Origin of the sequence: Collinsella aerofaciens (assembly GCF_027679495.1) — a bacterium.
Classification (GTDB): Bacteria; Actinomycetota; Coriobacteriia; order Coriobacteriales; family Coriobacteriaceae; genus Collinsella; species Collinsella aerofaciens_AK.
The window spans coordinates 1-57,671 of sequence record NZ_JAQEKC010000005.1 but is presented as its reverse complement, the minus strand read 5'-3'; the positions used below and the strand labels follow the sequence as shown (position 1 = coordinate 57,671).

General features: G+C 55.5%; 49 protein-coding genes. 34 read left to right on the top strand and 15 right to left on the bottom strand.

What is annotated here, in order from left to right:
- Positions 1-392 precede the first annotated feature (392 nt).
- Both PGW49_RS02950 and PGW49_RS02945 read right to left on the bottom strand, forming a co-directional pair.
- On the bottom strand, positions 393-728 hold the full coding sequence (locus PGW49_RS02950; protein WP_270225451.1) for a hypothetical protein: 336 nt from the start codon (positions 726-728) through the stop codon (positions 393-395).
- 13 nt (positions 729-741) lie between these two features.
- Positions 742-1,614, bottom strand: a complete 873-nt coding sequence (locus tag PGW49_RS02945) for a tyrosine-type recombinase/integrase (RefSeq protein WP_270225450.1) — start codon at positions 1,612-1,614, stop codon at positions 742-744.
- Between the two features lie 258 nt (positions 1,615-1,872).
- On the opposite strand from PGW49_RS02945, the gene PGW49_RS02940 reads away from it, so the two are divergent.
- From PGW49_RS02940 to PGW49_RS02920, 5 genes are read left to right on the top strand one after another with little or no spacing between them, the layout of a single operon-like run.
- Positions 1,873-2,118: a carbohydrate-binding protein gene (locus PGW49_RS02940; protein WP_270225449.1), complete on the top strand. Its 246-nt coding sequence runs from the start codon at positions 1,873-1,875 to the stop codon at positions 2,116-2,118.
- An 8-nt stretch (positions 2,119-2,126) separates the two neighbouring features.
- Positions 2,127-2,699, top strand: coding sequence for a carbohydrate-binding protein (locus PGW49_RS02935; protein WP_270225448.1), 573 nt, complete (start codon positions 2,127-2,129; stop codon positions 2,697-2,699).
- 11 nt (positions 2,700-2,710) lie between these two features.
- Positions 2,711-3,085, top strand: a complete 375-nt coding sequence (locus tag PGW49_RS02930) for a phage holin family protein (protein ID WP_270225446.1) — start codon at positions 2,711-2,713, stop codon at positions 3,083-3,085.
- A gap of 1 nt (position 3,086) precedes the next feature.
- Positions 3,087-3,905, top strand: coding sequence for an N-acetylmuramoyl-L-alanine amidase (locus PGW49_RS02925; protein ID WP_270225445.1), 819 nt, complete (start codon positions 3,087-3,089; stop codon positions 3,903-3,905).
- A 1-nt stretch (position 3,906) separates the two neighbouring features.
- The gene (locus PGW49_RS02920) at positions 3,907-4,209 is read left to right on the top strand and encodes a cupin domain-containing protein (RefSeq protein ID WP_270225443.1); all 303 of its coding nucleotides are present in this window, start codon (positions 3,907-3,909) and stop codon (positions 4,207-4,209) included.
- A 473-nt stretch (positions 4,210-4,682) separates the two neighbouring features.
- On the opposite strand, the gene dinD is transcribed toward PGW49_RS02920, so the two are convergent.
- From dinD to PGW49_RS02900, 4 genes are all read right to left on the bottom strand, one after another.
- Complete coding sequence (gene dinD, locus PGW49_RS02915) at positions 4,683-5,543, bottom strand: DNA damage-inducible protein D (protein ID WP_270225442.1); 861 nt, start codon at positions 5,541-5,543, stop codon at positions 4,683-4,685.
- A gap of 161 nt (positions 5,544-5,704) precedes the next feature.
- Positions 5,705-7,231 carry an FAD-dependent oxidoreductase gene (locus PGW49_RS02910; protein ID WP_138112791.1) on the bottom strand — a complete coding sequence of 509 codons (1,527 nt, stop codon included), beginning with the start codon at positions 7,229-7,231 and terminating at the stop codon, positions 5,705-5,707.
- Between the two features lie 256 nt (positions 7,232-7,487).
- On the bottom strand, positions 7,488-8,492 hold the full coding sequence (locus PGW49_RS02905) for a GGGtGRT protein (RefSeq protein ID WP_006235553.1): 1,005 nt from the start codon (positions 8,490-8,492) through the stop codon (positions 7,488-7,490).
- Between the two features lie 18 nt (positions 8,493-8,510).
- Positions 8,511-9,245 carry an iron-sulfur cluster assembly scaffold protein gene (locus PGW49_RS02900; RefSeq protein ID WP_006235554.1) on the bottom strand — a complete coding sequence of 245 codons (735 nt, stop codon included), beginning with the start codon at positions 9,243-9,245 and terminating at the stop codon, positions 8,511-8,513.
- Positions 9,246-9,648: 403 nt separating this feature from the next.
- Between PGW49_RS02900 and PGW49_RS02895 the strand changes: the two genes are divergently transcribed.
- Positions 9,649-10,458 carry a transposase gene (locus PGW49_RS02895; protein ID WP_175406054.1) on the top strand — a complete coding sequence of 270 codons (810 nt, stop codon included), beginning with the start codon at positions 9,649-9,651 and terminating at the stop codon, positions 10,456-10,458.
- 65 nt (positions 10,459-10,523) lie between these two features.
- Here PGW49_RS02895 and sufU read toward each other — a convergent pair whose 3' ends face one another.
- Genes sufU through sufC form a run of 5 tightly spaced genes read right to left on the bottom strand, consistent with a single transcriptional unit; the run spans position 10,524 to position 15,769 of the window.
- Complete coding sequence (gene sufU / locus PGW49_RS02890; RefSeq protein WP_138112785.1) at positions 10,524-10,958, bottom strand: Fe-S cluster assembly sulfur transfer protein SufU; 435 nt, start codon at positions 10,956-10,958, stop codon at positions 10,524-10,526.
- Complete coding sequence (locus PGW49_RS02885) at positions 10,951-12,276, bottom strand: aminotransferase class V-fold PLP-dependent enzyme (RefSeq protein ID WP_270225441.1); 1,326 nt, start codon at positions 12,274-12,276, stop codon at positions 10,951-10,953. The genes sufU and PGW49_RS02885 overlap by 8 nt, the downstream gene beginning before the upstream one ends.
- Complete coding sequence (locus PGW49_RS02880) at positions 12,273-13,544, bottom strand: SufB/SufD family protein (protein ID WP_138112783.1); 1,272 nt, start codon at positions 13,542-13,544, stop codon at positions 12,273-12,275. The genes PGW49_RS02885 and PGW49_RS02880 overlap by 4 nt, the downstream gene beginning before the upstream one ends.
- Complete coding sequence (gene sufB / locus PGW49_RS02875) at positions 13,544-14,956, bottom strand: Fe-S cluster assembly protein SufB (protein WP_138112781.1); 1,413 nt, start codon at positions 14,954-14,956, stop codon at positions 13,544-13,546. The genes PGW49_RS02880 and sufB overlap by 1 nt, the downstream gene beginning before the upstream one ends.
- A 12-nt stretch (positions 14,957-14,968) precedes the next feature.
- The gene (gene sufC, locus PGW49_RS02870; RefSeq protein ID WP_006235561.1) at positions 14,969-15,769 is read right to left on the bottom strand and encodes a Fe-S cluster assembly ATPase SufC; all 801 of its coding nucleotides are present in this window, start codon (positions 15,767-15,769) and stop codon (positions 14,969-14,971) included.
- A 224-nt stretch (positions 15,770-15,993) separates the two neighbouring features.
- Between sufC and PGW49_RS02865 the strand changes: the two genes are divergently transcribed.
- The 5 genes from PGW49_RS02865 to PGW49_RS02845 all read left to right on the top strand — a co-directional run bounded on the left by PGW49_RS02865 (position 15,994) and on the right by PGW49_RS02845 (position 21,069).
- Positions 15,994-16,425, top strand: a complete 432-nt coding sequence (locus PGW49_RS02865) for an RrF2 family transcriptional regulator (protein WP_055310594.1) — start codon at positions 15,994-15,996, stop codon at positions 16,423-16,425.
- 8 nt (positions 16,426-16,433) lie between these two features.
- On the top strand, positions 16,434-16,721 hold the full coding sequence (locus PGW49_RS02860; RefSeq protein WP_270225440.1) for a nucleotidyltransferase family protein: 288 nt from the start codon (positions 16,434-16,436) through the stop codon (positions 16,719-16,721).
- Entirely contained in the window at positions 16,708-17,127 is a 420-nt protein-coding gene (locus tag PGW49_RS02855) for an HI0074 family nucleotidyltransferase substrate-binding subunit (RefSeq protein WP_138375172.1), read from the top strand. The genes PGW49_RS02860 and PGW49_RS02855 overlap by 14 nt, the downstream gene beginning before the upstream one ends.
- Before the next feature lie 128 nt (positions 17,128-17,255).
- On the top strand, positions 17,256-19,070 hold the full coding sequence (locus PGW49_RS02850) for a VgrG-related protein (protein WP_270225439.1): 1,815 nt from the start codon (positions 17,256-17,258) through the stop codon (positions 19,068-19,070).
- Between the two features lie 202 nt (positions 19,071-19,272).
- On the top strand, positions 19,273-21,069 hold the full coding sequence (locus tag PGW49_RS02845) for an AAA family ATPase (protein WP_270225438.1): 1,797 nt from the start codon (positions 19,273-19,275) through the stop codon (positions 21,067-21,069).
- A gap of 24 nt (positions 21,070-21,093) precedes the next feature.
- Here the strand turns inward: PGW49_RS02845 and PGW49_RS02840 are convergent, their stop codons facing one another.
- Positions 21,094-22,113: a glycosyltransferase gene (locus PGW49_RS02840; protein ID WP_138375168.1), complete on the bottom strand. Its 1,020-nt coding sequence runs from the start codon at positions 22,111-22,113 to the stop codon at positions 21,094-21,096.
- A 256-nt stretch (positions 22,114-22,369) separates the two neighbouring features.
- Here PGW49_RS02840 and PGW49_RS02835 point away from each other — a divergent pair, with 256 nt between their 5' ends.
- From PGW49_RS02835 to PGW49_RS02800, 8 genes are all read left to right on the top strand, one after another.
- Positions 22,370-23,473, top strand: a complete 1,104-nt coding sequence (locus tag PGW49_RS02835; RefSeq protein WP_138375167.1) for a glycosyltransferase family 2 protein — start codon at positions 22,370-22,372, stop codon at positions 23,471-23,473.
- A gap of 6 nt (positions 23,474-23,479) precedes the next feature.
- The gene (locus PGW49_RS02830) at positions 23,480-24,520 is read left to right on the top strand and encodes a glycosyltransferase family 2 protein (protein ID WP_138375166.1); all 1,041 of its coding nucleotides are present in this window, start codon (positions 23,480-23,482) and stop codon (positions 24,518-24,520) included.
- A 74-nt stretch (positions 24,521-24,594) separates the two neighbouring features.
- Complete coding sequence (locus tag PGW49_RS02825; protein ID WP_171021557.1) at positions 24,595-25,713, top strand: glycosyltransferase family 2 protein; 1,119 nt, start codon at positions 24,595-24,597, stop codon at positions 25,711-25,713.
- A gap of 12 nt (positions 25,714-25,725) precedes the next feature.
- Positions 25,726-26,793 carry a glycosyltransferase family 2 protein gene (locus tag PGW49_RS02820; RefSeq protein WP_138375164.1) on the top strand — a complete coding sequence of 356 codons (1,068 nt, stop codon included), beginning with the start codon at positions 25,726-25,728 and terminating at the stop codon, positions 26,791-26,793.
- Entirely contained in the window at positions 26,794-29,280 is a 2,487-nt protein-coding gene (locus tag PGW49_RS02815; protein WP_270225437.1) for a glycosyltransferase family 2 protein, read from the top strand.
- A gap of 211 nt (positions 29,281-29,491) precedes the next feature.
- On the top strand, positions 29,492-30,595 hold the full coding sequence (locus PGW49_RS02810) for an ATP-binding protein (RefSeq protein WP_238023024.1): 1,104 nt from the start codon (positions 29,492-29,494) through the stop codon (positions 30,593-30,595).
- 738 nt (positions 30,596-31,333) lie between these two features.
- Positions 31,334-31,663, top strand: a complete 330-nt coding sequence (locus PGW49_RS02805) for an ATP-binding protein (RefSeq protein ID WP_308196336.1) — start codon at positions 31,334-31,336, stop codon at positions 31,661-31,663.
- 583 nt (positions 31,664-32,246) lie between these two features.
- Positions 32,247-33,578: a hypothetical protein gene (locus PGW49_RS02800; protein ID WP_138375161.1), complete on the top strand. Its 1,332-nt coding sequence runs from the start codon at positions 32,247-32,249 to the stop codon at positions 33,576-33,578.
- 344 nt (positions 33,579-33,922) lie between these two features.
- On the opposite strand, the gene PGW49_RS02795 is transcribed toward PGW49_RS02800, so the two are convergent.
- Positions 33,923-34,411, bottom strand: coding sequence for an ATP-binding protein (locus PGW49_RS02795; protein ID WP_270225436.1), 489 nt, complete (start codon positions 34,409-34,411; stop codon positions 33,923-33,925).
- 758 nt (positions 34,412-35,169) lie between these two features.
- Between PGW49_RS02795 and PGW49_RS02790 the strand changes: the two genes are divergently transcribed.
- The 10 genes from PGW49_RS02790 (at position 35,170) to PGW49_RS02745 (ending at position 48,582) form a co-directional block, all read left to right on the top strand.
- Positions 35,170-37,950 carry an N-acetylmuramoyl-L-alanine amidase family protein gene (locus PGW49_RS02790; RefSeq protein ID WP_270225435.1) on the top strand — a complete coding sequence of 927 codons (2,781 nt, stop codon included), beginning with the start codon at positions 35,170-35,172 and terminating at the stop codon, positions 37,948-37,950.
- 43 nt (positions 37,951-37,993) lie between these two features.
- A complete protein-coding gene (locus PGW49_RS02785; RefSeq protein WP_138375240.1) occupies positions 37,994-39,214 on the top strand; it encodes a lipopolysaccharide biosynthesis protein in 1,221 nt (406 codons plus the stop codon).
- 230 nt (positions 39,215-39,444) lie between these two features.
- Positions 39,445-40,500 carry a polysaccharide biosynthesis protein gene (locus PGW49_RS02780; protein ID WP_138375241.1) on the top strand — a complete coding sequence of 352 codons (1,056 nt, stop codon included), beginning with the start codon at positions 39,445-39,447 and terminating at the stop codon, positions 40,498-40,500.
- Position 40,501: 1 nt separating this feature from the next.
- The gene (locus PGW49_RS02775) at positions 40,502-41,719 is read left to right on the top strand and encodes a polysaccharide biosynthesis C-terminal domain-containing protein (protein ID WP_270225434.1); all 1,218 of its coding nucleotides are present in this window, start codon (positions 40,502-40,504) and stop codon (positions 41,717-41,719) included.
- 59 nt (positions 41,720-41,778) lie between these two features.
- On the top strand, positions 41,779-42,843 hold the full coding sequence (locus PGW49_RS02770) for a glycosyltransferase (RefSeq protein ID WP_138375243.1): 1,065 nt from the start codon (positions 41,779-41,781) through the stop codon (positions 42,841-42,843).
- Between the two features lie 20 nt (positions 42,844-42,863).
- Positions 42,864-44,039 carry a non-hydrolyzing UDP-N-acetylglucosamine 2-epimerase gene (wecB, locus tag PGW49_RS02765; RefSeq protein WP_138375244.1) on the top strand — a complete coding sequence of 392 codons (1,176 nt, stop codon included), beginning with the start codon at positions 42,864-42,866 and terminating at the stop codon, positions 44,037-44,039.
- Positions 44,021-45,280: a glycosyltransferase family 4 protein gene (locus PGW49_RS02760; RefSeq protein ID WP_138375245.1), complete on the top strand. Its 1,260-nt coding sequence runs from the start codon at positions 44,021-44,023 to the stop codon at positions 45,278-45,280. The genes wecB and PGW49_RS02760 overlap by 19 nt, the downstream gene beginning before the upstream one ends.
- Positions 45,281-45,306: 26 nt before the next feature.
- A complete protein-coding gene (locus tag PGW49_RS02755; protein WP_212745461.1) occupies positions 45,307-46,020 on the top strand; it encodes a glycosyltransferase family 2 protein in 714 nt (237 codons plus the stop codon).
- Positions 46,017-46,373: a DUF2304 domain-containing protein gene (locus tag PGW49_RS02750; protein ID WP_138375246.1), complete on the top strand. Its 357-nt coding sequence runs from the start codon at positions 46,017-46,019 to the stop codon at positions 46,371-46,373. Before PGW49_RS02755 ends, PGW49_RS02750 begins: the two co-directional genes overlap by 4 nt.
- 25 nt (positions 46,374-46,398) lie before the next feature.
- Complete coding sequence (locus PGW49_RS02745) at positions 46,399-48,582, top strand: DUF7657 domain-containing protein (RefSeq protein ID WP_270225431.1); 2,184 nt, start codon at positions 46,399-46,401, stop codon at positions 48,580-48,582.
- 78 nt (positions 48,583-48,660) lie between these two features.
- Here the strand turns inward: PGW49_RS02745 and PGW49_RS02740 are convergent, their stop codons facing one another.
- Complete coding sequence (locus tag PGW49_RS02740) at positions 48,661-51,060, bottom strand: glycosyltransferase family 2 protein (RefSeq protein ID WP_138375248.1); 2,400 nt, start codon at positions 51,058-51,060, stop codon at positions 48,661-48,663.
- A 75-nt stretch (positions 51,061-51,135) separates the two neighbouring features.
- A complete protein-coding gene (locus PGW49_RS02735) occupies positions 51,136-52,329 on the bottom strand; it encodes a DUF4422 domain-containing protein (RefSeq protein ID WP_238023222.1) in 1,194 nt (397 codons plus the stop codon).
- Between the two features lie 139 nt (positions 52,330-52,468).
- On the opposite strand from PGW49_RS02735, the gene rfbA reads away from it, so the two are divergent.
- The 5 genes from rfbA to PGW49_RS02710 all read left to right on the top strand — a co-directional run bounded on the left by rfbA (position 52,469) and on the right by PGW49_RS02710 (position 57,556).
- Entirely contained in the window at positions 52,469-53,368 is a 900-nt protein-coding gene (rfbA, locus tag PGW49_RS02730; RefSeq protein ID WP_270225430.1) for a glucose-1-phosphate thymidylyltransferase RfbA, read from the top strand.
- Between the two features lie 95 nt (positions 53,369-53,463).
- Entirely contained in the window at positions 53,464-53,901 is a 438-nt protein-coding gene (locus PGW49_RS02725) for a DUF4869 domain-containing protein (protein WP_138375364.1), read from the top strand.
- A gap of 9 nt (positions 53,902-53,910) precedes the next feature.
- Positions 53,911-54,885, top strand: a complete 975-nt coding sequence (locus PGW49_RS02720) for a hypothetical protein (protein ID WP_270225429.1) — start codon at positions 53,911-53,913, stop codon at positions 54,883-54,885.
- A gap of 75 nt (positions 54,886-54,960) precedes the next feature.
- Positions 54,961-55,980 (top strand): dTDP-glucose 4,6-dehydratase, encoded by a 1,020-nt coding sequence (gene rfbB / locus PGW49_RS02715; protein ID WP_270225428.1) that lies wholly within the window; start codon positions 54,961-54,963, stop codon positions 55,978-55,980.
- Between the two features lie 121 nt (positions 55,981-56,101).
- Positions 56,102-57,556: a sugar nucleotide-binding protein gene (locus tag PGW49_RS02710; RefSeq protein ID WP_270225427.1), complete on the top strand. Its 1,455-nt coding sequence runs from the start codon at positions 56,102-56,104 to the stop codon at positions 57,554-57,556.
- The last annotated feature ends 115 nt before the right edge of the window (positions 57,557-57,671 follow it).

Sequence of the window (57,671 nt, the reverse complement as noted above, 5' to 3'; positions counted from 1 at the left end):
GCTGACCGCTGCTACAACCCTGGTAACTTTAAATTTGATGTCCACGCTTACTATACGGACGGCAAGCTATTCCTCATGGCCGATGCCTCAACATATAGCGCAGTTTTCATGGTGTTTTAGGTGCAGATCACGGCCTGACCGGAGAAGTCTCCAGACGTCGCGGAGAAACAGAAGACGATTCCATTTGTATCGATCTTGACGTAGCCAGAGGCACTGTCCACGTTAAGACATCCAAACGCCTCCGTCACCGGTTTAAAAGGTAGCTGACAAACGGTGCGACCGGTATGTCCCGTAAGAGAGATGTTTTTCAGCTGGACGACAACGATGCGCCCGATGCCAACACAAGTGACGCCGTTGGCTGGAGCTGTGACGACGGCATGGGATACGGAATACTACAGGGGAATAAAGCCCATGGCCGAGGGCCATCCGAAGCCGCGCATCGGCTCTGATGACGTCACATTGAATGCCATGTCGCCGTTGGTTTGAACTATTAGCGACACTCCAAATTTGAGCTGCATGTTTGCGCAGATGCACACGTTCAGCTCATTGGCGGGCAGGTAATTTGACGGCAGCGTGAGCACCTTGGCCAAATGGCCGGTCTGAGTCCCGGTGGCCATGTAGCCGCTGCCTTTCGTCTCAAAAACAAGTGAGTGTATGGCGGGAATGTAGGAGACATCCAGAGTTACGTCGCAGCCGTAGATATTCGCCCTGCCGCTGGCGATCTTCATTCGGGATACGGAATCACCCGCCCAGTATCAGCCGCTCGACCTCGCGTTGCGCATCCTTGCAGATGCGTGGCCTCGGCACGATGTAGTGCTCGTATGCCGTGCCGATATCGGTGTGCCCCAGCATCATGGCCACGGTCTCGATTCCCACGCCTGCCTCCACGGCGAGCGTCGCCCACGTGTGGCGGCATTCCGTCATCGAGGTCCAGGCGGCTCCGGCTTGGCGACATGCGGATTTGATGTGCCGTGCAATGGCGTCGGGCGATAGCTCGCACAGCCAGCCCGAGCGGCCCTTTCGCAGCGCGCGCAGGCGTTTGACCGCGAAGCGGGGGAGCCAGCAGGACCGCGCGGAGCGCTCGGTCTTCGGCGCCTCGACGACCTCATTGCCGCGCACGACTTGCCTCGAACGACGGATGCGGACCTCGCCGGTGCGCAGGTCGATGTCCGACCACTTGAGGCCGCACGCCTCGCCGCGCCGCAGCCCGAGGGTTACCGAGCAGATTGCGACCGCCTCGCACTCGTGTCCCCACAGCGCACGGAGGTAGGCACGGACCTGGCTCGCCTCCATAGTGCGTGGGCGGTGCGCCGGCTTGTGCGGTAGCTCGACACCGGCGGCGGTGGGGTCGTACATCCGCACACCGAGCCTGCGTATGGCCCAGCGGATAACCTGCCGCAGGGTCTTGTACGCCTTTTCGGCGGCCCCCGGCAGCTCAAACGAATCAATCCAGCCCTGTACACCCTCGGGCGTTATCGCCTCAAGTTCCAGCTCGCCCCAGCGAGGTAGGACGTGCAGCGCTAGCGCGCTCTCGTATCCGGCCAGGGTGCAAGCACGCAGCCTGCCGCGCTTGTCGTCCATGTACCTCGAGGCGGCCTCTGCAACTTTCATCATGGTCTCCAATCCCGTAAATCCCAGACGCGTGGACTCTCAAGGAGAGGATACGCGCGTGGGATTTCTGCCACGAGAGGTCGAGAGAAAGGAGTCTAAATGGCATTGATGGGGACCCTTGTCGGGCCCGCAGTGCGCCTGGCGACGGATGGGAGGGGTCTCCCGATTCTCGCGTCTGATGAGCCTGAAGTCCCCGAGGGTTTCAAGACGGACATGGCGTATGAGCAGCGGGGCGGTTCCATCTACCAAGTATGGAGTGTCGTGCCAGACGGGATGCGCGATGACGCGGTGCGGCTTGCTGCCATGTCCGCCGAGACTCTCGGTGATGAGGACGCGCTGAAGGTACCCCAGCTCATCCGGCCGTGGTATGTGGGTGAGGCCTCGTATGCCGCCGGCGCGCGCGTGGCATATGGAGGCGACCTGTACAAGTGTCTGCAGACCCACGCACCACGTATCGGATCTGAGCCCGACACGGCTCCGGAGCTTTGGGAAAGAATCAACCATTAAGGAGAAAAATGTTTTACGGACAATTTGTATCTGGGTCTGTCTACCTGACCACGGACGGCTCCGGCCTGCCGATTCGCGAGGCGGCGGAACCCAACCCCGGCTCCGGTTACCACACGGTGCTCTCCTATGAGCAGCATGACGGCGCCATCTGGCAGGTGTGGACTCTCGTTCCCGATGCCGGAACGCCTCAGGACGCTGCCCTCATGCTCGCCCAGATCCAGGCGGCCGCCCTCTCCGACGATGATGCGTTGAAGGTTCCGGCACTCTATCCGCTCTACGCATGCGGTCACGTCTATGCGCAAGGAGACCGCGTGCTCTGGCAGGGCACGCTCTACAAGGCTATTTCCGGCCACACGGCGACTGCGGCGGATCCCGCTTCCGACCCCCAGCACTGGGCGAAGGTCGTGGCGTCCACGGACGGCGGCGAGAGCGTTCCCGAGTGGGTCAGCGGCAAGACGTATGCCAAGGGCGACCGAGTCACCAAGTACGGGTCTGTCTACGAGTCGCTGATTGACGGAAACACGCTTGAGCCCGGCGCTTTCGGGTCTGACAGCGCCTGGAACATCGTGAGCAACGGCTAGGGGAGGGTCGCATGTCCAATATCCTCATCCAGCTGACCGAGCCTCAGGTCTGGGCAATCGCCATCGCGTGCGCATTCATGGTCATGGACATCCTGACCGGCTTCATCGGCGCTGTCATCAACGGCAACGTCTCGAGCGCTAAGATGCGCGTCGGTCTCGGCCACAAGATCCTGCTCTGCTGCCTCATTGCGGTCGCAGTGATGATCGAGCTTGCCGGCGCTCACATTGCCGGTCTCGGCTTCAGCGGCGTCTCCGTGACCGTTGTGTGCGTCTACATCATCATCATGGAGGTCGCCTCCATTCTCGAGAACGTATGCGCCGCCTACCCGGAGCTTCGAGATACGCCGCTCATGCGCATCTTTGATCACGACAAGGTTGGTGACTAGTGTGGCCAAGCTGTTCGTCATCTGCGGGCACGGCGCCGGCGACCCCGGCTGCTGCGCGGGCGGCTATACCGAGGCCGAGCGTGTCCGCGCCCTGGGCCAGCGCATCAAGGATCTCGGCGGTTCCGAAGTCGAGCTTGGAGACACCTCGCGCAACTGGTATGCCGACGGCGGCGTAAGCCGCCTGCGCACGGATGCGCCGGTGGTGGAGCTGCATATGGATGCCAGCGGCGCAGCGACTGCGCACGGCGCGCATGTGATTATCAAGGATGGCTTCGAGCCGGACGCCTACGACAAGGCACTTGCGGACAAGCTGTCCGCGTTCATGCCGGGCCGAGCGCAGAAGCTCGTCAAGCGATCCGACCTCGCCAACGTCAACAGGGCTGCCGTGCGCGGCATCAACTACCGCCTCGCCGAGAACGGCTTCATCGACAACGGCGGCGATTTGCAGAAGTTCAATGAATACCTCGACGACCTGGCCCGAATCTACCTCGAGAGTTTCGGAATCAAGGTATCGAATTCCGCACCCGTTCAGCAGGCTCCCGCGAAGCAGCCGACCCAGCAGGCGACTGAGACCGAGAGCTTCGGCGGCCGCTACCGCTGCACCGTCTTCAAGCTCAACGTGCGCTCGGCGCCGTCCCTCTCCGGGTCCGTGGTGGCCTCCTACAGCAGGGGGCAGACTGTCGTGCTCGACGACTGGTATAAGTCCGCGGACGGCTTTATCTGGGGACGCTACACCGGCGGCAGCGGGAAGATCCGCTATGTTGCCGTGGGACGTGCCACCGGAAAGCCCGAGGCAGATGACTACCTCATCAAGGAGTGACATGAAACCGAGAGATAAGATGCTCAGCCTCGCCTATGCGATCGCGTGCCTCATCGCAATGTCGGGGCTCATCATCATCGTCTGCTCAGCCTTGGCGCCCAAGAATGCCCAGGCGGCATCTGACATGACTGTCATGGACCAGTCGGAAGGTCCCCTGTACGATCTGCCTGGTGGAGTCAATTCGTACATCGCGACCGAGCGCTCGACAAATCGAGCCTACATCGTGGTCGAGAGCGACCGCGGCATCGCGATCACGCCGTACCTCGACGAGGACGGCGATCAGGCGATCATCGACAGGCCATAAGCATTAGCCCCTCCCCGGCAAGTATGCCGGGGAGGGGCTTTATGCATGATGCGATAACCGTAAATATCCGTTCTCCAATGCAACTTGAGCGTAAATTGTACGAGCAGAATAAGCGTGACCTGCATCTTTGCTTGTAGAGCGCTTGCCAAAAGCACGCGTTCAAGACTCTTAATCCCAAGGTCCAGGGTTCGACCCCCTGACGGCCCACCAAAGCAAGTTAAGACGGTCAACTTCGGTTGGCCGTCTTTTTTTGTTGACCTTTCATGGGGTCGAACCCGAAAGGGCGCGGAGCTGAGGAAATGCGTAAGCATTTACCAGCGCAGCGCGCAAGGCGCCTTGGCGCCGCAGCGGCCGCCTGCGCAGCAGGCTGACCCCCTGACGGCCCACCCAAAGATCGTTAAAGCGACTGGCTTAGGCTGGTCGTTTTTTTGTTAACCTCGCATGGGGTCGAACCCGAAAGGGCGCGGCCGCTTTCACAGATTGAGTCTACCCTGGGGATCGGTGAAACCGTCAGTACCCTCCTTGAGTTTCTTCTCGTCTGCCTTCACGCGACGCTCGAGCTTTTTTGTATCCTCGGCAGGCGGTAGGTTCTCGGGAACAATTCCGCGGTCGATGAGGCTGCCACGCACGCTCGTGTTGTTCTCGACGTGTTCTTGTTTGATCTGGTCCAGACCGTACAAGTCGTGTTCCTCGGCGTTGAAGGCCGTCATCGAGTTCGTGAGGTCCTTTGCTTTGATGAGAACATCGGCTAGCTTGTCCGCCAATGCAGCACTCTTGGACACACCAAGCTGCCGCTTCATGTCCGCCGTGCTTCTGTCGCCGAATAACGCCTCATCGCCCTTCGACTTGATGATCGCGAATCCTTTGGAGTCCACGCCTCGTTTGAACGCAATGCCCGAGAGCTGTTTCTCTGAATCGGATAGCGAGTGGCACGCCTGCAAGCGCTGAATCTCTGCGAAGCGCTGCTCTATGAGCTCCTGACGGCGTGTCTGCACGGCGAAGTACGCCTGTGCGAGTGCGATTTCGGGCTTGTTTGGGTCTCCGTTTTGGGCGATTAAATAGCATGCGTAGCGCGTCAGCTTGTAGTCTTTTACGGCTCGTTTGGCGATGCCGGCATCTACCATTTTGCTGGCCTCAGCAAAATGGGCGGCAACAGGCATTTTATTGGTGTCACACGATGCCATGGATCTCTTAACTGCAGTCTCAAAATTACGCCATTGGGTGTATCCGAGGGGTTCCATTAAATCGCGTGCGAGCCAATACTCAACGCCGTCTTCTACATGGGCGTAGCTGTCAAGTTCGACACGCCATTTCTCGATATCCCTGCTGTCCATATCTCTTCCTTTCTGTTCGTTTGTCTACGTGGACTATGTCGACTCCGTATTCAGAATGAGTATATTTGCCCGCGCGGACACGAATGGGCCCTGTGTCGCTTTGAGTTCACGGGACCCATTAATATCGAGAAGTTGTGTTCTGCTCTGGAGGGGTGCTCGGCTTAGTCCGCTCGATAGTGCGAACCCAGGCTTTCGGTCCGCTTGCGCATGGCTTTGACCATTTCCTGTGCTAGTTGAATCTGCGATTGCAGGCGGGCGAGGGCAGCGATTTCGCTGTCGTTGGCATGTGGCTTATTTAGAGCCGTGGCTTCGTCTTGCAGGCTTTCAAGCTGTTGCAGGGCCTCGGATAGGCCTGTTTCGGTCCTGTTGATCATGCAAAAGGTGCTCATCGTGTGCCTAAGGCTGTGTGTCAGGCGTTCGGCATCTGTTGCGGCAATGCCGTACTGGGGGAGGGTGATATCCGCCTTCAGGGCCGCCTCAGGCTCTTTCTGCGCTGCAAGGGCTGCCGATGCGCCCGCGATACGTCCGAATACGATGCCGTTGGCGCTTGACAAGCCACCAATGCGGTCGGCGCCGTGCATGCCGCCTGTCGCCTCGCCGCAAGCGTAGAGGCCCTCAACGCCCGTGTGCGCGGTCTTATCGATCTTGATGCCGCCGTTAGCGGCGTGGGCATACATCGCAACGCGCATCTCGTCGGTCGGCGCGATGCCGTGCTCGTCTTGCAGCCAGGTGGCAAAGGTCTGCACAAACTCTGGGACATCCTCGCGGGGGAAGTCGTAGTGGAGTGCCAGGCCTTCGACACCTGCCTGATCGATGACGAGATCGATAGCGCGGGAGGCCAAGCGTGACGTGAAGGGACCATATCCAGAGCGCTGCTCGAGCAGGTCGTCCAGCTTGTCGTCGGCAATATCTACCGGCTGGTCTACGTGCACGTAGCGCCAGGTTTTCTCATTGAAGACCAAGTTACGCCTGGGCTCGATGAAGCCGGGCATCATCTGCATGAACTCTATATTAGTAAGTGTTGCGCCGTGCGCCAGCGCGATGGCCTGCGAGGAACTGAGCACATCAGCCGACGTAAGGCTGCGCTCGAACAGGCCGCCTGTGCCACCGGCTGCGATGACCGTGGCCTCGGCAGCAAAGGGCACGATTCGATTTTCGGTAAGGTCGTAGAGTACGGTTCCGGTTATTCTGCCGTTCGTGTCCTCAACAAGGTCGATAAGCTCATGGCGGGGGAGCAGGCGAATGCCGAGCGACTCGATCCAGGTCGTCAGAGCGTCCTCAAGGGGCTTGCGGGTGAGGCCGCGCCACATGCGCGTCTTGTGGTCAAAGCAGGGGATAAATTGCTTTTGTTGAGCACTCTTGGCGCTTTGCGGACGCTGGAGCTCAACGCCCAGGTCTTGCTCGAGCCAGTCAATCGCTTGGGGAATGCCGTGGACGAACGCTTGGACGAGTTCGGGGTCGGCAACGCCGCCGCCGACGGCCAGGATGGTGTCGATGAGGTCCTGCTCGTCGTCTTCGTTAACGGGTCCGATAAGCCCTAGGCCCCAGGTTCCGGGGAAGAAGCTCGATCCACTCATAGTCTTGCCGGCGCTTGCCACAGTGACGGTTGCACCCGTGCGTGCCGCTTCGATGGCGGCGCAAAGGCCCGCAATGCCAGATCCAATTACCAGTACATCAGTCGATTCCATCGGATTCCTTTCTCGTCCGGCGCATTGTCGCACGGGTGATCGGCAATGGGGCCGCAAAGACTCGGCAAATCGGTAAAGGGCAAATATGGCAGGTGGGCGTCATGGACGCTCTGACGCTCCATCTCATCACATCTTGTATTTCGCCCCAACTGATATATCGGCATTAGCTACCCTGCGACAGCGCAAACAAAAAGAGCCGCTACCTGGGTGGGTAGCGGCTCCAAAGCTCAACTATATGAGCATCGCGCGGGCGCGATTAGGCCTTGAGGGCCTCCTCGACGGCGACAGCGCAGGCGACGGTGGCACCGACCATGGGGTTGTTGCCCATGCCGATGAGACCCATCATGTCAACGTGCGCAGGCACGGAGGAAGAACCGGCGAACTGGGCGTCGGAGTGCATACGGCCCATGGTGTCGGTCATGCCGTAAGAGGCAGGGCCGGCGCCCATGTTGTCCGGGTGCAGGGTACGACCAGTGCCGCCACCAGAAGCGACGGAGAAGTACTTCTTGCCAGCCTCGAGGCGCTCCTTCTTGTAGGTGCCAGCGACGGGGTGCTGGAAGCGCGTGGGGTTGGTGGAGTTACCGGTGATCGAGATGTCGACGTTCTCGTGCCACATGATGGCAACGCCCTCGCGGACGTCGTCGGCGCCGTAGCAGTTGACGGCGGCGCGGGGACCATCGGAGTAGGGGATGGTCTCGACGACCTTGAGCTCGCCCGTGAAGTAGTCGAACTGGGTCTTCACGTAGGTGAAGCCGTTGATGCGGGCGATGATCTGAGCAGCGTCCTTGCCCAGACCGTTGAGGATGACGCGCAGCGGCTTCTTGCGAGCCTTGTTGGCGTTTAGAGCCAGGCCGATAGCACCCTCAGCGGCAGCGAAGGACTCGTGACCGGCCAGGAAGGCGAAGCACTCGGTGTCGTCGGAGAGCAGCATAGCGCCCAGGTTGCCGTGGCCCAGACCGACCTTGCGGTCCTCGGCGACGGAGCCGGGAACGGTGAAGGCCTGGATGCCCTCGCCGATGATGGCGGCAGCCTCAGAAGCGGACTTGGCGCCACGCTTGACAGCGAGAGCGCAACCGAGGGTGTAGGCCCACTCGGCGTTCTGGAAGGCGATGGACTGGGTGTTGTTGACGATCTCACGCGGGTTGAAGCCCTTGTCGGTGCAGATCTGCAGAGCTTCCTCGAGGGAGGCGATGCCGTTGTCGGCGAGGCACTTGTTGATCTTGTCAGCGCGGCGCTCGTAACCTTCGAACGTAACAGTCATAGTTATTTCCCTCCCTTTCTACTCGTGAACCGGGAACACGCTGGCGACGGAGTGAGTCTCCTCGTCGGTGCGCGGGTCGATGTACTTGGCAGCGTTCTCCCACTGACCATAGTGGCCCATAGCGCCAGCGATGGCCTCCTCGGGGGTCTTGCCGGCCTTGACGGCGTCGGTGAACTTGCCGAGGTTCAGGAACTCGAATGCGATGATCTCGTTCTTGTCGTTGAGAGCCATGCGGGTGACGTAGCCCTGAGCGAGCTCGAGGTAACGAGCGCCCTTGGCCTTGGTGCCGAACATGGTGCCGACCTGAGAGCGAAGGCCCTTGCCGAGGTCGTCGAGGGAGGCGCCCACGGGCAGGCCGCCCTCGGAGAACGCGGTCTGGCTGCGGCCGTAAACGATCTGCAGGAAGATCTCGCGCATAGCAACGTTGATGGCGTCGCAGACGAGGTCGGTGTTGAGGGCCTCGAGGATGGTCTTACCGGGAAGGATCTCGGAAGCCATGGCGGCAGAGTGGGTCATACCCGAGCAGCCGATGGTCTCAACGAGGGCCTCCTCGATGATGCCGTCCTTGACGTTCAGCGTGAGCTTGCAGGCGCCCTGCTGAGGTGCGCACCAACCCACACCGTGCGTAAGACCGGAGATGTCGGAAATCTCCTTAGCCTGGACCCACTTGCCCTCCTCGGGGATGGGTGCGGGGCCGTGGTATGCACCCTTGGCAACGGGGCACATGTTCTCCACTTCCTGTGAGTACTGCATGCCTCTCCTCTCTATCGTGTTGGCGTCCCGTCTGGGGGCCGTGGCTGGCGATTGCCGGGCGACCCTTCGAAAGGGACATGACATGCAGCCCCTATAATACCGCGAAATGCACGGAATATTCGGCGAACGGCTCAGTTTTCGTAGCGAGATGCGCGGAACTTTCAATTGAAACGGTTTAACTCTATATTCTGTGGTCGTGCACTTCCGTAGAGGGGGTCCGTCTTGGGCAAGCTTTTGGTCAGCTTTTGTAAGCGTTGCAGGGGTTGACCTGTTGCAACGGTGCCGTTCGCCGCCTGTTTACTGCCTTTGGCCGCGCGAGCGAATTGTTTTGCGTGAATGTTTTGATGGCACGCTTCAATCGTGCTGTATTGGATGGCAAGCAGATCCCGGCGAAGGGAGCGCCATGCAGCGCGTTTGGAGAACGGTTACCGGCTTTTACCATGTCTGTGCCCGCGGTACGGGCAAGCAGCTCATCTTTGAGGGCGATGAAGACCGGTGGGAGTTCTTGGAGCTGATGCGTGAGTGCTGCCGCAAGGCGGGCGTGACGGTTATCGCCTGGTGCCTTATGGGCAATCACGTGCGTCTGGTGCTTGCAGATTACGAGGACGCGATGAGCGCGGCGATGCACCGGCTGCTTTTGGCGTACGCGCGGCGGTTCAATAAACGCACGGGGCGCACAGGGCATCTGTTCCAGAACCGTTTTGACCGGCGCTCGCTCGATACCGACTGGCAAGTGATGGAGGCTATTCGCTCCGTTCACGCCGATCCGCAGGAGGCGGGCATCAGTCTCATTGAGCGTTATCCCTGGAGCAGCTTTCCGGAGCATTTGTGCGCTTACGACGGTGACGCGGCCGATGTCGCGAGGGGATTTTCTGATCCTTCTTGCGTGCTTGAGCTTTTTGGTTCTGCCGAGGGCTTTATTGCCTATTCGCTTTCGACGCCCGACGGCGGCGAACCGGCGCTGCGCGATATGAAAGAGACAGAGTGGGAACGCCACGCCTTTGCCGACAAGTTGGCGAAGAGCCTCGGGGCTCCGCTCCATGGGGTTAAAGACGCACCGCCTGCGCAGCGCGATACCGTTATTTTTGGATTGCACGATGCCGGTTTTACGGTGCGCCAGATTGAGCGGTATACCGGGATTGGCAAAAGTACCGTCTCTCGTATCGTGCGCGCTTATGCGCGGGTGAAGGCACAGACTGAGCTCTCGGAATAGAAAATGGCCGAACCACTCTTGTCAAGCGATTCGGCCAACAAAAATCTTAAGATTTGGGACAAGTACTACTGATTATTTCGCCCCTCGAGCATGCCGTCGAGGGTGCGCCAGGCGAGCTCGGCGCATTTGACGCGGGCGGGCATGTGCGAGATGTCCTGGAGCTGGGCGGCTTCGTCCAGGTCTTCCAGGTCCTCCTCGGAGAGCTTCTCGCCGCGGATCATGGCGAGGAAGAGCTCTGCCAGGCGGCGAGCTTCCTCGACGGTCTCGCCGGTGATGAGATCGGCCATGATGTCGGCACTGGCCTGGCTGATGGCGCAGCCGTGGCCGGTAAAGGAGGCCTCCTCGATCACGTTGTTCTCGACACGCAGCTGCAGAGTGAGCTCGTCTCCGCAGCTGGGGTTGATGCCGTCGTGCTCGTGCGTGGGAGCATCCATCTCGTACTTGTAGTCGGGGTGCGAGTTGTGCTCCATAAATGTGGTGGAGGTGTACAGATTACCCATTGAACGTGCTCCAAACGTGATGCAGGCCGGCGATGAACTTGTCAATGTCGGCCTTGTCGTTGTAGAAGGCCACGCTGGCGCGGCAGCAGGCAAGGTTCTCGACGCCCAGCCAGGTGAGCAGCGGCTGTGCACAGTGGTGACCGGCGCGGATGCAGACGCCGTCCATGTCCATGATGCTCGCGACGTCGTGCGGGTGGATGCCGCGGACGTTAAAGCTCACAACGCCGTGGTGGTTGTCCCAATAGATGGAGCCGATGATCTGGACAAAGTCGAGCTGCATGAGCTCGCCCATCAGGTAGTGGACGAGTGCCTGCTCGCGTGCCTGGATGTTCTCGTAACCCACCGTGTTGACCAGGTAGTCGAGTGCCGCACCCGTGGCGAAGATGCCGGCGGCGTCCTGTGTGCCGGCCTCGAATTTCTCGGGAACGGGCGCCCAGACGGCGTCCTGCTCGGTAACAGAGTCGATCATCTCGCCGCCGGTGAGCATGGGCGGCATGGCGTTGAGCAGGTCCATCTTGCCCCACAGCACGCCGATGCCCATGGGGCCCATAGCCTTGTGTGCGCTAAAGGCAAAGAAGTCGGCGCCCAGGTCGGCCACATCGACCGGCATGTGCGGCAGCGACTGCGCACCGTCGACGACCAGGTAGCCGCCATACTTGTGCACGAGCTTGCCGAGGTTCTTGACTGGGTTCTCGACTCCCAACACGTTGGAGACCTGACCCACGGCCAGAATCTTGGTCTTGGGACCAACCTTGGCAAGAACCTCCTCGGTGGTGAGCTGACCGGTCTTGGTGGGGTAGAGGTAGACGAGCTTGGCGCCGGTCTCGCGGCAGACCTGCTGCCACGGAATCAGGTTGGAGTGGTGCTCCATGATGGTGATGACGACCTCGTCGCCCGGCTCGAGGACTGTGGGTGCAAAGCTCTTGGCGACCAGGTTGAGCGACTCGCTCGTGTTGCGGGTGAAGACGACCTCGTTGGCCTGGGCAGCGCCGATGAGGTCGGCGATCTGCTGGCGCACCTTCGCGATAGCCTCAGTGGCCTCGACGGACAGCGAGTACAGGCTGCGCAGAGGGTTGGCGTTCATGCGCTGGTAGAAGTCGCGCTCGGCGTCGAGCACACAGGCAGGACGCTGCGCGGTAGCGGCACTATCGAGGAAGGCGATCTCGGGGTGCTGCTGGAACAGCGGGAACTGCGCCTTGTAGGGATTAGTCTCGATGTCGACGGTAGGCCAGCCGCGCGAGGCCTCGTCGCTGGCGTCGAGCTCCATAGGCTCCGGTGCGGTACAGGTGTCGCATTTAACGTGCTCGGTGTCGATCATGCGAGCTCCTCTTCAAAGTTGTCGATCAGGTTGTTGCCCAGGCGGACGACGGCGGCGCGGGTGCGCTCGTCGGTGGCGGAAAGTGCGGCGTCCTCCAGCTTGGCGCGGACGAACAGGTCCTCGGCGGCGTTTTGGTCAAGGCCGCGGCAGGCGAGGTAGAACAGTTGCTCGTCGCGGACGTGGCCGATGGTGGCTCCGTGGTTGCCGGCGACGTCGTCCTCGTCGCAGAGAATGACGGGAACGGTCTTGTTGTCGACGCCCTTGTTGGCCAAAAGCACCGTCTCGCGCTCGGTGCCGGTTGCACCCTTGCAACCGTGCACGAGGTCGATGGTGCCGCGGTAGACCTTCTTGGACGTGCCGGTCAGCACGCCGTTGGCGTCGATCTCGCACTCGGTCTTGCGACCGCGGTGGCGCAGCTCGTAGTTAAAGTCGCGCACCTGCTCTCGGGCGCCCAGGTAGTCAGTATCGATGGTGACCTTGGCGGTATCGCCCAGCAGGTCGCCGGCAAGGCCGGTGGCGCTGGCGCCGGCACCCAGGACGGTGTGCTGCACGTTGACGCGCGCGCCCTCGTCCAGGAACAGGCCGGTGTCGTCGAGCGCGATCCAGCTATCGTCGAGCGTCTGCGTGCAGGTCACGTTGACGGTGGCGTACTCGTGGGCGCACACGCGCAGCACGGATCCCACGACGCCCTCGCCGGCAACGGGGGAGTCCAGGGCGATCTGCAGGTCGAGCGTCGACTGGGGACGGACGACGACGTCGATGGCGGCGATGGCCGCGGCGGCATCGACACCGCTCACACGCACGGTAACCGTGGCGTGCTTGTATGCGGGCACATCGATGACGACGCGCTTGGTGGCGTGGTCGGCCAGGTAGGTGTAGGCAGCCTCGCCCATGCCAGTCTCGAAGGCCTCAGCGGGGGAGAGCTCCTCCTCCAGCTTAATGGCACCGGCCTGGTAGACGGAGGTGGCGGGCACGTCGAGCTCGGTCTCGGGCGTGATGCGGGCGCGGTCGGCGGCATCGCCGGGCGCGGAGGCGCGGCGCTCGGGGAAGCGCTCGGCCATGGCGTCCATGGCGGCGTCGAACGCGTCTGCCACGCCAGCAAATTGCTCGTCCAAGCCCTCAACCTTAACGGTCTCGGCGGGAGCGGCGGCAAGCTCGTCAGAGAGCTCGAGCTTGGTCTGGTTCATCTTCAGCCAGCCCCATGTGGCAGCCGGCATCGCATTGACCTGCTCAAGGGTGGTAGCAGCGGTGTTCGTGGTCTGTTTCATTATCCGATCGCTCCTTCCATCTCGAGCTTGATCAGGTTGTTCATCTCGACGGCGTACTCCAGCGGTAGCTCCTTGGAGACCGGGTTGGCAAAGCCGTTGACGATCATGGTACGGGCTTCTTCCTCCGAGATACCGCGGCTCATCAGGTAGAACACCTTATCGTCGCCGATACGGCCGATGGTGGCCTCGTGGCCGATGTCGACATTCTTGGCGCGGATGTCCATGGCGGGGATGGTGTCGGAGCGGCTCTGGTCGTCGAGCATGAGCGACTGGCAGCTCACGGTTGCCTTGGAACCCTCGGCCTTGGGCGTGGCCACGATGGAGCTGCGGAAGGTCTGGATGCCGCCGCTCTTGGAGATGCCCTTGGTCTCGACGGTTGCCGAAGTATCGGGCGCGTTGAGCACGACCTTGCAGCCGGTATCCAGGTTCTGGCCGGCGCCGGCAAAGGTAATGCCGGTAAAGCTCGAGCGGGCGCGGCGTCCGCTGAGCACGCTCATGGGGTAGAGGTAGCCCACGTGGCTACCGAAGGAGCCGCTGATCCACTCGATGTCGCCGTCCTCGTCCACGCGCGCACGCTTGGTGTTGAGGTTGTACATGTTCTTGGACCAATTCTCGATGGTAGAGTAGCGCAGGTGCGCACGCTTGCCCACAAAGAGCTCGACGGCGCCGGCGTGGAGGTTGGCCACGTTGTACTTGGGCGCGGAGCAACCCTCAATGAAGTGCAGGTCGGCATCGTCCTCGACGATGATGAGCGTGTGCTCAAACTGGCCGGCGCCCTTGGCGTTAAGACGGAAGTAACTCTGCAGCGGGAAGTCGAGCTTGGTGCCCTTGGGCACGTAGACAAACGAGCCGCCCGACCATACGGCGCCGTGCAGGGCCGCAAACTTGTGGTCGGTGGGCGGGATGAGCGTCATAAACTTCTCGTGGATGAGCGGTTCCCACTGCGGGTCGTGCAGGGCCTCCTCGATGCCGGAGTAGACGATGCCCATCTTAGACGCCGTGTCCTGCATGTTGTGGTAGACGAGCTCGGAGTCGTACTGCGCGCCGACGCCTGCCAGATAGCTGCGCTCGGCCTCGGGGATGCCCAGGCGCTCAAAGGTGCTCTTGATGTCGTCGGGCACCGACTCCCAGTCGTGCTTTTGGTCGGTGTTGGGCTTGACATAGGTGACGATGTTATCCATGTCCAGGCCCTCGATGGAGGGGCCCCACGTCGGGTCGGGAAAACGATTAAAGATCTCGAGGGACTTTAAGCGCAGGTCGAGCATCCACTGCGGCTCGTCCTTCTTGGCGCTGATCTCGCGCACGATGTCGGGCGTGATGCCGGCGTCGAGGCGCTCAAATCCCTCCTCGCCATAGGTGAAGTCGTAGAGGCTGCGGTCGATGTCCGCGACCTCGGTGCGGTTCTTGGTCATTGCGTCGCCCCTTTACGCCTGCTGCTCGGCAGCGGCGGCCTCGGCCTGGGCGCGCTGCTCGGCGGCCTCGCGCTCGAAGGTCTCAAAACCGTTCTTGTCGATCCAGGGGATGAGCGAGGCGTCGTCCTCGCGCACGATGTGGCCCTTGACCATAACGTGGACGCGGTCGACATCCAGGTGCTCCAGGATGCGCGTGTTGTGCGTGATGATGAGCATGGAGCCGTCGCAGCTCTTGCGGTAGGCGTCCATGCCGTGGCTGACGGTGGACAGGGCGTCGACGTCTAGGCCCGAGTCGGTCTCGTCGAGAATGGCGAGCTTGGGCTGCAGCAGCAGAAGCTGGAGCATCTCGACCTTCTTTTTCTCGCCGCCCGAGAAGCCCACGCCCAGCTCGCGGTTGAGGTAGGCGGTGTCCATGTTGAGCTCTGCCGCGAGCTCCTTGACGCGCCGGCGGAACTCCTTGCCCTTCATCTCCAGGCCGGGGCGGCCGGCGATGCTGGCACGCAAAAAGCTCGACAGCGGCACGCCCGGGATCTCGACCGGGGCCTGGAAGCTCAGGAACAGGCCGGCGCGCGAGCGCTTGTCGGTGGTGAGCTCGGTGATGTCCTGGCCGTCAAAGACGATGCGGCCGTCGTTGACGGTATAGACAGGGTCGCCCATGACCAGGTGGCCGAGGGTGGACTTGCCGGCGCCGTTGGGTCCCATCAGCACGTGGGTCTCGCCGGCGGCGACGTTGAGGTTGACGTTGTGGAGGATGGTCTTCTCGTCCACGGAGGCGGTCAGACCTTCGATGGAAAGCAGCGGATTTGCGCTCATGCTGTCCCTCTCTGTATATGGTGTACTCATAGGTGTACTAAACCCTAGGAATCTTCTCGGAATGAGGTTACTATGGGTTCGGCGTTAGTCAAGGGAAAACCCGACTAATCCACTCGACTTTTCAAATTCTGGGACAAAATAACCTGTTGTGTTTGTCCCATTTACTTAAGATTTGGGACAAACAAACCTGGTTATGTTGTCCCAGATGCGATGGGAGGGTAGGTATGCTCATTTCTTCCAAGGGCCGCTATGCCCTCCGGCTGATGATCTATATCGCGGCGCTGGGCGACGCCGAGGGCAAGATTGCCCTGCGCGAGGTTGCCGACCGCGAGCATATCTCACAAAAGTATCTGGAGCAGCTGGTTCGTCCGCTTATGAAGGCGGGCCTGCTTAAGAGCGTGCGCGGCAAGGGCGGCGGCTACATGATGGCCAAGGACCCGGCCGAGGTGCGTGCCGGCGACATCCTGCGCGCCGTCGAGGGCAGCACGGCTCCAGTGGCGTGCGATGGCATCGACAACAGCTGCACTCGCAGCGATCTTTGCTCGACCGTCAAGTTCTGGCGCGGCCTGGACGACGTGATCGAAAAGTACGTCGACGGCGTGACGTTGGCCGACCTGGCCGCCGTCCCCGAAATCAACTTTGACATTAAGCTGTAGGGCTGCAAATGGCATCTCTCAACAAGGTGTATAAGCAAATTGAAGTTTTTGCTCGGGAGTGTGACGCCGAGAAGGTTGTGCTGTTTGGCTCCCGCGCTCGAGGTGACAACTTGCCTAAGAGCGATATTGACATCGCAGTAGCAGGTTGCCGGGATTTCGGCCGGTTGTCATATTTGATCGAGGAGCGTCTTGATACTCTTTTAGATGTAGATGTCGTCAATCTCGATGAGCCCTTATCGCAGCAATTGCTCGATGAAATTGCCAGGGATGGTGTGATTCTGTATGAAAAAATATGAGAACTTTGCCAGCGCCTTGGCGAATCTTGAGGATGCGCCCAATCAGGATCTCAACAATGATTTTGTTCAGAGTGGATTGATTAATAAGTTCAATCTTCAATTTGAACTGAGCTGGAAGCTCCTTAAGCGTCTGCTCGAGTATGAAGGCGCCACGCTTGCCGCGTCGGGGTCTCCTCGTGCCATCTTGAAGGAGTCGTACCGATTCTACGACTTTATTGATGAGGCGGCCTGGCTAGATATGCTCAGAGACCGCAATACGAACGTCCATATCTACGACAACAAGCTCGCTCAAGACTTGATTCAGCGCATCTTGAACGTCTATATCCCCGCTTTCTGTCAGTTGAGGGACGGGCTGATGGAGCGATACGGCGAGCTTCTGATGGCGCCCGACGACCAGTTTGTTTAATTCCTTAAGATTTCGCGGAGGGTTGTTGCCGTTTACCGAGGGGTTGTTGTGCAACAACGGGCGAGCTGCAATACTTATTTCTATCTTTGCAAACTGCACTTTAACTATACCAATGCAGGGAGGATCTTATGCAGCCCAAGCATTCCGCGATTGTCGCGGGCCTGACGCTGGCGCTTTCGTTTGGCGCCATTTCCGCGCCGGCACCCGCTGCTGCCGAGGAGCCCATGCCGGGCGTTGCCTCGGATGCCACCGATATCGATAAGGGTCTCTACACCCAGCAGTCCTTCTCGGGCGTACTGAGGTCGGTCCAGGGCGTTTCGTTTGTCAACGTGACTCCCGAGATGAAGTACTTTACCAAGTACGAGAGCCATGGCAACTACAACCAGGGCTTTTCGTACGGTGACGGCTATAACGCGCTGGGTTATTACCAGTTCGACCGTCGTTGGTCGCTCATTCCGTTTATGAAGCAGGCCTACAACTACAACCCCGAAAAATACAGCATGCTCAAGGATGCGATTGATCGCGGCAGCGAGATTTCCAACACGAGTAATGTCATGTACGAGAACGGCCAGCTCACCGAGCTGGGCCATATCGCGCAGGATGCCTTCCAAGGTGCGTACAACACCGATCCTGTTGAGTTCTCAGCACTTCAAGATGCGTATGCGTACAACTCGTACTATGCGGTGACCGAGGCGTGGCTCAAGAGCGGCCTGGGTATTGATATTTCGGGCCGCGCCGATTGCGTCAAGGGCATGGTGTGGAGCATTACCAACATGTGCGGCACCGGTGGCTGCAGGGACTTTTTCCGCTGGGCGAATCTTTCCAATGATATGTCCGACCGCGAGTTTGTGACGGCGCTCTCCAACAGCGTGGTCAATAACGTGGCGACCAAGTATTCGAGCCAGCCCCAGTATCATGAGGGCTGGAAGAATCGTTATAAGAATGAGCTGAAGGACTGCTTGGCTTATATCGCCGAGGACGAGGCAGCCGCTGCGACGCCCGTGCAGCCCGAGCCCACACCGGCGCCCTCGCCGACACCTGATTCGAATGACGACTCGAGTGACGATCCCAACGATGACAGGATGGATACGCCCTCGACCGATGCTGACGGTAATGGCTCGGCTGGTGGCACTACCAACGACGGCTCTACCTCGAACGGCTCCAATTCGAACGGCTCTGCTGCGGGCGATTCGTCTTCAAGCTCTGCCGGCAATACGGACAGCGACGCTTCTGGTTCGACCGGCGCTGACACCTCTAACTCATCTACCGGCTCGAGCGATTCGTCCGTTGATACCGGCTCTAACAACGGCTCCGGCTCTGACGCAACCCCTGATTCCGATGCTTCCAAGGACGACTCGAATAAGGCGCCGGACGCTCCCGTTGCTTCGCCGGACAAGAAGCCTTCTTTCTCCGAGCAGCTTGGTTCTACGCTGGGCTCTTCGCTGATGGCTGGCGTCAATAATGGTTCGACTCAGAACAAGGACAACTCTGATCAGGCTTCCACGGAAAAGACCGAAGCCGTAAAGGGCGACTCCAAGGATAAGGCTTCCGAGAAGGTTGAATCCGATAAGGGTTCTAGCTCTGATGAGAAGGACGACAAGTCCGCTCAGAAGAAGGACGAGGACAAGAAGTCTGAATCTGAGGAGAAGGACAAGAACAAGGACAAGACCGAGGACGGAAAGCAGCAGGGCGAGGACAGCAGTAAGGGCAACACCGACAACCAGAACCAAGAGCAAAATGACTCCAAGACGGTGACCACTACAACCACCACTACAACGACTAAGACTTCGGGCGGTAACATGCCCAAGACGGGCGACCTTATCGTTATGGCGAGCCTTGCCAGCGCGAGCTTGGCCACGCTGGGCGCTACGTCTATCGTAAGTGGTAAGTATAAGCTCGATCAGCAGAAGAAGGCTTCTGGGGAGGACGACTCGGGGGAGTAGGCTCTTAGTTGCCAGATAACTAAATAGTCGGGACGGGGTCCGGTGCGAATGTATCGGGCCCCGTTTTGTTGTGCAACGATTAATTGTGCCCCCTCACACCTCTTGTTACTACCGTTGCCCGATATGTTTGCGCGGCGACATCGGTACATGCGATGCGGTCATTACAATTGGCATCGTGCTGCGATTTAGGGGGAACGTTTTGGTGTCTGAACAGGCAAATGTTGATTGTGCTGCTGGCTTTGGCGTGCGTTTGATCGGCTGTGCCGACGATGCGGCTTTGCCCATTGGCATGCACGACTATGCGGAGGCTCTTGGTTGCTGCACGCTGGTCGACAAGACCATGTTTATTGCCGATGCGTTGGACTGCGACGCGTCCGTTGTGGTGTGCTGTCGACCCGAGGGTTTTGGCAAAAGCATGAACTTGTCGATGCTCAGGGCTTTTCTGGAGCGTCCAGCGGTTGGTCGCGCTGATCAGCGTTTGTTTGCCAATGCTCAGATTTGGGATGCAGACGGTGGGCGTTATCGGGACGAGTACGCTTGCTATCCGCTGATATCGCTGGATTTTTCTGGCGCTGCGAGGCGTGGCGCCGCTATTGCCGACGTCGTGCGCGATGCTCTTTCGGGCGAGTGCGTCCGCCTGCTGGCGCTTTTGGAGGCTCCGGATTTAGCTCGAGACAAGGTGCGTCACATCGAACGTGTTGCGCGTGGCGCGGCGAGCGAGGACGAGGTCGCCTCGGTGCTTGGCGTGCTCATTGAGCTGCTGGAGATGGCCTGCGATGAGCAGGTTGTATTGCTCGTTGATGGGTACGATGCGGCATGGTTGGGCCGTGCAAGCGCGAGGGGCGCTTCCGGTGCTGATCCGGCAGGGCTATTCGATCGCGTGCTGTTCGACGCCATTGCCGCTGCGCGCGATTCGTTGCGGCTGACGTGTCTGATGGGGGAGTGTCCCGGCCCTGCCGAAGCGGCGCTTTCTTCGCGCGGCTGCTCGTATTGTCTGACGACGCCGCTGTCAGCGTGGTGTGACCGATGTTTCGGTTTTTCGGATGCCGAGGTCGAGGCTCTTTTGAATCATGCTGGGCGCGAGGAATACCTGGATGATGCGCGTGAATGGCTCGAGGGATATCGGTTTGGCAGGGCCTATTGCTCGAGTCCAGAGCGTGTGATCGGTTTTCTGGGCCGAGGCTGCACGGCGCCTGTGCGTGCTGATCTGTATGGATATGCCGATTGCCTGAGTAGGGTAGTTGCCGGGTGGAATCTCGACCGCCTTTCGGTCTTGTTTGATTTGCTCGAGGCCCATGGGTGCGCTGAGGCTCCGCTTTGTTTGGGCACAGCAGAGCCAGATGTCTCGCCTGACGATGGCATGTGGACAGCGCTGTATCTGTCCGGTTTTCTCACGACGGATATGACTGAGGAGCCAGAGCATGGCGATTGCCTCCGTGCTTTGCGATTGCCCAATAACGAGCTTCGCCAGGCCTTGCGTCTAGTGATTATTGAGTGGTTTGAGTGCGCTGCAGAAGACATTCGAGACGTCGATGCGTTTCGCGACGGGCTGTGCCATGGGAACGAGGATACCGTGAGGCGGGCGCTAAGCCGCATCTTGGGGGATGCGGGAATCGGTGGGACCGACCCAGATACACCGCTGCCATATCACCTACTCTTGCAAGGACTCTGCTTTGGATTGCCGGGCTATGCCAATCCTGCTTCGAGGCGAAAGTGTGGCGCGGATCGCTGGGACATCCAGGTTTTTCCTACGGGCGCCGTGTTCGACATAGCCGATACGATCGGTATGCTCGATGAACGTCCGCTGATAACGATCAACATGATGTATGACCCCGGTGTGGATGCGCTGGGCCTGGAATTGCTGGCCGTGCAGGCGCTGCTCGACATAGAGCGCGACGGCATCGACGAAATCCGTGTGCCGCGACCCGGCATTGGCCGCATGCGCTGGGGGTTCGGTTTTGATGGGCAGCATGTGGCTACGGTGTGCCAGCGGCTTTAAGCGCCGAGGTGTTTCCGGCTTCCGTTACTCGGTGTCCTTCATGGGCGGCATGGGCTTCCAGTTGGGGTCCTTGATGATCTTGCGGGCGTCCTTCATGCCGCGGCGTAGCGCCGGAATTCCGGTCTTAAAGCACTTGTCAACGGCGGCCAGGCGAATGAACTCCTTGCAGAAGGTCGCGGCGTTGCCTAGGCGGAACAGCACGGGGTGATAGTCGCCGTAAATCTGCATGTAGCGGGCCAGATAACCGCGGTTGCGCATGATGTAGTAACGGTTGGTGTCGCTCGTGGAGTTGAGCTGGCGCTTGCCGGCGATATCCCAGTTAGAGACGGCGCGGGCGCGCTTGAGCACCACGTCGGCGACCACGGCGGCGGGGAAGTGTTGGCTGGCTACGTAGCCGTAGCAGGCGTCGTCACCGTAGATAAAGAAGCGCGCGTCAGGCAGGCCAATCTTGTCGACCACGCGGCGCGAGAACATGCCGCCCTCAAAGCACAGCTGGTTCATGGCGCGGTAGCCCTCGGGTCCTAGGTCCCACTTGGCGACAGGGTTGGGAATGCCGAGTGAAAGGATGAGTTGGTATTGCCAAAAGAAGGCACCGCCGTCAAAGTCCAGGCGCGAACCCTGGATGACATCGTAGCGGTCGGTCCACTTGGCAAGACGCTCGATGCCTTCGGGGATGACGAGCACGTCGTCGTCCATCACCCAGAACCACTGGGCGCCCAGGTCGTAGGCGCACTTGGTGCCGGCGGAGAAGCCGCCCGCGCCGCCACCGTTTTCAAGCTGCGGGGCGTAGATGACGCGGTCGGTGCCGCCCTGCGCGTCAGGCTGCTCGGTGTCGATGCCCCACAGGTTGGTCAGGCGCTCGTTGAATGCGGTGCACATGGCCTCGGTCTCGCGTGAATTCTCGTTATCGACAATCACGATGCGCCAGGGCGCGGCCGTGAGCTCGGTCATGGAGTCGAACAAATTGGCCAGGAGTTCCTGGCGTTTGTACGTAACGACGACGATGGCGAGCTTATCGATGGGGGCGGGGAGGGTTGAAGGCATGGGGCAATATATCCTTTCACGTGCGGCGCGCATGCGCTGCACGGAAGCTATCGAATACGTCCTTGGGACTGTCCTATTGTAAAGGCTCGGCGCACCTTGACGGCAAGCTTTGAATAAAACGCAGGAACCTGCCACGGGCCCACCGCATGACGTGGGGCTGCTTTGCCCGCAAGAGGCTCCATAGATTATATAAACGCCCGCTGGCGCGCTGGCCCTTTGATACCATGAAACGACAGGTATTTCCTAAGGAGCACATTTGTCTACTAACGCCTCTGGCAGCCCTGTTCTGTCGCTGCTTATTCCCATTTACAATGTTCAGCGCTACCTGCGCGAGTGCCTCGATTCCGCCCTGGCGCAGACGCTCAAGGACATCGAGATCATCTGCATTAACGACGGGTCGACCGACAACTCGCCGGCGATTATCCGCGAGTATATGGAGCGCGATGGGCGCGTCAAGATGATCGACAAGGCCAACAGCGGCTACGGCGACTCGATGAACCACGGTCTGGAGATGGCGCGTGGCAAGTACGTTGGCATCTTGGAGTCCGATGACTTTATGGCGTCCGACGCACTCGAAAAACTTGTCTCGGCCGCCGATAGCAATAATGCCGACTTTGCGAAGGCGAACTTTGATTTCTACTGGTCTAAGCCCGAGGAGCGCCGTTCGCTGCACGAGATGTTTAGACCTCAGGATTGCGGCAAGCCGGTGCATCCGAGCGATACGACGCAGTTCTTTAAGCAAAAGCCGTCGATTTGGTCGGCCGTGTACCGTCGCGATTTTCTTGAGCGCAACGGCATTACGTTCCTGCCGACTCCGGGGGCATCCTTTCAGGACACGTCGTTCGCCTTTAAGGTGATCGCGTGCGCCGATAAGGCTGTTTACCTACATGATGCCGTGTTGTCGTATCGCCAGGACAACGAGAATTCCTCGGTCAATTCTTCGGCTAAGGTCTTTTGCGTCAATACCGAGTATGCCGAGATTGAGCGTTGGATTCGAGAGGATTATGCCCGCGGCCACGCAAGCGGCGATGTCGCGCGCATGCTCAAGTTCAATCAGCTCATTAAGTACGATTCGTACATGTGGAACTACGTGCGCCTGGCGCCTAAGTTCTATAAGGAGTTCCTGGTTCAGATGGCCAAGGAGTTCCAAGCGGCCTTGGACGCGGGGGAGTTTTCGCTTGACGACCTCAAGCCGTGGAAGCGCGCAAATCTCGCTGCCATCCTCAAAGATCCTGAGGGCTGGGTTGACGAGCATCCGAGTTTTGCGACGGATGGTGCCTTGGGGCGTGCTAAGTATTACGCCTCGGTTGGAGGCCCAGGCGTGGTTGCTGCCTTCCTCATCGAATCGCTGAGGGGGTAGGTCGGCATGGGAGAGGCCTCGTGTCCTAAAGCTACCATTGTCGTCCCCGTTTACAACTCTGCGCGCTCCATTCAGCGATGCCTCGATTCGCTGTTGGCCCAGTCTGAGCGTTCGATTCAGGTTGTCTGCGTCAACGACGGTTCGACTGATGATTCGTTGAACGTGTTGCGCCAGATCGCGCAGGCCGACGATCGCGTACTGGTGATTGACCAGGAAAACGCGGGCGTCTCGTGTGCTCGAAATGCCGGTATCGATGTCGCCGAGGGCGAGACCGTCTTTTTTGTGGACGCCGACGATTACATCGATGCCCAGACGGTCGAGCGCGTGCTGCATGCCATGGAGTCCGCAGATGCCGAGGCCGCCGTTTTTGGCGGCGTCTGTGAACCTGCCGATGCTGCCCCCAAACGCGTCCAGCAACTCATGAGCACCAAAGCTGGTGCTTTCGGCGCCCGTGATCCCCAACTGCTGTTCCATTCGAATGCGCAGCCCTATGCCTGCCGTGCGGCTTTTTCGCGCGAGCTGCTCAATCGCGAAGGCATTCGCTTCGCCCCCGGTTTGGCTTTGGGCGAGGACGTCGTCTTCCAATTTGCGGCTTATGCGCTTGCCCGCAGGACCGTCGTCATGCCGGACAAGTTCTACCACTACGTGATGGAGAGCGAATCGGCGACGCACGAGTTCAACAGTGCCGAGGCTCGTGCCAAAAAGCTTGACGCCCACATGAGGATGCTCGAGGAGGTCTTGGAGGACTGGGCAGCCTACGGTCTTTTGGACCTGTGCCCCGGCGAGCTGATAACTTGGTTTTTGGACCTCATTGTGTTCGACTTGGCGCGTCTGGATGCGGACGGCTTCCACCGTGTTGCCGGCCGCGTCAACAGGGCTTTCACGACGTTTTTGGGAACAGAGTGGGCGGATATGCCTGCTAAGGGCGCCGTTCGCCGTGTTGCCCACAAGCTCGTTGCGGCGACCTCGGGCGTTTCGATGGCAGACGCCACGCTGTTCTATCTTTCGACTCGCGGTCTCAAAGCCTGCCTGGAGCGCTTTCTCTAATTCCAAGCGCTGCCGCCCGCCGCAACTCGGCTGTTAAAATAACCCTGTTACACGCTATTCAACAGGAGGTTCTCTTGCAGAACTCTGATACCCCTAAAGTTTCGCTGCTTGTTCCCATCTGCAATGTCGAACGCTACCTGCGCGAGTGTCTCGATTCCGCCGTGGCGCAGACGCTTAAGGACATCGAGATCATCTGTATCAACGACGGCTCCACCGATAGCTCGCCAGATATCATCCGCGAGTACATGGAGCGCGATCCCCGTGTAAAGATGATCGACAAGGCCAACAGCGGCTACGGCGACTCGATGAACCGCGGCCTGGAGATGGCGCGCGGCGAGTACGTGGGCATCCTTGAGTCCGACGACTTCATGTTTGAGGATTCGCTCCAAAAGCTGGTCGCCAAGGCCGATGCTGAGCATGCCGATGTGGTAAAGGGCGACTTTTACCTGTATTGGTCCACGCCCAGCGAACGCCGTGAACTGTTTGGGATTATCGACGAGCATATGACGGGCGCCGCGTATTGCCCCGTCGATCGCCCGGGCATCTTCTACCGCAAACCTTCCATTTGGTCGGCTATCTATCGGCGCGAGTTCCTCAACGACAATCAGATTCGGTTCCTCCCCACGCCGGGTGCCTCGTATCAGGACGCAGGCTTTAACTTTAAGGTTTGGGCTTGCGCCGAGCGTGCCGCGTTTATTACGGACCCCATTTTGTGCTATCGCCAGGATAACGAGAAGAGCTCTGTTAATTCGCCCAACAAGGTGTTTTGCGTGTGCGATGAATATGCCGAGATGCAACGTTTTTTGGACGAGCGCCCCGAGCTTAAGGCTCAGCTTCAGGGCATTTTAATGCGCATGAAGGTCGATACGTACCGTTGGAATGATGAGCGTCTGGTCGATGAGCTACGCGAGCAGTTTTGGGAGAAGGCTTCACCCGAGCTCAAGGCCGATTGGGATGCCGGTCGCTTTGACCTGTCGCTGTTCGACCCGCGCGGCGAGACCGACTTGCGCCTGATGGTCAAGTCGCCCCGCGCCTATATCGATTCGCGTTTTGACTTTAAGAAGCCGGGCAAGCTCAATACGTTTAAGCATTACTTTAAGATTGGCGGCCTACCGCTGGTCTGGCGCGTGCTGACGTATCAGCGCACCTACGGCGACAACCCGCACCCTGACGACGTTCCGGCAGCACAGTAGGAGCGAGTGACTATGGCTACCCCCAAGATTTCCGTTGTCGTTCCCATCTATAACGTGGAGGAGTGCCTGGCCTGGTGCCTGGACTCCCTGCTTGCACAGGACATGCCCGATTGGGAAGGCGTGCTGGTCAACGATGGCTCGCCGGACGGTTCGCGCGATATTGCGGCTACCTATTGCGAAAAGGACGCGCGCTTTACGCTGGTCGATAAGGAGAACGGCGGCCTGTCGAGCGCGCGCAATGCGGGTATCGCTGCGTCCACGGCGCCTATCGTCGCGTTCTTGGATTCCGACGACCGATTTACGCCCGATGCGTGCCGTGTGATCGTAGATGCCTTTGAGCGCGAGGACTGCGACGTTTTGACCTTTGGCGCGAATCCGTATCCGCTGGAGGCGGGGTATCCGTGGCTTAACTATGTGCTGAGCCCGCGCGATGTGTCGTTTGAAGGCTATAGCTCTGACCTGCTGTTTAAGGAAGCATCTCGCCCCTTTGCATGGCGCACCGCCTGCAAACGTGAGTTTTTGCTGGGCAACGGGATCGTGTTTGACGAAACCGTTAAGTATGGCGAGGACCAGGTCTTCGATTTTGCTGTGTACGGTCGTTCGCACAAGACCGCGCTTATCTCGAACAAGCTGTATGACTACCGCGTGGCGCGCAAAGGCTCGCTCATGGACACCATGCGCTATGACGACGAGACGCGCCTGCTGGAGCACGTGAAGATTTACTCCGCGGTGCTGGCTGACTGGCAGCGCGACGGTCTCGATGTCCAGCATGCCGATGACCTGGCGTACTTCCTATGCGATCTGGTGCTGTACGATGCGCTCAGGTTGCTGGGTTCGGACTGCGGCAAGGTGTTTGCTGCCGTTGCCACGGCGCTTGCCGGTTCTGCCGTGGGCAGCGATGCTGCGCTCGCACAATGCGCTCCTTCTGTTGCTGCTATGGTGCGTGCGGCGCTTATCAGCAAGGCCCCCAATGCCCGTGAGTGCAAAAAGCTCATGTTCGATTACGACGTCTTGAGGTTTGGGCGCCTGGGTGCCTGCAAACGCATGGCAGCGAACGCCCTGGGAAAGCGAGAAGTGTAGATGAGTATCAAGCGTTTGGCGCTTTGCCGCAGTCAGGGCCGTCTGTTTGTGCTGCTTCGTTTTGCCGGTCAGGATGTCGCCGCGCTTATTGAGCGGGAGGGCTCTCAGGCGTTTGCCCATGCGACGACGAGCGGTTCTTGTGTGCCGTCGCTGGTGCTCCCGGTCGATCATGGCCGTGTGCTGGCGCTTTGTCCTTCCGTTTCCGATTACGAGCGCGAGCTCGCCGTCTTGGTGCTTCCGTTTTTGGATGGCTCGTCGATGGATGTCGTTTTTGCATCCGGTGGCCAAAGGTTGGGCTCCATTCGCCTCGATAGCCGCGTGGCCAAGCTGGAATCCAAGGTTAACTACAAAGCAAAGCCTGCGCTGTGCGCGCTTATCCGCGATGCTCAGCGTGGCGAACACTGCGGTTTCTACGAGATCGATGCCACTCGCTATTTGCCGGCAGACGCCGGCGCGGTGTGGCGCTATGAGGTTACTTGGGCGGGAGACCTCCAGTGCGCGCCTGAGCTCCAGATCTTCGATGCGCATATGAATGCCATCGATGTCACCGTGCATGTGTTTGAATCGCAGGTCGATGTGCCGCAGCAGAACGGATGCCGCGTCAATAAAACGTATCTGAGTGTTGAGATGCCTCAGGATATACGAGATTTTGTCGCGATTGTGAGCGACCCCACAGAGCAGATCCAGAGCGGGTTTTGCACCATGGATGGTCGCCTGTACAACGGCATGGTCGATGACAGTTGGAACCGCATGAAGGACGCGCGTGCAGACGACGCAGCTTATCGACGTTGGTTTGAGCGACATCGCGCAAAGCCGGGCGATTTAGCGTGCCAGCGTGTCGCTTCGGCGGCCTTTGCCTATAGACCGCTCGTGAGCATTGTGGTGCCGTGCTACAAGACCGATCGGGTCTACCTGCGCGAGCTGCTGGACTCGGTGCTCGCCCAAAGCTATGACAACTGGGAATTGCTGCTTATGGACGCCTCGCCCGAATGGGATGCGGTTGCCAATCTTGCGGCGGGCGTCAACGAGGAGCGCGTCCGTCGTGTTGAGCTGCCTGGTAACGGCGGCATTGTGGTCAACACCAACGCGGGTATTCAGCAAGCGACTGGAGACTACATCGCGTTCTTGGACCACGATGACATCCTGGAACCGGACGCGTTATTCCAGTATGTTTCCGCGCTGAATAAGGCGGCCGAGGGCGAGCGCCCCCAGGTCCTGTTCTGCGACGAGGACATGTTCCAGAAAACGGGGGAGTGGGGCCAGCCGGTCTTTAAGACGCAGCTCAACGTCGACCTGCTCTATAGCCATAACTGCGTTACTCATTTTCTAATGGTGGAGAAGGCGCTCATCGATCGCATTGGCGTGTCGCCAGAAGACGTTGCGGGTGCCCAGGATTACGGCCTGACGCTCCGCTGCCTCGCGGCGGGCGCGCGCTTTGAGCACGTTGCGCACGTGCTGTATCACTGGCGCGTGCTCCCTGGCTCTACCGCCGACTGTTCTGCCGATAGCAAGCCATATGCTATCGAGGCCGGACGCCTGGCTCTGCAGCGTCACTTTGACTCGCTGGGCATTCGCGGAACGGTCGAGGAGTCCGAGACGCCGTTTGTCTACCGCATGCGCTATGCGCTGCCGGAGTCTGCGCCGCTGGTGAGCATTGTGATTCCCACCAAGGACCACGTCGAGACGCTCGATGCCTGCGTGATGTCGATCGCCCAGAAGGCCACGTACGCCAACTACGAGATCGTCTTGGTGGAAAACAACAGCGAAGACCAGGAGACCTTTGCGTATTACGAAACCCTGCCGGAGCGCGTAGCCGCTGCGTCTGGTGGCAAGGGTGCAGCACGCGTTGAGTGGTGGCCGGGCGAGTTTAATTACTCCCAGATCATTAACTTTGGCGTTGAGCATGCCAAGGGCGATTACCTGCTGCTTCTCAATAATGACACTGAAGTCATCTCATCCGACTTTATCGAGGAGATGATGGGCTATCTTCAGCGTCCCGACGCGGGCGTTGTGGGCGCCAAGCTCTATTTTGCCGATCATCTGGTGCAGCATGCCGGCATTTTGGTTGGCGTGCGCGGCGCGCTTGCCCATGCCAACCAGGATTTCTTGGCAAAACGTGAGGGCTACCTTGCCCGTGCTGTGCGTCCGGGCAACTTTAGCGCCGTAACGGGCGCCTGCCAGATGGTCCGTCGCGACGTGTTTGAGCAAGTCGGAGGCTACAACGAGGAATTCGCCGTCGGCTTTAACGATGCAGATTTTTGTTTGCGCGTGTGGGAGGCGGGCTATCGCACCATCTTTACGCCCTATGCCGAGCTGTATCACTACGAGTTCACCTCGCGCGGCAGGGAAGAGGCCAACGAGGAAAAGATGCGCCGCTGGAAACGCGAGCAAGCACTGTTCATGCAGCGCTGGCCTGAGTTCTTCTTGACGGGCGATCCATGGTTGGGGTCGAACTTATCCGCTGAGAGCGAGTATTTCTCGCTTTAGAAAATGGGTTTTAGGAAGTCCTCAACTTACTTTCGATATGAGCTGAGAAGAAAGCAGCGTCTAGGCGATTTGCTGCAATGCATCACGATAGCTCGATACTTCCGCGATACGTTTATACAGACTTATACAACTGGATATAATTCGATATAGTCTACGATAAACTTTTAAAGCTAAGATTGACCAATAATCGATTGTCTTGAGAGGCAAACAAGTGAGCGCCACTGTATTCCATAACCCGTTTCGTCCTACTGCCGGCGCTGAGCCTCCGCGCATAATTGGTCGTGATGATATTGCCCTTGAGTTTACCGAGAGTTTGAATGCGGGAATTGGCGCACCTGCGAGGCTCATGCGCATCGCTGGACCGAGGGGCTCCGGAAAAACTGTTTTGCTCTGCGATCTTAGGGATCGTGCGCGAGAGCTTGGATGGAAGACCGCTATTGTTTCTGCTGGCCCTAACCTATTGCTGGACCTGAGGGATCAGGTTGCTGATTCTTCCCTTGCGACTAATGCTTCGGTCGGCGTAAACGCCGGCTTTGTTTCCGCGAAAGTCGATGTTGCACCCAAAGAGTCGAGTCTTAGAAAGTTGCTAAGCTCGGCAGCGAGGTCAGCCAAGGGTCTTTTTATTGCCATCGATGAAGTTCAGGACGCTCCGATTGACGATATGCGTGCCATTGCGTCTACGGTTCAGCTTTTGATAGGGGAAAGAGTAGATATCGCACTTGCCTTTGCCGGTTTACCCGCCGGTGTTATGGATCTTATTAACGGCAAGGCGCTTACGTTCTTGCGTCGTGCCCTCCCCGAAGATCTGGCGCCTATCAACCAGGTGGAGGTAGCGCTCTCTATGGGCGATAGCTTTGTCGCGACTGGCTTGACCATAGAGGACAATCTCCTGTCGAGAGCCGCTAAGGCCACTAAGGGCTATGCCTATCTGGTGCAACTGGTCGGTTATTCCATTTGGCAGCGCGCCAACTTGCATCGTGCCAAAAGTGCCATTGTGAGCGAGCGCGACGTCACTGAAGGCATTGCGCTGGCAGAGGCTCGTTTTCACGATGTTGTTCACGAGCCCGCGATTTCTGGACTGGGGCTCAACGATATCAAATACCTTTTGGCCATGTGCGAGGATAAACAACAGTCCAAATCAGCCGAGATTGCTAGGCGCATGGGTAAAAAGACCAATGAGATCAGCTCTATTAGGGCCAAATTGCTACAAAGAGAGGTTATTCAGGCACCACAGAGGGGCTACGTGCAGTTTGCCGTGCCGGATCTAGATATTTATCTGCGAGATAATGCCGAGGAAATTCTCGAACGGTTCTAGGTCGAGGTATTATTAGTTTTTTCTACAATATCTTTTTCTATCCAATTGGAAGAACTACGGTCGGCTGCTTTGCTGCCATAACAATCTGGTTTGTTGCGGGGAAAGTCGAATACTCCATAAACAAGGCTGTTTAACAGATAGCTTCAATCGAAGGCTTGTATTTTTGCTGCCCTTTATACTTCCGGCTTTGCATGCGTTGGACCAGAAGCTACATCTGTATCTAATAGTTTTTCTTGTCTCTGTCTTTGGATTCCTGCGTTATGTGCCGCTCTTTTGGATTCCCATCGACGGGCTGCTAGTGGATTTTATTATAATTTGCGTTCTTATTTGCTATATTAGCTGGTATGTAGACTTGTCAACAGTGAATTTCGCATTCTCCCATGTGGCTTATTGGTTCGTATTGAGGATCGGAACGGTCATATCTGTTGTCTTGTTAAACCATCGTCGTCGTTATATTTTGCTTGTTGCTATGGCCTATCTATACGTTTTGCAGGGCGGGCCTTCTTATGTCGCTCGCGCGGAAAGCCTGTTTATGGACATCGCTACCGTCATGGCCGGTCGTCTCGGGTGCTGGCCGGGCTTTGCTCGATGCTGATCATTTGGAGCTGATCGGCTATGTGGGCGAGACTATTGGCGCCGAAGGAACCCCGGTGGTAGCGCTTGTGGGGCAAAACGCTGCGGTCGAGACGCGTATGCCCGATACGGACACGTCCATGACCAGTATGGTGGTTTGGATCGATTCAACGGATACTGAGGCGCCAGTGGGGAAGGCTAATCCGACCGGGTGTCGAGCGCAAGCTCGTCCGCAAGTACGGCGCGTTCGGCCTGCTCGTGGTCGACGAGTGGCTTCTGGACAAGCCGGACACTGAGTTCAGGTCGATGCTGCTGGAGCTGATTGAGCTGAGGTGCGGCACGGCCTCGACCGTCTTCTGCACCCAGTTCAAGAAGAAGGACTGGCACCCGAGGCTCGGCGGCGGGGTACACGCGGACGCGATTGTGGACAGGATCGTGCACAGCGCGGTCTGGTTCGACATGGGCGAGGCCAACATGCGGCAGCGCCGCGGATAGACCGGTAGCGATAAAAAGGCACCGGGGCCAGTGTCGGCCCCGGTGCCCAGGCGCGATATCGGCGGTGCTGTTTCGCGATATTCAGCAGTGCTCAAGCGAGCAAATACTCAACTTGAGTTCCGTTGATACCGGTATTTCGCCTTGTCCAGCCAAGTATTTGGGCATAGCTCCGACTCTAGGAGTATATTGCTTTCGATAGTCGATCATTTACTTCATCTGCTTAGGTATCGATGCAATATTTAGTTTGAGAATATCGGTGACTCCTATGCGTGCCCCCAAATTGTGATACGGCTTAGTTGCCTGTCGACTGTGAATCGTCCCAATTATTATGTTTTCTCCTTGAGAGGAAGTAGGGGCCACGCTCCTAAGAGCGCCTGTTTACTTATTTTCGCGGCAAACGAAACCCATCACGCCTTTGGTGGAAATGCTGTCGACTCCACGCGATGGTACATTAGTTTGGAAATGAATATCTCCAAATTGACCACCTCCTCCCTCAAACAAAAAAGAAGGATTCATGGCATTAAAAATTGTTGACAGATATAGTATTGAGAACAAGTGTCATATAAGTGTTAAGAGGTATCTTATGGATATTGTCGATTACGTTTCTTTCAAAGAAGTATTTTGCTCCATCATGGGAATCAAGAGCTCTCCAAATAACGCCAGTGATGATTTGACATGTCATTTAAATCTCAGTTATCGAATTGAAGAAGAGTTTGACCCCGAGATTTCGGATTTTGAGAAGACAATTATTATAAATGACGACGACTTGAAACACGAATATGATAAAGCGGTTGAGGCCATTGGTGATTTTCATGGTATGGAATGGTTTTCAAATGGTAAGAACTATGAGTGCATGGTCGATATATCCGGATTATATGCAACTCATTTTACAGATCAAATTTCATGTAAATCGGTAAATGCAGATGCTGAATTTAGAATGGGTCCGGCGAGCGTTACATATATTTTTTGTATTATATTAATGTTATTAAATGAAGGTTGTTTTGACGGCAATACTTTCAGAGGCAGAAATCCTTTTTTGCGACGCCTGAGATCGCATTCAACCACCGGTGGAAGAACCGTATCTCATAATGTTGATGATTGGACATCTGCTTTTGTTGAAATCACAGGTATTCTCTCCTTACGAATAACTACCAAAGGGTTTAGAAAAGCGAAACAACTTCGTGAACGAGCAACTTCCTTCCAATTTAAGTACATCTCTTGTTTAGATAGGCCACTGAGGCTAATTTCATCGCTTGATGAGTTTTTAGAAAAAGGAAGTTACGGGAGGCTATCTGTTGCGAAGTTAGAAATTGATTGTGTTCCGGATGTAAAATTTGACGACAGCGCTGTTAATCATTTTTGTCTTGGCGTGTCTTCGAGAAGCCCATATTTGCAGTTTTTGTCCTTCTATCATTCGATTGAATTTTACTTTAATTCCGCCTATCGAAAAATGACGACCGAATTGTTGAGAAACGAGCTCCAGTCGGTTGAATTTGCATACAACGATCAGCATCTGTATTCGATTGTTAGTAAGTTAGAAAAAGAAATATCCCATAAGAGCGAACTTGGTTTTGGAAATGAAAAACGTGAGCTTGAATACTTGGTTGAGTCGTGTGTCCATGTGCCTCGGCTAATGAAATCCCTACGTCGCTATCGTTTCGATTGGTCTGTGTGGTATTCGAGCAATGGGGTTGAATTTGAATCTGATGCTCCAGTTATAGATTGGGAATCCGATAATGTAGCTGGATTAATAGCTTCCCGAATTTATAAAGTAAGAAATGCGATTGTTCACAGTAAAAAACAAACTTTCGGTGCGTTTATTCCTTTTAAGCACGATCGCGCACTTTCCTATGAGATTCCTTTAGTTAAATGTGTTGCCGAAGAGGTCATTGATAACAATTCTTCGCGCGTATAGCTTTCGCTTTAAACTTCCGTTTGGTTCATAGTCTTTGTGGTCAAACTTAGCATTGAGATATGAATTTCGTTTCGATTGGATGGCGATTATTTCGATACGGCCATGACGCCGGTTGCGGATGGATGAGTCAGTATTCACTGTCTCTTCTAGATCAGGATTGATGCGAGCGATCCCTCGCTTCTTCCAATATTCTTAATGCTGATCGGGTGCTGCCGTTGATTGGCCCGGGTATTCTCGTAGCTGACGCCGGGAATCTGGCGTGTTTCGTCAAGAGGATTTGAGTAAAAAGAGCATCGGGATTTGAGCTGGGCGCGCTCCGGTCGTGCGCGCCCTTTTTGAGGCATTTACCCCTCCTGCATGAGGGCGTGACGCACGTTGCAGGACTCCCTGCGGAACTGGACGAGCCTTCCGTGGTGGACGATGTAGTCTATGACGGCGGACATCTGGTCGTCGCCGAATGCCGATCCCCACCTGCTGAACTCCAGGTTCGTGGTGATCACCGCCGACTGCCTCTCGTAGGCGTCGGCGAAGACCTGGAAGAGGGGCCTCGCGCCGTCCCGCGTCGAGCGGCGGGACACGACGTGGGCCCATTCGAGGTCGTGAATCAGTAGCGATCCCGGCGCTATCCTGCCGCCCATGGCATCCCTCACGCGCGCCGAACTGGGCTTCCCGTGGCCGCAGACGACCGCGACGGGGTTCTTGTGGATATCGATGGTGACGCAGGTGCAGAGCTCCTGGCGGGAGAGGCCGCGCTTGAGGGCTTGCCCGTAGCCCTTGGAGAGGTCGGTGTCGCTGATGCAGATCTCGTCAACCCAGACGGTGTCGCGCATCATGATTCGGTCCCGGCAGCCGGACGCCGTGGTGAGCGCACGGTGCCGCCACTCGAAGGCGGTCTTGTGGTTGACGCCGCACAGATCGGCCGCGCACTCGACGGGGACGTTGTGGCGCATGAGCCTGATGAAGGAGACTCAGGCGAGGAGCGGCTTTCTGCAGTGCTCGAGGACGGTCCCGGTGAGGGAGTTGAATCTCCTGCCGCAGCAGCGGCAGCGCCACCTCGGTACTCCTGCTGCGGTGGACCTGTCCCTTCAGGCGCCCTCGGCGCCGCACTCCGGGCACCCCGGGTCCGGCCAGTATGCCGCGGCGGCCACGGCGAGCGTGCCGACCCCGACCTCGTTGCGGCAGTGCCTCTCGCCGACGGCTTCTCTGAGCAGCAGGAACTCGTCGGCGAGAGGCCCGCCACGAGCGCCCTGAAGGGGTTCGCTCTTTCCATATGGATCTTTCCCATCCGCCCGAGCGCCCACCCGGAGGGATTGTCGCCAAACAAAGATCCGGGTGGGCGCTCGGGCGGATTCTTTGTTTGGCTGGGAAGAGCATAACATTCGGGAACCTTCCGGTCCCCGAATCATCACCTGTTATCTAAACTGTTAGAGACGAAAAAAAGCTTGCTGAGTACGCCTGCTACTTTTTATAAGGGCAGGTGTCCATCTGCTTTTAGAACAATTCCCATGCTTTGAATAACTGGACTTCCGATGCGGGGGAGATTGTAAGATAATCTACCCTTAGTATCATTATTTGTGATGGGGGATACGATATGAAAAAGGCATTGCGTGCCTCAACAGCGTTTTCTTTAGCTGCTCTTTTAACGATTTCACCCTTGATGAGTCCTGTAGCCGCTGCTTATGCTGCGAATAGCGTGCAAGCTGAGGATATTTCATCAGATGCTGTGTCCGCAGACGATGGTGTAGCTTCACGCGACGAGGGCGTTGCCGACGGAGACATGGATGTCGAGCAGTCGTTGCCGACGGACGTTGACGAGCCAGCTGATGAGGATTTCGGTGTAGATGCTTCTTCGACTGAGCCGCAAACCGAATCGGCTGATTCTCCTTTTCAATATATATATCTTGCCTACCCGAACCTTATCAGTGGGACTGACCAAGTCGTCGCGTTTGCGACTCCTAATGACAGCGATACTATCGCTTCCGCGACACTTAACTATGTGAGCGCCAATGGAGTTCAGGGGGCTGTTGACGCTTCCGCACAGGATGCTAATTCTGCTGCATTTACATTTGGCTCGGAGCTAGAACTCAATACATACTTTCTTACTTCAATAACCTATGTTCTGCAGGGCGATGGTACTGAACATGAGATTAATCTCTCTGACAGAGATTATTCTTTTACGGTTGTTGACGGCACTGCTAATTGCGAAGGCACTTCCGTTTACTATGCAGACGGCGATGGCAATGCCGTTGAGGCCCAATCGATCAAGCAGGCGTTGGAGTGTGCCGATTCACCGGACGGCATTTCTACCTATGCTGCGCGCTCGGCGCGAAAAAACGTTCGGATAATTGCCCTCGATGCTGGCCATGGCGGCACCGACCCTGGTGCGCAGGGAAATGGAAAGAGTGAGGCGGATCTAACTTGGAAGATCGTTGCTGCTTGTAAGAATAAGCTTGAGGCGTATGGCTTTAAAGTCGTTCTTGCTCGCGAGCAAAGCGGTGGCTACTCAGGAAATGATTACCTTTATCGTGTCCAACGATGCGTGAGTCAAGGCGCGCAGGCCTTTGTTAGCTTCCATATCAATTCCGGTTCGCCTGTTGCTCACGGCGCCGAGGTATATGCGCCCACTGCCAATGAATATGATTACACGCAAGTTTCTGTGGAGCTTGCGAATAAAGTGATGAACAACCTCGCTTCTATGGGACTCAGCTATCGCGGTGTATTCCAAATGGAAGTTGGAGATGAGTTTGCGGTCATCCGTTGCGCCCGCGAACAAGGTATTCCCGGCATTCTAATTGAGCATGGCTTTATTTCTGATGCGGGGGACGTATTGAATTATTTTAGCGATGAGGGTTGCAGGCGTCTTGGCGAGGCCGATGCCGATGCGATCATTGCGCAATTTCCTAAGTCAACTTGGCTCGATTACTCTTCCGTATTCGATGCTAATTACTATTTGTCGAATAATCCCGATGTTGCCAAAGCTACGGCTGGAAATAGTGAATTAGCTCTAGACCATTTTATTAACTATGGTATGAGTGAAGGTAGGCGCGGCTCTGCTTCTTTTGACGTACAGAGCTACTTTAATGAGTATCCAGATTTAAGGGCTGCCTTTGGCTTTGATTTAGTGAAGTACTACGAGCATTACGTCACAGCTGGAAAAGCAGAAGGAAGGCATGGGACCGGATGCTCAAAGATTGAGGGATACGCTACGACTATCAATGGCGTTGACTATTCTTCCGTCTACGACCCCTCGTTTTATCTATCGAATAACGAAGACATTCGCAACGCTTTTTCTAAACGAAGCCCCGCTGGCGTTGTAATGATTGACGATGCTGCCGTGCTGCGCCATTTCGTCAGCTGCGGCATGGCGGAGGGCCGTCGCGGGAGCGAGTCCTTCGACGTGCTGAGCTATTACAACAGATACCCCGACCTTCGTCGCGCATTCGGTGCCAACCTCACCGCTCTATATAGTCATTACCTCAGCAGCGGTCGCGCTGAGGGCAGGATCGCGACCGGTTGCGCTTCCCTCGCGGGCGCCGTCGCTTCGCAGGGCGGTACGGATTATTCCCCCGTTTACGATTTCGACTTCTATACCTCCAACAACGGAGACGTCCTGAGCGCCTTTACAACCGTCAAGGGTGGTCTGAGGTTCGTTGACGATGCTGCCGTGCTGCGCCATTTCGTCAGCTGCGGCATGGCGGAGGGCCGTCGCGGGAGCGATTCCTTCGACGTTTATGGCTATCGAAATCGTTATGCGGACCTGAGGAAGGCTTTCGGGCAGAACCTGAAGAGCTATTACATCCACTATTTAAATTGTGGCATTAAGGAGGGGCGTAATGGTGCAAGTGCGACTGGATACGAAGGTTTTATTATGTCGTCCGCCTATTCAACCTATCTAGACGCCGCTGATCATTTCACAAAGACCGTGGGCCCAAAAGGATTCCCTTCAGCCGTTTACACGGATAGGGGAGCGTCGAACATCATAGATTTCTGCAAAATTCTATATGAAGAGGCTCAGTCGGAGGGTGTTTCACCTGAAGTTTTATATGGGCAGGTGATGAAAGAAACGGGATATTTGAAGTTTGGAAATTTGGTTCAGCCTAATCAGTGCAATTTTGGAGGCCTTGGCGCCACTGGACCTGGTAACCCAGGCTACACCTTCGGATCTGTCCGTGAGGGACTGCGGGCGCAGGTTCAGCATCTAAAGGCGTATGGTTCAACGGAGCCATTGATTAATCCGTGTATTGATGCTCGCTTTAAATATGTCAGTCGTGGCTGTGCTCCGAGAACCGTTGATTTAAATGGCAAATGGGCCGTTCCGGGTGTTGGATACGGCGAAAGCATTGATGCAATCGCCAAAGAGGTTATTGGTTAGGCTTTAAAAAGTAGATTGAAAGTTTTAAATCGATTGGGTTAATTTGACTGACAATTTAAAGAAAAACATCACATGGAATACCGTTGGCTCGATTGCATACCTTGCTTGTCAGTGGTTAACGACAGTTGCCGTAGTTCGTCTTTCATCGGATTTTAACTATGCAGGTGATTTGTCTTTGGCAATGACAATCAGCAATCTATTTGTTCCAATCGGTTTATATAAGATTCGATCCTTTCAGGTATCCGATCTTTCATGTGAGTATTCTTCGGGGGAATACATTGGTTTTCGTCTAATCACAATAGTGTTGGGGTTTGTTTTCGTATTACCTTATGCATTCTTTACCTGTCAGCAGTCTTCCCTTCTCCCCGTGTACTTCTATTGCATATATAAGTCAATAGAAGTGATGGTCGATGTGTTCCACGGCATTGATCAAAAAGCAGGAAATATGATTTATTGTGGCATTTCGATGCTGCTGAGAGGCATTTTGTCACTTCTCGCGTTTTGTGCCGGAATGCATGTCTCACATTCTCTTGTATTGAGCATCGTTCTAATGATTGCGGTGTCTCTCCCTGTAATGGTTGTTGATGTACGTTGGGCTTCGAATTTCGATGCGATTGTTCCTTCTTTTAGGTTCAAGGCGATGTCTGAACTGTTTTATAAGTGTCTTCCCGCTACGGTTGGGGTTTTTTGTTGCGCTGCAGTTACATCTGTTTCGCGTCAAGAACTTGCTGCTGCATTGGGGGCATCAATGTTGGGTGTTTATTCCTCGGTGTGTTCTCCCGCGGCAATAGTTCAGGCGGGTGCTGCTAATGCCTATGCCCCTTTGCTCGGCGCTTTTGCGAGCGCTAGTGAGTCGGAGGATAAAAAAGCATTTAATACCATGTTGGTGAAGGTCATTCTTGGCGCCCTTGTCTTGTGTATTCTTATTTTGTTCGCTTGTTTCATCTGCGGCGACTACTTGTTGGGACTACTTTTCGGTGACCAAATTCATCAGTATTCTTTTTTGCTGTACGGTGCGGTAATTAGCTCTCTGATTACGGCGTTTATCGGTTTCTTTTCCGACCTGACAATTGTTAAAAGAAAGATGGTTGGTAATCTTGTTGGTAATTTAGTTGCTTTAATCGTTGTTGTCCCTCTTTCCAGCTTAATGATTCACTTGTTTGGACCTAACGGAACGAGTATTGCAATTTCGCTTGCTTATTTTGTCGGGTGTGTCGCGATGCTTCCCTGCATTATTCGGAATAATGCAGTAGAGATTCGCTAAATACTTAGATATAAAAGTGTGCGGCCGGTGCTTAATATCTACCTGAATTGACTTCTTTAACGCCAATGGAGGGGTTATCAGTTCTGGCGCAGGTATTAACGCTTTTTAATTCTAATTTATGTCCAGCAGGCGTCTTTTCGTTTAGCATAAGACACGTATTAGTAGGTTAAGCAACAACTTCAAATTTGTTTAAGTTTCATTCACCTTAATTTTGTTTATTGGAGCTTGAAATGTGCGATAGCGTATTCAAAGACAAGACCCTCATGATCACGGGCGGCACCGGCTCGTTCGGCAACACCGTGCTCAAACACTTCATGGACACCGACCTAGCCGAGATCCGCATCTTCTCCCGCGACGAGAAGAAGCAGGACGACATGCGCCACCGCCTGCAGGAGAGGTCCCCCGAGCTCGCGTCCAAGGTGCGCTTCTTCATCGGCGACGTCCGCGACGCCCAGAGCGTCCGCGACGCCATGCACGGCGTGGACTACATCTTCCACGCCGCCGCCCTCAAGCAGGTTCCCTCCTGCGAGTTCTTCCCCATGGAGGCCGTGCGCACCAACGTAATCGGCACGGACAACGTCCTGCATGCCGCCATCGACGAGGGCGTGGACCGCGTCGTGTGCCTGTCCACCGACAAGGCCGCCTACCCCATCAACGCCATGGGCAAGTCCAAGGCCATGATGGAGTCGATCATCTACGCCAACGCCCGCAACGGCGCCGGCCGCACCACCATCTGCTGCACCCGCTACGGCAACGTCATGTGCTCGCGCGGCAGCGTCATCCCGCTGTTCATCGACCGCATCCGCAAGGGCGAGCCGCTCACCGTCACCGACCCCAACATGACCCGCTTCCTCATGAACCTGGACGAGGCCGTGGACCTGGTGCAGTTCGCCTTCGAGCACGCCAACCCCGGCGACCTGTTCATCCAGAAGGCGCCGGCCTCCACGATCGGCGACCTCGCCGAGGCCGTGCAGGAGGTCTTCGGCCGCGTGGGCACCCAGGTCATCGGCACCCGCCACGGCGAGAAGCTCTTCGAGACCCTCATGACCCGCGAGGAGCGCCTGCGCGCCGAGGACATGGGCGGCTACTACCGCGTCGCCTGCGACTCGCGCGACCTGAACTACGACAAGTTCGTCGTGGACGGCGAGGTGGAGACCCAGGCCGACGAGTCCTATACCTCCCACAACACCGAGAGGCTCGACGTGGCGGGCACCATCGCCAAGATCAAGACCGCCGAGTACGTGCAGCTGGCGCTCGAGGGCCGCGAGCACGAGGCGGTGCAGTAGGGTGCGCATACTCGTCACCGGCGCCAGGGGCTTCGTCGGCAGGAACCTCTGCTGCGCCCTCAAGAACATAAGGGACGGCAAGGACCGCCGCGAGAAATACTCGGGCCTGCTCCCGCTCGAGGTTATGGAGTACGACATCGACTCGACGCCCGGGGAGCTCGATGACTGCTGCTCCCGCGCCGACTTCGTGTTCAACCTGGCCGGCGTCAACCGCCCCAAGGAGCAGTCCGAGTTCATGGAGGGCAACTTCGGGTTCGCCTCCACGCTGCTCGACGCCCTCGAGCGCCACGGCAACACGTGCCCCGTCATGCTGTCCAGCTCCGCGCAGGCGAGCCTGTCGGGCCGCTTCGAGGGCTCGGTCTACGGCGAGTCCAAGCTCGCGGGGGAGGGCCTGTTCCGCGAGTACTCGGAGCGCACGGGCGCTCCTGTCCTCATCTACCGCTTCCCGAACCTCTACGGCAAGTGGTGCCGACCTCGCTACAACTCCGCCGTGGCGACCTTCTGCGACGCCATCGCCAACGGCCGCCCCTACACCGTGAACGACCCCTCGGTCGAGCTGGAGCTCCTCTACATCGACGACCTGGTCGACGAGATGCTGGGCGCCCTGCTGGGGGAGGAACACCGCTGCGGCTACGAGGGCCTCGAGCGCGTCGAGGGGGAGGACTTCTGCTACGTCCCCCAGACCGACGTGAAGTCCCTGGGCGAGATCGTCTACCTGCTCGGGTGCTTCCGCGACAGCCGCGAGACGCTTTCCGTGCCCGACCTGGCGGAGGGCTCCTTCTCCAAGAAGCTCTGGAGCACGTTCCTGTCCTACTACGAGCCGGGGCACTTCGCCTACGGCCTCAAGCCGAACGTGGATGACCGCGGCTCGTTCACCGAGTTCCTGCGCACGCCGGAGCGCGGCCAGGTCTCCATCAACGTCTCGAAGCCCGGCATCACCAAGGGCAACCACTGGCACATGAGCAAGTGGGAGAGGTTCCTGGTGGTCTCCGGCACCGCGAGCATCAAGCTGAGGAAGGTGGGGGAGGACGCCGAGGGCAACCAGTTCCCCGTCGACGAGTACGTCGTCTTTGGCTCGGACATGCGCGCCGTGGAGATGATTCCCGGCTACACGCACTCCATCACCAACCTGTCCGACACCGAGGACCTCGTGACGGTCATGTGGGCCAACGAGCCTTTTGACCCCGAGAACCCCGACACCTACTACGAGGAAGTCTAGAGGTTTTGACCAGATACGCTCACATTAATAGCGTTCCAAATGGATCCACTGGGCGCATTATGATGAAGGAGCATTTTGCTCTTATAGATCAGGGATGCGAATCGCTTGCTTGCTGGGGTAGAAGAAGGCCAGCAAGTAGTGCCAGTGAGTACTGCTTTGGGTCATCGGCTAATTTTATACTCGACGTTGGACTTACTTTCCTTGACGGGAAGATTGGTTTTCATTCAGTGAGGCAAACCGAGGCGTTGATTCATCGCCTTGATGAGTTTGGTCCTGATGTGGTTCACTTGCACAACATTCATGGTTACTATTTGAATATTGATAGGCTATTTAAATGGTTGTCGATATCTGATTGTCGTGTTGTATGGACTTTGCATGACTGTTGGGCTTTTACCGGCCATTGTCCGTATTTCACATATGCTGACTGCAATCAATGGAAAAGCGGCTGCGGTACCACGAAATGTCCACAGCTTATGGGATATCCTCCAACTATCAATTCTGGTTCATGCAAATGGAATTATGAGGCTAAACGTTCGTTATTCACTTCGTTGCCTTCCGACCGATTGACAATTGTCACTCCTTCTAAATGGTTGGCCGAACTGGTTGCTTCAAGCTTTTTGTCAAAGTATCCGATAGAAGTTGCACATAATACGATTGACCTCGATATATTCAGGCCGCGATCCAATGGCGAAGTATCTAGTGTTAAAGAGAAATACGGTCTCGATTCTAGAAATATTATTTTAGGTGTTGCGTCTCCATGGTCAAAACGCAAGGGGTTATCAGACTTTTATACTCTCGCTGACAGGCTTGATCGCTCCAAGTATTCCATCGTACTCGTTGGTTTAAGTGCCAAACAGATGCGGGCGCTGCCGCCAGAGATCGTCGGTATTCCACGAACCGACTCTCAGATAGAGTTGGCCTCACTTTATAGTTCTGCCTCTGTTCTATTCAATCCAACATACGAGGATAACTACCCTACGGTCAATCTTGAGGCTGAGGCTTGTGGGCTGCCAGTCGTTTGTTACGATGTCGGCGGATGCTCTGAGACTTTGCACAGGGACGATTCGAAACTTGTTGAATGTGGTGACGTGCAGGCCGCCTCATTACTGTTGGCAAAATACTAGACTCTGTTTTAAGGAAACCTATGAATTCCAATATTTGTTTTAAAGACGACGGCCGCCTGAAGCTCCTGATCATCGTGGGCACGCGCCCCGAGGTCATTCGCCTTTCCGAGGTCATCAAGAAGTGCCGCCGCCACTTCGACTGCCTGCTGGCGCACACCGGCCAGAACTACGACTACACGCTCAACGGCATCTTCTTCCGCGACCTGTCGCTGGACGATCCGGACGTCTACCTGGACGCCGTTGGCGCGGACCTGGGCGAGACCGTCGGCAACATCATCGCGGCCTCCTACAAGCTGATGGTCCAGGTGCGGCCCGACGCGCTCCTGATCCTTGGCGACACCAACAGCTGCCTGTCCGCCATCGCGGCCAAGCGCCTGCACATCCCCATCTTCCACATGGAGGCGGGCAACCGCTGCAAGGACGAGTGCCTGCCCGAGGAGACCAACCGACGCATCGTCGACGTGATCTCCGACGTCAACCTGGCCTACTCCGAGCACGCACGCCGCTACCTCAAGGACACCGGCTGCGCACCCGAGCGCACCTACGTCACGGGCTCGCCCATGGCCGAGGTGCTGCGCGCCAACCTTGACAAGATCGAGGGGTCCCATATCCTCTCCGAGCTCGGACTGGAGCCCAGGCGCTACATGCTGCTGTCGGCACACCGCGAGGAGAACATCGACACCGAGGCGAACTTCACGAGCCTGTTCACCGCGGTCAACGCGCTGGCCGAGAAATACGACATGCCGATCCTGTACTCCTGCCACCCGCGCTCCCGCAAGCGCCTGGAGGCCACCGGCTTCCAGCTGGACCCGCGCGTGCGCATGCACGAGCCTATGGGGTTCCACGACTACAACTGCCTGCAGATGAACGCCTTCGCCGTGGTCTCCGACTCCGGCACCCTGCCCGAGGAGTCCAGCTTCTTCGCGAGTGTCGGCCGCCCGTTCCCAGCGGTGTGTATCCGCACCTCCACCGAGCGCCCCGAGGCGCTGGACAAGGCCTGCTTCACGCTCGCCGGCATCTCCGAGAGGGGCCTGCTCCAGGCCGTCCACACCGCCGTCGAGCTCGATGCGGAGGGGTCGCTGCCCGAGGCGCCCGTGCCCGATTACGCCGACGAGACCGTGTCCACCAAGGTGGTCAAGATCATCCAGAGCTACACCGGCGTCGTGGACAAGATGGTGTGGAGGAAGAGCGTTTAATGACTAGCTCATGTGCTGGTAAGAAAATGCTTGTTGTTACGCAGCATTTCTATCCGGAATCTTTTCGAATTAATGACTTGGTGAGGGGATTTGTTGAAGACGGAATAAGCGTAGATGTTCTCTGCGGCATCCCTAATTATCCTTCAGGCGAATGGTCTGATGGATATGGTTATTTCGGTCACCGCCGAGACGATTATTTCGGTGCGTCCGTTTTTCGATCTGGTGAAATCCGTCGTAAGGGTAATACTTCGATACGCATTTTTCTGAACTATATTAGCTGGCCAATTACTGCTTCTTTTAGAGCTATGAGGCTCAAAAAGAAGTATGACGTTGTATTTTGCTATAACACAAGTCCTATTTTGATGGTAATTCCTGCAAGGGTTGCTGCATGGCGAAATAAATGTCCTCTAGTAACTTATGTCTTGGATATTTGGCCCGAGAACCTTTACACAGTCTTGAATGTCCAAAGCAGTTTTCTGAGGTCTTTTGCCAAATCTTTTTGCGACAAGCAGTATGCGGCCTGCAATAAGCTGATTGCTTTGAGCGACTCTTTGGCTGATAACCTGTTTCATAGAGTCAAGCCTTTGAATTCGGATGTTTCGATAGGCGTAATACCTCAACATTGCGAGGAAAGTTACGAGCAAAAGCTAGTCTCATCGGAACTAAGATCTCAGTTCAAAAATCAATGCGTCTTCCTATTTGCTGGTTCTATAACCCCCGCCCAAGGGCTTGATACGGTTATTGAAGCATTCTCGCGTGCAGTTTCAGAGAACTCTATCGAGATGAAGCTGTTAATTCTTGGCGATGGCATGTCTAGGGCAGAACTGCAGAAGCTCGTTTCAAGCAAGGGGCTTGATAAGTCTGTTTTGTTTTTGGGGCGCGTGGATCCCGAGGTCGTGCCCATGTACTCCGATATTGCAACGGCAATGATTGCTCCATTTGCCGATAATCCTGAGTTAGAGCTTACTATTCCAGCCAAGATATCAAGCTGTATGGCTTCTTCAAAGGCAATACTTGCCGTAATGCGCGGAGAAGGGGCCAATGCGGTTCGTTCTGCTAGATGCGGGTTTGTCTCCGATCCTTCAGATGTAAATGCGCTTGCTAACAACATGGTAAAAATTGGTTCAATGAAAAAAGGCGCTATTGATGCTTTGGGATCTAATGGCTTCAATTATTATCGTGAGCATTTTTCGAGACAGGTTTGTTTGGATAAAATTAAGCAGGTTTTATTTTCAATTTAGGTCCAATCTGGATCGTTGGGGTTTTAATGGATGACATGTTGCGAGTGTTGGTAATCATTCCTGCTTATAATGAGCAAGCCAATATTGTTCAGACTGTTTCATCGGTTGTTGAGGCTGGCTATGATTATGTTGTTGTGAATGACGGCTCAACCGATAATACGCTATCTATCTGTCGTCAGTACGACTTTAATGTCCTTGATCTTCCGCAAAATTTAGGCATTGGTGGTGCCGTTCAAGCCGGTCATAAATATGCGCTCAGGCAAGGCTATGACGTTGATGTTCAGGTTGACGGTGATGGTCAGCATGATCCTTCTTATATTGGGAGCTTAATCGAGCCAATTATTGATGGTGCCGATTTAGCCATTGGTTCCAGATTTGCCGTGCCCACAGAAGGCTTTCAATCAACATTTTTAAGGAGAGTAGGTATCCGATGGCTTTCTGGTTGGTTGAGATTATTTACCGGAAAAACGATTAAAGATCCAACTTCTGGATTTCGCGCGTGCGGTAAAAAGGCTATAGACCTGTTCTGTAGGGACTATCCAGACGATTACCCTGAGCCTGAATCTATTGCAGCAGCATTAAAAACCGGTCTTTCAGTGGTTGAGGTTCCCGTGCTTATGCGTGAGAGACAGGGTGGAGTGTCATCTATTTCTGGCTTTTCATCAATTTATTACATGATTAAAGTTTCGCTCGCAATTTCCATGGCCTGTTTTGTTTATAGAAAGGCGGCTCACCAATGAGTATGATAATTCGCGTGGGCGCTGGCGTAATTTTTAGTGGTCTATTCTTTTATGTCGTTTCTTTAGTCGGCAAAGGAAAGCTTCTTTTAAAGTACTCGTTACTATGGCTCTGCCTGTGCGTGGTGGCATTATTTAGCGTTTGCTTTCCGGAGTTGATTTATCGAATTTCAGATTGTATTGGGTTTATCAGTCCTTCGAATTTCGCCTTTCTCGTCGCAGTAGTACTTTTATTGATGATTTCTCTATCTCTCAGTATTGCGATCAGCAGACTCGTTACGGCTTGTAAAAACTTAACTCAACGCATTGCGATTCTTGAAAATGAGAACGATACTTTGCGCAACCAGCAGGGTTAGATAAAGATGGAGTTTAATAACTCGTATGAATAAGTACCTTACCTCAGAAGACCGAAGCAATAATTTGCATAACGATAATTTTCATCTTTATCGGTCTGCTTGTTTTGCGCTATCTTTTTTGTTTGCGCTTATTTACTTATCTTTATTTGTTAACTATGTTTGTAGCTTCTACGGAAAGATCGGTGTTACAACTGCTAGCTCGCTGCTCAATAACGGTATGTCTGTTCTCATCATCGGTGGATTGACCGTTGCGTTTTTATTCTCAGCAATCAAGCTGATCGAGTATAAAAGCGATTTTATATATAAATATCGATGGATAATCGGTATTTCTGTCGCAATGCTTGCGGTGGTGTTTAAAGTCAGCGGCTCATCGCTTGGCATGTGGAGCATTATGCTTCCTGAGAACGCCGGGACTCCCATCTGGGGTATACCTAGGTCTCTTCGAAGCGATGAGTTTTCAGTCGGTACTTTATTTCAATTGTCTCAGTCTCATAATGATTATGCGCCAATTTCGGAAATCTTAAGAGGAGATATAACAGATGTCCGGATGGTTTATGGTGCTGCCTGCTGGAGTGTAATTTCGTTATTTCGTCCAGTGCTTTGGGGCTATTTGGTATTTGGTTTTGAATCGGGTTTAGCGTTTGCTTGGTCCATGAAGCTATGCATTATGGTCCTGGTTTCCTTTGACTGCGCTTTCCTCATGATTAAATCAAAGCCACTCAGTTTGCTCTTTTCAATATTGCTTTGTTTTTCGCCGCTGATTCAGTGGTGGGGTACAGGCGAGGTGGTTCTTTACGGTCAAGCCCTTGTTTTGTTATTAGATAAGACGCTCTTTACTCGTAAAAGGAGCACTAGAGTCATTGCGATTGTTGCTATTGCATGGTTATGCGGTTGTTACATAATGCTCATGTATCCCGCTTGGATGGTTCCTTTTTTCTACATTTTTGCCCTCATGGGAGTTTTCAGGGCAATTGATTATTGTCGAATCCTTAAGTCTGGCGAGTACCGTTCGGTGCTTGCGTGGTCAATTAGTGACACTTTAACTTCGATCTTCTGTTTGCTGGTTTCGGCAGGACTTGTATTTTTCGCTTTTTTCCAGTCCTCTGAAGCAATGGCATCTGTTGTTAATACGGTTTATCCGGGCGCGCGCTTTGAAACCGGAGGAAGCGGGCTTCCCGAACTTTTTTCGAATGCGCTTTCTCTTTTTTATGCTTTTGATACGCCTTTGGTTTCAAATGAATGTGAAATTGCCACCATTCTCTGCTTTTTCCCTCTTGGGACTCTTGCGTCTCTGTCCTGTATCATCAAAAAGCGAGATTGGCATTTAATTGCACTACTAGTCCTTCAGTTATTTTTCCTTCTTTTTGCCTTCGTTGGCTTCCCGTCATTTTTATCCCGAATTACCTTGATGTATAACGTACCTGTTCTGCGGCTTTTATTTCCTATTGGGTACTTAGAGCTTCTTCTTTTCTTGATATCTGTTAAAAAAGCCAAAGAATTCCAAGAGGCTAATAGCCAAATTAGTTCTTTGTTGGTTTTGCTAGTGATTGGAATCTGTTTAAGTTCAGTATTCCAGATTTATATTCTTCTTTCCGCCAAGTATCTTGTCGCAAGGAAATTGTATCTTTTGATGCTGATATTGCTTTGTGCAGTTTCCTGCCTTTTGTTCAGCGCATTTATCCTTGGTAAAAACTGCATTGGTTTATTTGTCGCATTTGCTATTTGCTTCGGTGTAATTCCTGGTTGCTGTATCAATCCAATACAAATTGGTGCAGCTCCGCTTACCGAAACGGAGTTGGCGTCTCTTGTTGATCAGTTCGCTGACAAGGATGATTATTCAGTTAAATGGGTTGTCGATGGTTCTTGGACAGTTGCCAATCTTTGCGCTGCGTATGGAGCGCCTGTAATTAACTCGACCAATGCTTATCCTGATCTGGCGCGTTGGAATTCTATCGATGATAATAACGAGAATGAGTACGCATACAATAGGTATGCTCATATCATTGCAAATGTATTCACTCCGTCTACGTCTTTTAATTCCACTCAGGATGATCTCTTCACAGTTAATTTGACTGAAGATAATCTAAGACAGCTTAATGTGAAGTACGTTTTGTCTAGTAGGGATTTGACGGAGTTTTCATCTGATCAACTGCGGATTACGCAATTAGGTTCAGCAAACGGATTCGTTCTATATGAAATAACCTATTAGGAAGAATGGGGCTGTCGGTTAACCGGCAGCCCCATTCTCCATTCTTTACGTGCTCATGAGTTAAGCGTCATGACACTTTTATATTTGATAATACAGATTTCCACTGACGATATTTATGTTTATATACGGATCGCCTTTCACGTAGTACTCTGGCCATAGGTAGTTGAGCAATGAGTATTCCCGATGGAACCTCATTTTCTTTTCATCGCTGATCTCATAGCCTCGTGATAACGACTCGTAATGATACAGCTCAGTATCGGGTGTATATACAACCAAATAATTGTGACTCCTCACTTTGAGGCAATAGTCAACATCATTAAAGGCGACAGCCAATTCTTCTCTAAAGCCGCCGACTTCGTCGAAAACAGCTCTCTTTGTCATGAGGCATGCTGCGGTCACGGCACTTAAATCTTGTGTACGATCGCATAGATTGAAGTAGCCCCATTTACCTCTGGGGTAGTCTTTTCCGAGGTGGCCGGCTCCAATCCCTCCGATGCCGACGCCTGCATGTTGCAGAGTATTATCGCTGTAGAAAAGTCTTGCACCAACAATGCCAACTTCTTTTCGCGAACAAATGCCCAGCATGTTTTCGATCCAGTTTGGGGTTATAACTTCTGTATCGTTGTTTAACAAGAGAAGATAATCGCCCTTTGCTTTGCTAGCGCCAAAGTTCATCAGTTTTGAGAAATTAAATTCCGCATCCCAATATTCGATGCGAATCGTATCGGGATAGCTTTTCTCCAATTCTGAGTAGTACTCGAATGTTTCTTGGTTCTCGCTGTTGTTTTCGATAATGATGATTTCGTAGTTATCGTACGTTGAGCGTTCTATGATCGACTTAATGCACGTATCGAGAACTGTGGGATGGTCCTTTGTTGGAATAACAATTGAAACAAGTGGATGACTTTCCGGAACTGCATAGGCAACTTTATAAGTGAAGGGGTCGTTTCCGCGGTAAACTTTCGCTGCAATTCCAAGCCTGTCCAAATGGGCCTGTACAGCTTTGACGCCAGCATCCCATGCATATAGCTTTGAGTTCGGGTCACCTGCAGTTGAGTTCTCGCTAATTCTCCAGTGATACAGGATTTTAGCCACGTGCACCACATGCCGTGCTTTTTCGATTGCCTTAAGCGTTAAGTCGTGGTCTTGGGCTCCATCGTACTGTTCGTCGCCGTACCCGAGAGAATCGAATAGCGTTTTTCTGATTGCAAGGAAATGGCAAATATAATTAACGCTTCGCAGCAAATCGATGCTTAAATCTGGCTTAAAGAACGGATCGCCATAGCTGCCATTGACAAACAGTTTGTCTTCGTCGCAGTAAATTAGATCAGTATTGTTTTCAGCATTAATTGCATGCGCATATTCATAAAGCGCCGAGGGCTCGAGAGTATCGTCGTGGTCTAAGAAGCAAATGAAATCTCCATTTGCTTCTTTTGTCCCAGCAAGAGTGTTTTTGGAAATGCCGGCATTGTTTGCTAGCTCTATCACCTTAATGCGAGCGTCTTTAATCTTAGCGGCTTCGATTATATCTGCAAGCGCACTGTTATCTGGGCTTGCATTGACTAGCACAAGCTCCCAGTTTGCATAGCTCTGTATAAGAACCGATTCCACCATTTCCCTGAACAGATTTTCGGGTGTGTTGAATAGGGGAACGACGATGCTAAACAAAGGCATTTCCTTGAAGGTAACCATCGATTGTTTTTCGAGTATCGCCGAGCTTGCCTTGTGTTGCTCGAGCCAATTTGGATATGCAGATGGATCAATCGAAATAGGTTTCATTTTCGATGTGGTTAAAATGCGTAGCTTATCGAGCTCTTCGTTGTCCACAACAGCGAAGCTGTTAAAGCTTGGGTGGTTGTCGTCTTCGATTGTGAAGATAAGCCTATTTGTGCTATTTGGGATTCGGACCGAGTATTGAATTTCGCGACGTTTTTTATTGGGAGCAAACCACAAGGGGATCGTAATGTCATCGGTTGTGATCGGCTCGATCTCAATACGATTCATCGAGGTATCGAAGCAGCTGATGGCTATTTTGTTGTCTTCGCGCTGAGGAAGTTTTACTGAGCAGCGAAGAATGGCCTCATCTCCATCTTCGATAAACTCGTGAAAACGCATGCTTGCTACATCCAAGTCGTGCTTATCGTCATAGTTCCTAATGGAATGGGACAAATCATTCTTTAATTTATAGTTTAATCTTGACGCCCATTTTGCCGTGCTAAAGCTGATTTTAATGACATCGTAGACGCATCGCGCACTCAAATCATTAATCTGAATATCGCAATCACCAGTTCCAAGGTCGGGAAGAACTACGACGTATTGATTTTTATTTGACTCGTATGGATAGATAGAGCTTGGTATTGTCGTTCCCTCGCTCTTCGCTGCTGTCACCTGAATATTTGATGCGTCTATCTCAACATTCTTTAGGAGAACGTACACCTTTCCGCTTCCACGGCAAATACAATCCATGCTAATTTTCATTTCAATTTACCTTTCCGTTGCACTGAGGATGCCTGCACTATTTCACTTTGATCTCAGGTTTATTCTTGCATTGAATTAATCCAGTACAGGTAGTCTCTCGATTCTTTCTTGGTACCGAATACGCGCCGCTGTTATTCGACGTTCATGCCATGTGGCCATAGTTGAATTGCTTTGCTCGTCTTGCGGATGAATGTTTTCATATCCAATTGGATGCATATATTCTTTAGGATTTGCTATATACATTTGCGCTGCCTCGAGATTTGCGCTGCACCTACTTCTTAAATCTGGATTTCCATTCAGAAGAGAGCCGATAGAAAAATGTGGATGTGCAACTCGATTTTCATTAATGCCGATTGCGATGAAATGTTCCAGCGCTCCAAGGGGGTCGTCTTTATATCTATCGAATAGATCCTCGTAATGATTTACATAAAAGGAATAATCAAATACCGATGAATAGTCTACTCCGTTAAATATGGCATTCGTAGAGCACGAGCATGTAAGTTGCGGTCTCCTTCGAGGCCACGTGCTTTGATCGATCGTGAGGGCCTCTTTATTAATTGGGTTAAAGATGTGGCATTCATAGCATTTAATGCCTTCCTTTTTAAGGAAGGCATTAAACAGTCGTTCTGAGATAAAGCCAGGCATCCTTTGTTGATAGCTATCGCGACCACTTATATAGTCAATACGCTTCTCAAGTTGTTTTTCGATTTTGAAAAGCCATTTACAATATCGGTCCATCAGCTCCTTTTTGCAAATAAACATATTGCATGGCGAAAAAGAACACTCCTCGCAAATTGCTTTATCAAAAGCATCCAAGTAGCCAGGGCATTTCGTCCTGATGATTTCCCTTGCCTGTAGCAGATCTGTCGAAGAATGGATCATTCTATACTGCTCAGCAACAGTGATTAAGTTGCACCCGATTGAGCTTGTGCAGGGTTCTTTGGCTGCAACAATACAGTCATAATGAGTAAGAATGTTCTCAATTTCATAGTCTTTGAGCATCTGCTTTGAGTCATTGGGGGACTCAAACGCCCTTCGATAATGCGTGAGCCCAACTATCGACTCAGGAGAATTCTTCCATATCCAATAGAGGCCGGTAAGCTCGCAGTAGTGTTTGTTTTTCTGGGAAATATTATCGCCTTGATCGTCGTACAGCCATCCAGCCTGACGATTGTCTGGTGGAATGGAGCTTGACCCAACGTAGAGCGGCTGATACGGCGCTTGCGCATCAATGTCAAAGTGCTTATGCGCTGCGATGTAAATCTTCACTGTTCCTGACGCTCTTTCCGTGCCGAGGCAATTAGATGGCCTGTTCAATGGGTATCGCTCATATATTTTTAATTGATATGACCGATAGAGATTATTATATAAGTCGTAACTAAATCAGTTAAATGACACGGAGGACTACATGAAAGGCATTATCCTCGCCGGCGGGTCCGGCACACGCCTGTACCCGCTCACGCTCGTGACCTCCAAGCAGCTGCTGCCGGTCTACGACAAGCCCATGATCTACTACCCGCTGTCCACCCTCATGCTGGCGGGCATCCGGGACATCCTGGTCATCTCCACCCCGACGGACCTCCCCAACTTCGAGCGCCTGCTCGGGGACGGCTCGCGCTACGGCGTGAACCTGTCCTACGCCGAGCAGCCGAGCCCGGACGGCCTGGCCCAGGCCTTCACCATCGGCGAGGAGTTCATTGCCGGCGAGCCGTGCGCCCTGGTGCTCGGCGACAACATCTTCTACGGCAACGGCCTGTCGCGCCACCTGACGCGCGCCGTCCAGAACGCGGAGTCGGGGAGGGCCACGGTCTTCGGCTACCACGTGGACGACCCCGAGCGCTTCGGCGTCGTGGAGTTCGACGGGGAGGGGAGGGCCGTCTCCATCGAGGAGAAGCCCGCCGAGCCCAAGAGCTCCTATGCCGTCACGGGGCTCTACTTCTACCCGGGCGACGTGGCAGCCAAGGCCCATAGGGTGGAGCCCTCGGCCCGCGGCGAGCTGGAGATCACCACGCTCAACCAGATGTACCTGGAGGAGGGGACGCTGTCCGTGGTCACCCTCGGCCGCGGCTACGCGTGGCTGGACACCGGAACCATGGAGAGCCTGCACGAGGCCGCGGAGTTCGTCCGCGCCGTGGAGCACTCCCAGGACCTGCCCGTGTCCGTGCCCGAGGAGATCGCCTGGGAGAACGGCTGGATCACGACCGCCGAGCTGGAGGAGGCCGCGAAGGCCTACGGCAAGTCGGTCTACGGGCAGCACCTGAAGAAGGTCGCCGCCGGCGAGATCGTCAACAGCCCGCGCGAGTACTAGCGCAAGCTTGTTTTCTTTTAGGGGTCACCGTTTATCTGGTGGCCCCTTTCGTTATGATTACGTTGACCATAAAGACAATATGATTGGGAGTGGATGTGTTAAGCGTCTACTTTGGCGATATGCCAGAAGCGATTTACAACACAGCGACATATTTCAAAAACTCTTACCGGTCTTCTTGGATTACGGATCCCTATGCAGTCTCGATAATTAAAGATGTCGATCGATCGGTTGTTGTCTCCGAAAACGTCATCGAAAGCCCTGTGCTTGGATCCATCTCCCCACTCCAGCTTTCTGGTGGCGTGAAAACGCTGGTGCTTATGAGATTTGATCGTAAGCATATTTTTAACGCTTCTACCTGTGGTGACAACTGTGCTAAGTGGATTCTCGACATGGCGAAAGACCGCAAGCTCGTTGTGAATCTCTATCATGTGATGGACTTTGGTCGCGAGGATTTTAAAATTAAAGTCGTGAATAGCGGCCGAATCGTTCACAACATGGCCGATTTGATTCACGAGTCGATTCCGTATCTGTAGGTGCTGCTTATGAACGGTTCGCATCTCGTTAAGATTTCCCGCCGCAGGGGAACCAAGTACACATTTACCATTAAACGGAACATTACTATTGTGCGTGGGGATAGTGGCACGGGTAAGACGACACTGTTTGACATGGTCGCAGACTACATGCGAACGGGCGAGCAGTCGGGTGTTTCCTTGCAATGCGATTGTCCCTGTGTCGCCCTGACCGATTATGATTGGCGAAACCAGCTTTCGTCCGTTCATGACTCGATTGTATTTGTCGATGAGGGCTTAAAAGAGATCCATTCTGATGAGTTTGCCCATCATGTGCTGTATTCCTCGAATTATTTCGTGCTGATCTCAAGGGCTGATTTCCCCTATCTTCCGTATAGCGTGGATGAGATTTACAAGATTAAGACGAGCGGAAAATACCATTCTTTCATCCCTGTTTATCAAGATCGCGGGAATCATCGTTATGCTATTTCCCGGTCGGCGCCAAAACAGGACTTTTCTATCCTTCTATGCGAGGACAGTAAGTCTGGTTTCCAGTTCTTTGAACGGCATTTCGCTGACAGTGAGCTTACCTGTACTTCGGCCATGACGAACAGCGCGATTTTGCGCTGGTTGGATCAGCATCTCGACGATCGCGTGTTTGTTGTTGCGGACGGAGCGGCATTTGGGTGCTATGCGGACCGCGTCCTTAAGCTGCAAGACATTCACCGCGATACTGTTACGGTTTGTCTTCCCGAGTCGTTCGAATGGCTTCTGCTGAGCTCCGGCGTAATTTCAGGGCTAGATGTTAAGACGGTTTTGGAAACCCCAGAAGCCTTTGTAAACAGTGAGAAGTTTAAAAGCTGGGAGGATTTCTTCTATAAGTACTTACGTGAAATAACTGAGGATTCGGTTTTTCACTACGACAAAGACTGCATTCCGGAGGCGTTTTGTACGGGAGGTAATTCTGCGAAGGTTATGGCTCTTATCGCATGCCGAAATGTCCGATAGTTTTGTTGAATAGTGTCGCGTCGTCACTTCCTGCGGCATACTAAAGAAGCTGTACATGCTTCAGATTGGATTTTCATGTCTGAGATCTTTGAACCCAAGAACATCATCGTCACGGGCGGCTGCGGCTTCATCGGCAGCAACTTCGTGCACTACGTCGTGAACAACCACCCCGGGGTGCACGTCACCGTCCTGGACAAGCTGACCTACGCCGGCAACCCCGAGAACATCGCGGGGCTGCCCTCCGACCGCGTGGAGCTCGTCGTGGGCGACATCTGCGACGCGGAGCTGCTGGACAGGATCGTCCCGGGCCACGACGCCATCGTGCACTACGCCGCAGAGAGCCACAACGACAACTCCATCGCCGACCCCGAGCCGTTCCTGCGCACCAACGTGGAGGGCACTTTCCGCCTGCTGGAGGCCGTCCGCAAGTACGGCATCCGCTACCACCACGTCTCCACCGACGAGGTCTACGGCGACCTGGCGCTCGACGACCCGGCGAAGTTCACCGAGGAGACGCCGTATCACCCGAGCAGCCCGTACTCGAGCACCAAGGCGTCCTCCGACATGCTCGTCCGCGCCTGGACCCGCACCTACGGCCTGCGCGCCACGATCTCCAACTGCTCCAACAACTACGGCCCCTACCAGCACGTGGAGAAGTTCATCCCCAGGCAGATCACGAACATCATCGACGGCGTCCGCCCCAAGCTCTACGGGAAGGGCGAGAACGTCCGCGACTGGATCCACACCGAGGACCACTCCAGCGCCGTCTGGGACATCCTCACCAAGGGCCACATGGGGGAGACCTACCTCATCGGAGCCGACGGGGAGAAGAACAACATCACGGTCCTGCGCATGATCCTGGAGGCCATGGGCCGCGACCCCGAGGACTTCGACTGGGTCGCCGACCGCCCCGGCCACGACCGCCGCTACGCCATCGACAGCACGAAGCTCCAGCGCGAGCTGGGCTGGAGGCCGGCGCACACCGACTTCGCCGGGGGCCTGAGGCAGACCATCGACTGGTACGTCGCCAACGAGTCCTGGTGGCGCCCGGCCAAGGAGGCCACCGAGGCACGCTACCGCGCCCAGGGGCAGTAGGCCGAACCCCGGCGAACCGCACCGCGGGGCGCCCGCGCGGGGCCGCAGGGCATGGGGATGATCCTGCGTCCCCGCGCGGGTGCCCCGGTTTCCCAACCTCTTCGATAGGAGCTTTTCCCACATGGCAGACATCGCATTCGAGAAGGACCTTTCCGTCGCCGAGACCGGCATCGAGGGCCTCAAGGTAGTCGACCTCGCCGTCCACGGCGACTCGCGCGGCTGGTTCAAGGAGAACTGGCAGCGCGCCAAGATGACCGCCCTGGGCATCCCCGACCTCAGGGTCGTCCAGAACAACATCTCCTACAACGACAGCCGCGGCGTCACCCGCGGCATCCACGCCGAGCCCTGGGACAAGTTCATCTCCGTGGCGCGCGGCTCGGTCTTCGGCGCCTGGGTGGACCTGCGCGAGGGCAGCGAGACCTTCGGCAAGGTGTTCACCTGCACGCTCGACCCGTCCAGGGCCATCTACGTCCCGCGCGGCGTGGGCAACTCCTTCCAGGCCCTGGAGGACGGCACCGCCTACACCTACCTGGTGGACGCCCACTGGTCGCTCGAGCTGAAGGGGACCTATACCTTCGTGAACCTCGCCGACCCCGAGCTCGCCATCGAGTGGCCGATCCCCCTCGACGAGGCCACCGTATCCGAGGCCGACCTCAACCACCCGTACCTCAAGGACGTCGTCCCCATGGCGCCGAAGCGCACGCTCGTCACCGGCTGCGACGGCCAGCTGGGCCATGCGGTCCGCGCGCTCGCCGAGGAGCGCGGCGTCGCCAAGGACTTCGACTTCTGCGACATCGACACCTTCGACATGTCCGACCCGGCGGCCTACGGCAAGTACGACTGGTCGCTCTACGGCACCGTGATCAACTGCGGCGCCTACACGGCCGTGGATAAAGCCGAGACCCCCGAGGGCCGCGTGACCGCCTGGAGGGCCAACGCGACCGGGCCGGCGCTTCTCGCCCGCACCTGCGCCGGGCACGGCATCACGCTCGTCCACGTGTCCTCCGACTACGTCTTCGACGGCACCGCGGAGGTGCATGACGAGGAGGAGCCCCTCAGCCCGCTGTCCGTCTACGGCCAGACCAAGGCCGCCGGCGACATCGCCGTGGCCGGGTGCCCGCGCCACTACATCATGCGCTCCAGCTGGGTCATCGGCGAGGGCCGCAACTTCGTCAAGACGATGAAGGGCCTGTCCGACCGCGTCGCCGACCCCGAGGACGGGCTCGAGCAGGTCACGGTCGTTGACGACCAGCTGGGCCGCCTGACCTTCACGCGCGACATGGCCGAGGCCATCTTCCACGTGCTGGGGACGCACGCCCCCTACGGCACCTACGACTGCACCGGCTCCGGCACCGTCAAGTCCTGGGCCGATATCGCCCGCGCCGTCTTCGAGGCCGCCAACGGCAACGGGGACAGGGTCGTGCCGGTATCGACCGCCGACTACTACGCGAGCGCCGAGGGCCCCGTCGCCCCGCGCCCGGTCCACTCCGCGCTCGACCTGTCCAAGCTCGAGGCTGCCGGCTTCCACATGCCCGACTGGGAGGAAGAGCTGGGGGAGTACATCAAGACGCTCTAGCCGCTATTAACTTTTCGAGAGTAAAAGCCGCCGTTCTTTAACGGCGGCTTTTCTTGTTCAAGACTTTAGTCTGCTGGCCGCGCAGCGGCCAGCTTTAAACCACCCGCTACGCGGG

Coding starts and splice junctions, on each gene's coding strand:
- PGW49_RS02950 (WP_270225451.1), bottom strand. CDS start 728: ATGAAGATCGCCAGCGGCAGGGCGAATATCTACGGCTGCGACGTAACT.
- PGW49_RS02945 (WP_270225450.1), bottom strand. CDS start 1,614: ATGATGAAAGTTGCAGAGGCCGCCTCGAGGTACATGGACGACAAGCGC.
- PGW49_RS02935 (WP_270225448.1), top strand. CDS start 2,127: ATGTTTTACGGACAATTTGTATCTGGGTCTGTCTACCTGACCACGGAC.
- PGW49_RS02930 (WP_270225446.1), top strand. CDS start 2,711: ATGTCCAATATCCTCATCCAGCTGACCGAGCCTCAGGTCTGGGCAATC.
- PGW49_RS02920 (WP_270225443.1), top strand. CDS start 3,907: ATGAAACCGAGAGATAAGATGCTCAGCCTCGCCTATGCGATCGCGTGC.
- dinD (WP_270225442.1), bottom strand. CDS start 5,543: ATGGACAGCAGGGATATCGAGAAATGGCGTGTCGAACTTGACAGCTAC.
- PGW49_RS02910 (WP_138112791.1), bottom strand. CDS start 7,231: ATGGAATCGACTGATGTACTGGTAATTGGATCTGGCATTGCGGGCCTT.
- PGW49_RS02905 (WP_006235553.1), bottom strand. CDS start 8,492: ATGACTGTTACGTTCGAAGGTTACGAGCGCCGCGCTGACAAGATCAAC.
- PGW49_RS02900 (WP_006235554.1), bottom strand. CDS start 9,245: ATGCAGTACTCACAGGAAGTGGAGAACATGTGCCCCGTTGCCAAGGGT.
- PGW49_RS02895 (WP_175406054.1), top strand. CDS start 9,649: ATGCAGCGCGTTTGGAGAACGGTTACCGGCTTTTACCATGTCTGTGCC.
- sufU (WP_138112785.1), bottom strand. CDS start 10,958: ATGGGTAATCTGTACACCTCCACCACATTTATGGAGCACAACTCGCAC.
- PGW49_RS02885 (WP_270225441.1), bottom strand. CDS start 12,276: ATGATCGACACCGAGCACGTTAAATGCGACACCTGTACCGCACCGGAG.
- PGW49_RS02880 (WP_138112783.1), bottom strand. CDS start 13,544: ATGAAACAGACCACGAACACCGCTGCTACCACCCTTGAGCAGGTCAAT.
- sufB (WP_138112781.1), bottom strand. CDS start 14,956: ATGACCAAGAACCGCACCGAGGTCGCGGACATCGACCGCAGCCTCTAC.
- sufC (WP_006235561.1), bottom strand. CDS start 15,769: ATGAGCGCAAATCCGCTGCTTTCCATCGAAGGTCTGACCGCCTCCGTG.
- PGW49_RS02865 (WP_055310594.1), top strand. CDS start 15,994: ATGCTCATTTCTTCCAAGGGCCGCTATGCCCTCCGGCTGATGATCTAT.
- PGW49_RS02860 (WP_270225440.1), top strand. CDS start 16,434: ATGGCATCTCTCAACAAGGTGTATAAGCAAATTGAAGTTTTTGCTCGG.
- PGW49_RS02855 (WP_138375172.1), top strand. CDS start 16,708: ATGAAAAAATATGAGAACTTTGCCAGCGCCTTGGCGAATCTTGAGGAT.
- PGW49_RS02850 (WP_270225439.1), top strand. CDS start 17,256: ATGCAGCCCAAGCATTCCGCGATTGTCGCGGGCCTGACGCTGGCGCTT.
- PGW49_RS02840 (WP_138375168.1), bottom strand. CDS start 22,113: ATGCCTTCAACCCTCCCCGCCCCCATCGATAAGCTCGCCATCGTCGTC.
- PGW49_RS02830 (WP_138375166.1), top strand. CDS start 23,480: ATGGGAGAGGCCTCGTGTCCTAAAGCTACCATTGTCGTCCCCGTTTAC.
- PGW49_RS02820 (WP_138375164.1), top strand. CDS start 25,726: ATGGCTACCCCCAAGATTTCCGTTGTCGTTCCCATCTATAACGTGGAG.
- PGW49_RS02815 (WP_270225437.1), top strand. CDS start 26,794: ATGAGTATCAAGCGTTTGGCGCTTTGCCGCAGTCAGGGCCGTCTGTTT.
- PGW49_RS02800 (WP_138375161.1), top strand. CDS start 32,247: ATGGATATTGTCGATTACGTTTCTTTCAAAGAAGTATTTTGCTCCATC.
- PGW49_RS02795 (WP_270225436.1), bottom strand. CDS start 34,411: ATGATGCGCGACACCGTCTGGGTTGACGAGATCTGCATCAGCGACACC.
- PGW49_RS02790 (WP_270225435.1), top strand. CDS start 35,170: ATGAAAAAGGCATTGCGTGCCTCAACAGCGTTTTCTTTAGCTGCTCTT.
- PGW49_RS02780 (WP_138375241.1), top strand. CDS start 39,445: ATGTGCGATAGCGTATTCAAAGACAAGACCCTCATGATCACGGGCGGC.
- PGW49_RS02770 (WP_138375243.1), top strand. CDS start 41,779: ATGATGAAGGAGCATTTTGCTCTTATAGATCAGGGATGCGAATCGCTT.
- wecB (WP_138375244.1), top strand. CDS start 42,864: ATGAATTCCAATATTTGTTTTAAAGACGACGGCCGCCTGAAGCTCCTG.
- PGW49_RS02755 (WP_212745461.1), top strand. CDS start 45,307: ATGGATGACATGTTGCGAGTGTTGGTAATCATTCCTGCTTATAATGAG.
- PGW49_RS02750 (WP_138375246.1), top strand. CDS start 46,017: ATGAGTATGATAATTCGCGTGGGCGCTGGCGTAATTTTTAGTGGTCTA.
- PGW49_RS02745 (WP_270225431.1), top strand. CDS start 46,399: ATGAATAAGTACCTTACCTCAGAAGACCGAAGCAATAATTTGCATAAC.
- PGW49_RS02740 (WP_138375248.1), bottom strand. CDS start 51,060: ATGAAAATTAGCATGGATTGTATTTGCCGTGGAAGCGGAAAGGTGTAC.
- rfbA (WP_270225430.1), top strand. CDS start 52,469: ATGAAAGGCATTATCCTCGCCGGCGGGTCCGGCACACGCCTGTACCCG.
- PGW49_RS02720 (WP_270225429.1), top strand. CDS start 53,911: ATGAACGGTTCGCATCTCGTTAAGATTTCCCGCCGCAGGGGAACCAAG.
- rfbB (WP_270225428.1), top strand. CDS start 54,961: ATGTCTGAGATCTTTGAACCCAAGAACATCATCGTCACGGGCGGCTGC.
- PGW49_RS02710 (WP_270225427.1), top strand. CDS start 56,102: ATGGCAGACATCGCATTCGAGAAGGACCTTTCCGTCGCCGAGACCGGC.